Source organism: Pontibacter deserti, from assembly GCF_023630255.1.
In the GTDB taxonomy this organism is placed as follows: Bacteria; Bacteroidota; Bacteroidia; order Cytophagales; family Hymenobacteraceae; genus Pontibacter; species Pontibacter deserti.
In genome coordinates, this window is record NZ_JALPRS010000001.1 from 1326442 (window position 1) to 1384112 (window position 57671).

The window sequence follows — 57671 nt, forward strand, 5'->3', positions numbered from 1 at the left end:
AAGGTCTTTTGTTACGCCATCGGGTTGCACATCGTCCTTCGAACAGGACACAAGTACCAGGCCCGCTAAGGCCAGGTACAGTACGCGGTGTAAAGATTTTTTCATTTAATATATTAGGGTTGATTAATATATTAAAGATGGCAGATTGGAATGGATTACAGATTACCCGAATATTAAATTTTTGCCATATTATACAAAGTTCTTTCTTAAGTTATAAACAAGTATAGCCATAATTAAACATCACCTATTTAACTGACTATCAAATCTCAACGCGTGTTACAACATTAAATTCAACTTCAAATTTTTATACCTGTACTAGCACCAGAGTACATTGTGATGAAAGGAATTGAGTATTTATCATTTCAAGAGAAGGGTAAAGAAGTATGCAGTGCTAAACTTAAAAAGTATAAAGTATAGTTGAGTTTTAGTAATGGTCTGCCATTAACTTTTTAGCTGCAATTATGCCACTCAGGCAAACCCCTGCAATTCCCTGCCCCGGATAAACTGTATCGCCACAAACATAGGCTCCTTTATGGTCGAGGCGGGCATCTTTCATTTGCCATGGTTTGATATTGATGAACTGTGGATATCCTCCTACTGCCCCGGAAGCACGCTTGGTCCAGAAGATCCAGGCGCCCGGCGTAGCAGAAGTATAAGAAATGATGTTCTCCCGTTGTACAAGTCCCTCCTGTGCTAACTTTACCAGTATAGTTTGTTCTATTACCTGCTTATCTGTAATGTAGCTGGCAGCTGGGTTAGCAACGTGTGTACTGACGCTGGCTACCTGTTCCCCTTCAGGTGCCCGGGTACTGTCTTGCGGGTGACTGAAGCTGATAAAGATGCTTTTACTGCCTATAACCGGAATGCCTTCCGGCACATGAAGCTGGTGGTGCAATGAAGCTAACTGCTCGTTTTTCCTGACAACTAGGCTCATAGTAAATGCTCCGTTCAGCTTTTGTGGAGGCAGGATGTACTTTTTCAGTTTCTTCTTTACCGACGCAACGTTATACAGATCCAATGTGTTGTTAAGCGGAATACCACTGATCAGGAATCTACTGCTGAATTCATCTTTAGCTGTGGCAACCCTATACTTTCCTGACTCAAATTTTATACTTCTTACCTCCTGTTTATACTTTATAGTAGCCCCCTTCCCCATACAGAAGTCCAAGACAGGGTTTACCAGGTTAATCAGTCCGCCATCTAGGTAGTAATTACTGTACAAAGTATAGCACAAAGCCGTTGCTCCGAATAATTCATTTACTTCTCCCATATAATTCTGGGCGGTTATCAGGAGCTGCTCGTTTACAAAATCTACAAACAACTGGTTATTCAGCAGGTTATAGTGGCTCAATAACTCTTCTGTTGTCCGGAAGGCTGCCGGAATCATACGCAGCTGCTCCGGCCTGAAAGCACCTATAGCCTTTATCAAATCACGGACATGAGAGAACGGGAAACTTAGCTGCTGCAACGAAACCTGCCACACCTGCCTGCTGATTTTAAAACAATGTTCCCAGAAGGCCCGCTGGTTATGCTTGCCAAACACACGTTCTGCCTCTGCTATCCACTGCTCCAGGTCCTGGTAGCGCGTAACTACTTCGCCGTTTGGCAGGTGCACCTGCATTGGTGTTTCCAGTTTCCTCAGGTTCGGTATCTGTATGCCTGTTTCATCTAAAAGATACCGTAATGGCATATGCTTATCTAAGCCTACCAACGTGGTAGCACCTGTTTCGAACCAGTAACCCTTGCGCTTATAAGATGTAGCACAACCACCCGGGTACTTTGCCTGCTCAAGTATACAGACCTTTAACCCTTGCTTACACAACAAGGCAGCCGCTGACAGCGAACCAAATCCGGAACCAACTATAATAACATCGTACTGCATTTATGTGTTACTTTACCGCGTGGTGCCTAAACCTGCAACCGAACCATCGGGAAGCTGTAACAGGTTTGCATTACTTTTGTTATGAATCTTAAAACGGAAAACATGAGCTACAAAGCAGATATCAGTATTCTAGGTTGTGGATGGCTGGGCTTACCACTTGCGGAAGCACTGGTAAATTCTGGTAAACGCATAAAAGGCTCCACCACCTCTCCTGCAAAGCTTGATTTACTTGAACAACAAGGTATGACACCATACCTGATCAACTTACAGGCTGAGACATTGGATACTGAAACGCTGGCTGATTTCCTGAACGTAGACGTACTGGTTATAAATATTCCTCCCAAACTACGCGCTGATGGCGGAGCAACCTACCTGGATCAATTACACCTGCTTTTAAAGGCTCTGCTTCATGCGCCAGTTAAAAAAGTATTATTTGTTTCTTCAACATCGGTATATAAGGACCTGAACCGGGTAGTAACTGAAGAAGACACCGAACTGACAAATGCAAAAGACCCTGGTTATACGTTGCTGCAGGCAGAAAAACTCTTTCAGGAGCGTGAGGAATGGCTGACAACTATAGTTCGGTTTGCAGGCCTTGTAGGTGAAGACCGCAGCCCCGGGAGGTTTATGGCAGGTAAAACAGATGTTCCGAACGGCGATGCTCCGGTAAACCTTATCCATCGGGATGATTGTGTAGCTATACTCATGCGCATAATAGAACAGGAGAAATGGAATGAAGTGTACAACGCCTGCTCCGACGAACATCCTATGCGCAAAGATTTCTATCCTGCTGCTGCTATTGCCCTGGAATTAGAGCCTCCAACCTTTAAGGAAATGGATGAAACACATTTTAAGCTCATCAGCAGCCAGAAATTGAAAGATGATCTGCCTTATGTGTTCCGGCACCCCAACCCCATGCACTTCTTTTAGTATCTTTGTTTCTGATTGCTGGTTGTTGATTGCTGATTGTTAAAAGCATCACAACTTTAAAGCAATCAACAATCAATAATGAAATATAAAGTTATAGTTATAGGTGGCGGTGCTGCCGGATTTTTCGGGGCTATTACGTGCGCACAGGCCAATCCTGATGCAGAGGTTATACTTCTCGAGAAGACGAACAAGCTACTGTCTAAGGTGCTGGTTTCGGGTGGTGGACGCTGTAATGTAACCCATAACTGCTTTGCTCCGGGGCCGCTGTCTCAGCATTACCCGCGTGGTGCCAGGCAACTAAAAGAGGCTTTTAAAACTTTCGGAGCTCAGGATACGGTTGCCTGGTTTGAGCAGCGAGGCGTAAAGCTTAAAACTGAGGCCGATGGCCGCATGTTTCCTGTAACGGACAACTCTCAAACTATAGCCGACTGCCTGTTACAGGAAGCCAGAAGAGTTGGCGTAAGTATAAAAACAGGCTTAGGTGTAACTAATATTATTGCACCGGATCCAACTATAGATCAACGCCAGTTTATACTTAAGTTAAGTAATGGGTCGGAGCTGAAAGCCGATAAAGTTTTGATCTGCACAGGCGGTAATCCTAAAACAACAGGTTACGACTGGCTGCGCGAACTAGGCCACCCTATACAGGAGCCGGTGCCTTCCCTATTTACATTCAATGTTCCGGGGAACCCGCTCAAGGAGCTAATGGGTGTTTCGGTGCCGCATGCACGTGTTCGCATTGCAGGTCAGAAACTGGAGTACGAAGGACCACTGCTTATAACCCACTGGGGCTATAGCGGGCCGGCAGTTCTTAAGTTATCAGCGTGGGGGGCTCGTATTTTCCACGATCAGCAGTATACGTTTACAGCTCTGGTTAACTGGGTACCGGCTTTTACAGAAGAGAGCCTGCGTGTACATTTACAGGATTACCGGCAGACACACCCGAAGAAAGTGGTAGCCACTAATCCTTTATTTGGTTTGCCGCAACGCCTCTGGAAAGCTCTTACCTCGCTTGCAGAAATACAGGCTGACATTAAATGGGCGGAACTACCCGCCAGAAACACCAATAAATTAGTAGAAGCACTGCTCCGGATGGCTGTAGATGTAAAAGGCAAAACCACTTTTAAAGAAGAGTTTGTAACGTGTGGCGGCATAGACCTGAGCCAGGTAAACATGAAGACGATGGAAAGTCGTCTGCACCCGAATTTATGCTTTGCCGGTGAAGTTTTAGATATAGATGGAATAACCGGCGGATTTAATTTTCAGGCTGCCTGGACTACGGGTTTTATAGCTGGTAAATCGTTGGCATCCAAAACAATAACTGCCCCATAGTAACCTTAGACTACTGATATGAGTAATATCGCATATAGTAACTAAACCTTTAAAACTATGGAAATTAACAAGGAAGTATTCTCTACGGTGCATCACCTGATCGAAAGATGCAAGGATGGCGCCAAAGGGTATAAAACTGCTGCCGAAGATGTTGAAGACAGAGATCTGAAAGATTTGTTCATGAAATATGCCGTACAGCGCGACAGCATGATCACGGAACTTCAGAATGAGCTTCATAAGATGGGCAAAACCGACGATGAGTCGAGCTCTCTGGAAGGTACAGTTCACCGTATCTGGATCGATATAAAATCAGCGATCAGCTCGAAAGACAGAAAGCGTATACTGGAAGAGTGCGAGCGTGGTGAAGACTATGCCGTAAAAGCGTTTGAAGAAGCACGCCAGAAAGAACTCCCTGGAAACCTGAAGCAAATTGTGGAGCAGCAGTACATGGATGTAAAACATGCACATGACCACATCAGGGCTCTACGCGATAAAGCAAGAAGTGAAGTATAAACTATACTTTAAAAAATCAAAAGGAGCTTAGGCTCCTTTTTTTGTTTAACGGTACTCGTACAGGCTAAGGCAAGGCGTCAGCTGAAGCTGAAGCTTAAGCCTGTGCTTTGTTAGCCACTGTTTTGCTTTTAATAGCTTTAATCAATGCAGTCACCAAGTAATTTAGTAACAATGCACTGGCTATGGAAATCATTGGTATTTTAATCTTATTTCCAACTGGAATGCTTAAGACAATTAGTAATGTATAGATCGCCAAAGTCCAAAAAGTAGGTGATTTTATTTTATTCTTGATTGTCAAAGTTGTTGGAAGGAGTAAAAGAGCAATAAAAATTACAATCATTGAATCTCCCCAGCCATCTATACTTTCACAACCAATTGCTTCTGACAAAATACAAATAGCTTTCTTACCATACTCAAGAAGTATGTAAAGGCTTATTAAGCCACCTATTATTGATTGTGCTTTACTTTTCAAATTTATGATTACAAATGATGGATAACGGTTAGTACATAAAGCGAACAAGGCGTAGCCGCAGCTTGGCTTATGTACAGGGTTGGGCAAAGTGCTTTTAATTTAATTCTTTTCCGATTGCTGTATAAGCTCTAAGGCATTCTTTATTTTTGCTCTCTCTGATTCATTCAGTTGGGTATAGTCGTATTGACTTGCCTCATACTTCATTACAATGATGCCGTCTGACTTTACCAGCAGAATGGACATAGAACCTTCACTTGGACCATTATAGCAAACCTGCCGAAAAGCCCCCTGCTCTACCTGAGCTATCAGATCTTTTATAGTTGAAACTTTCTCTTCACTTAAAGGGGAGCGCTTTGCGTCATTCACACTATTGCTATAGCTCCATTGTTCTTTAGCAATAGCATCCAGTGCAATGGCCTTGGTAGAGCTGGAGTTATTAAAATAAGTACTGGTATAAAAAACTCCGTCTTCTATACTATCCTGAAACATTCTATATGCAGGTTCAATGGCTTTACCACTAATGTATTGTTGTTCATCAAAATCAGCACTAACGAGTCTACAATCATACTTAACCCCAAAAGCCCCAACTTTACTTGATTGATGACTTTTGCAACCCAAGCATAAGATAACCAGAAAGAAAACAAGTTTACATCTCATTGATTATGCTTTCATAACTTTCATTTTGCCCAACTACTAGATAAACGAAAACATACGCTTATCAGCACTATATACGAAGGTGTACTTTCTGTTTTGGGTTATAGGTAGTACCTCCATAGATAGAGAAGTACTAATATAACTTATTTCTTAAGATTATTGTGAGGGCAGAACCGGGTAGGTATAAAAACAATAAGGGAAACATCCGTCTGATGTTTCCCTTATCATATCTAATTGCATAAGCAATTAGTTAATCTTCCAACCTTTTTATGATAGTCCTTTTACGCCGCGTTTTACGGAAAGGTTATACTTTTCTGAAAAAAAGCTGATAAATATTTTAAAAACCCTATAAAACAAATAAGCCGACGTTTCAAGTCGGCTTATTCTAACAGTTAATGAAGTTTTTTAAGCTTCTAATGCTGTATGATTATTTATACGGCAGCTCTTTTAGAGAGTTACTGTAATTAAAATCTTTTTCTGCGGAAACCACGGCTTTCACCACCACGGTCACGGTCGCCACCCCTATCGCGGTCACCACCGAAACGGCTGCCTCCACGGTCGCCGCCTCTGTCACGATCACCACCAAATCGGCTACCGCCACGATCACCACGATCTCTGTCGCCGCCACGGCCGCCAAAACGGCTACCGCCACGATCACCACCTCTGTCGCGGTCACCGCCACCAAAGCGGCTTCTGCCACCGCGCTCTTCACGGTCGCCACCTTCTTTAGTGCCGCCTTTTTTATCAGACTTCTCGATTACAACCATGCGGCCATCAACTTCTATACGGCCGGCTTTCTCAAGGATGTTAGCAGTATATTCGGTAGGCACTTCCACAAAGCTGAACTTGTCATATAAATCTATATCGCCAACTTTAGAAGCCGGAATATCAGCATTGGAAGCAAGCAGGTCGATCAGGTCTTTCGGGTGCACGCGGTCTTTCTTACCGATCGTGATAAATAAACGGTCGAAACCTTCTTTAGAGAAACCAAGACCTTTTTCAGCTTCTTTGCCAGCTTCCTTCACTTTAGCTTCTTTCAGGCTCATTTTAAGCAGTGCCGCAGCCACTTCAAGCGAAGTATAGTCTTCGTTTACAAGTTTTTCTATAGTTGTGATGTGCTTGGTCAGGTTGCCTTTCTCCAGTACTTCACGCACCTTCTCCAGGAACATGTTGGTACGGATCTCATTTACGTCTTCGTAAGTTGGTACATGCTGCAACATAATGTTCGCTTTGGTATAGCGCATAATGTCTTTCAGCTTGTACATATCCGAACGGCCCGATACGAACGAGAATGCCTTACCTGATTTACCGGCACGACCTGTACGGCCAATACGGTGCACATATGCTTCTTCGTCCTGTGGCAGGTCGTAGTTAAATACCGCCTCTACGTTCTCCACGTCGATACCACGTGCCGCCACATCTGTAGCTACAAGAACTTCCAGCTGGCCGTTACGGAACTTGCCCATCACGTTCGAACGCTGGTTCTGGTTCAGGTCACCGTGCAAGCCATCGGCAAAATAACCACGGCTCTGCAGGCCGGTTACCAGTTCATCCACCATACGCTTTGTATTGCAGAAGATCACTACCGATTTCATGTTATACATATCCAGCACGCGCGAAAGCACTTCCTGCTTCATGCTGTTACGCACTTCAAAGTATACCTGGTCTATGTTAGTTACGGTAAGCTCTTTATGAACCACTTTTACAATTACCGGATCGTTCTGATAACGTTTGGTAAGGTCCATGATAGGCTTAGACATCGTAGCCGAAAAGAAGATCGTCTGGCGCTCTTCCGGCATATGGCTCAGTACGAATTCAATATCGTCACGGAAGCCCATGTCCAGCATTTCGTCTGCTTCGTCAAGTATAATTTTCTTGATCTTATCGAGCTTCAGTGTACCGCGCTCAATGTGGTCCATTACACGGCCTGGCGTACCGATCACGATCTGCACACCCTGCTTAAGCGCGCGCAGCTGGCGGTCGTAAGACTGGCCGCCATAGATAGGCACAATACTGATGCCTGGCTTATACTTGATAAGTTTCTGGATCTCGCCGGCTACCTGAATAGCCAGTTCGCGTGTTGGGCAAAGTATAAGTGCCTGTACGCTACGATCACGCTCATCTATACTTTCAATAGTAGGAATACCGAATGCAGCTGTTTTACCGGTACCGGTCTGTGCCTGTCCGATAATGTCGCGTCCTTCTAAAACTACTGGAATTGCTTCGGTTTGGATGGGAGAGGCTTCTTCAAAGCCCATGTCTGCGATTGCTCGCTGAACTTCCGGTGATAGTGGAAGCTCATCAAATCTGATTTTGTTCATCTGTTTATTTTACTGATTTAACCATGTCTGGTGACAGCCTGGATATTACTAATCCCTATACGCGTCGAAAACTAAAATAAACCAGGTGAGCCTATCAAAATATAGAAGCCGTGCCAGTTAAACAGTAAATCAGACTGATACCAAATCGGCCGCAAAGGTACGACTATTAATCGGTAATAACTAATTACACCATAACATCTGACTGAGCATGAACAACATCAGAAGATATGAATATTAATATTATACTATATTAGATAGTGTAACTTTAATTTGTAACAGGAAGTATAATATATAAATATTCTTCCAAATTTTATTGTTATTTAAATTTACTATGTATAACCTTTTTATGTTCCACTCGTTATAAGGCCTAATTCACCCGAAATAACTACTACTTCACCAGTAATTTAACTATTCAGGTAAAACTTTTAAACGAATAACCGTAGTATACAAAAATTCGCAGAACCTAAACCTATAAAAACCCTTATGCCATAATTACCCAGTATATAATATACTGCTATTACACACGCCACTATTTTCTACTAAGCCTTATTGAAACAGAAGCTAATGAGCAGGTGCAGCTACAGCTAATACTGCATCGCTTACAGTAAATCAATTAAACAAAACCTTAAACCCCTTAGTCCTCTACTTATGTTACATTTTACCAAAATTTCAACTCAAGGCAAAGACTTCAATCTAATTGCTTCTGGTGCACTGGCTTTTAAAATCCACAACAAAATTCTGAAGGATGATGCGTTTGTGCATGGCTCCTCCGTTAGCCGAAACATGCTGGTAGGCAGCGTTCCGGCCCGCAAGGCAACTTCTAACAACAAGAGTGTTTTCTTCGTGATCATATCTGACCTGGATAAAGTAAATACAGAATCGCTTTGCCAGATGATAAGAGAAGAACGCACGAAAGGCAGTTATGCAGTTTGCCAGGTTATACCTATGTATTACAACGAACCATCTTTTAAAGCGCTAAAAATGCTGCGCCAGAACTTCGACGAAGTGCTGGAGTTAAGCAAATTTAATTTGGGTGGAAGCAAAGCACTGAACGGCCTGGAGCAGCAGCACTGCATCATGTCTGATTATGTACTTTCTATGGCCCGCATTATGTTCCATGTATGTGCCAACAGCGCCATACCTGCAAAAACAGCTGAAGAACGTATAGAAGAACCTGCCTTTGCATAAACGTCTACGCATATAAAGTATAAGAACAGGCTGCCTCCCCTATAGGCAGCCTGTTTTATTTTATACCTTTTACAGTCAGTAGTATAGCGGTAAAGTTTACAATACAAGCTTGCAAATACTGGCAATCGGGCTGGCAAAAGTGTATCTTTAGGCTTGGCTATACTTCAGACCCGATGGCATCTGTTTTTAAAATCTACTCATCCTCTGCCGGCTCCGGCAAAACTTATGCGCTAACTAAAGAATACCTTAAGCTGGCACTGCATTCTCCTTCGCCGGATTATTACCGCTCTATACTTGCCATAACTTTTACCAATGATGCTGCTGCCGAAATGAAGGAGCGTATACTTGGTGCCCTGCGTGGTTTTAATGACGATACACTTTCTGAAAAAGCAAAAGCGAAAAGCGAAAACCTGCTGGAAGATATTACCACAGACCTGCAGGAAGAATACCCGGAACAAGGGCTGGATAAAGAAGAGATCAGGAAACGGGCTGCCTTGGTTTTCAGGCAGGTACTTTATAACTATGCCGATTTTAGTGTAAGTACAATTGACAGTTTTGTAAACAAGATCGTACAGGCCTTTGCACGTGAGCTGAAAATACCCCACAACTTTGAAGTAGACCTGGACTCGAATACGCTGCTAAACACGGCCGTGTCGCTGCTGCTGGACAAAGTAAAAGATGAAAAAGGTGACCTGCTGACCGAAACTCTGGAACAGTTTATACTGGAGAAAGCCAGCGAAGGCCGCAGCTGGAGCAAATTAAATGAAGAACTTGCCGACTTCGCCAAAAACCTGCTGAACGAACAGGTATACGAAGCCATTACCGATCTGCAGGGCCTCACCCTTGATGATTTCAGGGAAGTGCAACAGCAACTACGGCAAACTAAAAAACAGATTGAGGATGCTATAACAGAGCCTGCCGGCCAGGCGGTGGCGTTAATAGAACAGGCTAACCTGGATGCGGCAGACCTCTCCTATGGCAAAAACGGCATTTACGGCTACTTCTACCGCTGGCTTAAAACTATAGACCTGAACTATAGCAATAGCAACGCGCAGAAAACAGTTGAGAACGACAGCTGGTATAGCGCATCAGCTAAAAAGAACAGCTTTATAGTTAGCCAGATCGATAGTATAAAAGGGCAACTTTCCGAACTATACACGGAGCTTGAATCGCGCAAAGTACAGTATGCCGGCATTTATACTTTACTCAATGCCATTGTGCCACACTTGTATAAACTATCGGTACTGAACGAGTTGGAAAAGTGTCTGCAGGAAATCAAGCTGGATAAGAACACGGTCCATATTTCGGAGTTCAACAAGCGTATTATCGATATAGTACTGAAAGAACCGGTACCGTTTATTTATGAGCGCCTTGGCGAAAAGTATAACCACATCCTGATCGATGAGTTTCAGGATACGTCGATACTGCAATGGAACAACCTGTTGCCGCTGGTAGAGAACGCCCTGGCATCAGGTCATTTCAGTATGGTGGTAGGCGATGCGAAGCAGGCTATTTACCGCTGGCGTGGTGGCGAAATGGAGCAGATTCTGCATTTATATAAAAAGAGCACAGCCAAACTATACCAGAACCGCCGCCACAGCAACCTGATCAGGGAACGTTACCAGACGCTAAATGATGAGGTTTTAACACCTGCTAACCTGAACAAGAACTATAGGAGCCGCGCCGAGATCATCGCTTTTAATAACGACATCTTTACGTTTGCCAGCAAAGCGCACTCTGGTTTTGATATGTTCGGATCGATTTATGATGCTGATTTTGTGCAGGAAGTACCGGACAAGAATAACACAGGTGGCCATATTCAGGTACTTTTTACCTACGACGGCGATGCCAACACCAAGTATAATTTTGACACCTGCACCCGCACCGACGAACTATACCCTAAATATTCCCACTCACAGGAAATAAGCTACGATGAAAGTATGCTGAACATGGTGCAGCACCTGGTAGATAACTCATTGGCCGAAGGCTACGACCTCCGCGACATGGCTATACTTTGCCGCACCAACTATAACAGTAAACTCATAGCCAATTTCCTGAAAGAGCGCCGCTATGACATCATATCACAGGATTCGCTGTCGTTGCAGTTTGCAGAAGTAATAAACCTGGTCATTGCGCTGTTCCGGGTGTTTAACCGGCCTAATGATGCCCTGGCCAAATCAGAAGCTTTATACCTGATAAGCTTGGTTACAAAAAATGAAGTACCAGATGTAAAAGTAACACAGCGTATTGCAGAAGTAGCCAATACACCTGATGCAGCCGTTTTTTATAACTATGTACGTGAGTTGGGTTATGATCTGGATGAGCGCCACACGGGTAACTTATCTATTTATGAACTGACCGAACGCCTCATCCGGATCTTTAATTTGTTAGGGCATAACAACGAGTGCGAGTACATTTTCCGCTTCCTGGACCTGGTGCTGGAGTATAGCTTAAAGAACAGTAACAACCTGAACAATTTCCTGGCTTACTGGGATGTGCAGAAGGAAAAGCTAAGTATAAACACGCCAAAAAACCGAAATGCCATTACCATAACCAGTATCCATAAATCGAAGGGGCTGGCCTACCCAATCGTGATCATACCGTTTGCAGACTGGAGCACTGAACCTAAACGTGGGTCACTGATGTGGAGCCAGCTGCCTGAGAGCGTAACCTATACCGGTAAACTGAGAAGTGTGGCTGTAAACGTCGGATCTAAACTGGAAAGTACTGTCTTGGGCGAACAATATAAAACAGAGATCGAGAAGACGTTTATCGAAAACCTGAACATGCTCTATGTGGCTCTCACCCGCCCTGTTGACAGGTTATACCTGATCGGGAATGCCAAAGATCTGTTGGTAGAAGATAAGATGCCTAAGTCTGATAACCAGGTAAAGAATGTAAGCCATTTACTGTACCAATATCTGAAAGAGAAAGAACTATGGGAACCAGGTAAATTCTGCTACCAACTCGCTAAAGGTAACACAGCACAAAAGCAGCATCAGGCAACCACAAATGACAGCTTTGAACTGAAGCATCTGATCAGCACTGACTGGGAACAGCGCCTGAAAATAAAACAACACGCCAATAACGTATTTGACTTTGCCACACAGCAACGCCAGCGGCAGGTAAACCGGAAGCTGCATTATGCTCTGTCGCGCATCACGTTTGCCCCGGAAGTAAACCAGGTGCTAAGGCAGATGGGCTACGAAGGCATCATTAGCGAGCGTGACAAGCCAGAGTTGCAGCGCCTGCTGACCGAGGTGGTAGAGCATCCTAAAATGACGTACTATTTCTCTGACAAAGTAGCTATTGAACAGGAAAAAGAAGTACTGGATGCCCGTGCTTACCTCTATAAACCCGACCGTATTGTATTTGATGGCGAAGCCGTAACACTGATAGAGTTTAAGACACCGCCACCGGAACCTGAACATCGCAACCGCTTGGACCATTATGCCGTGCGCTTCCGGCAGTTAGGATACAAGAAGGTAAAATGCGTGCTTTACTATTTCGACACGCAGGAGGTAAAAGAATGGCAATACGGCGACAAGCCAGCCGAGCAACTAGGACTTGCATTTTAGTCCTACCACAACTATAAAGTATAAACCAGCACATGGAACAACGCATCACATTAATTACACTTGGAGTTAAGAATCTGCAACGCTCACGGGATTTCTATATCAACACCTTTGGCTGGAAGCCTTTGGACACAAGCAACGAGAGCATCGTCTTCTTCCAACTCAACGGCATACAACTGGCGCTCTTCCCGCAGGAATCTTTAGCAGATGATGCAGGCGTTCCTGCTGATGGCAGTGGTTTCAGGGGATTCTCGTTGGCGCATAATGTTCGCTCCGAAAAAGAAGTAGATGAACTGGTAGCATCCCTGGAAGCAAAAGGTGTTACCGTTCTCAAGCAGCCTGAAAAAGTGTTCTGGGGTGGCTACAGCAGTTACATCTCCGACCCGGATGACAACCTCTGGGAGATTGCATACAATCCGTTCATGCCAATGGATGCTGCTGGCAATACAGAGAGTATTCATTGATCTTCAGTATCAAGAATAAATGAAGAGAGTTATCTATTACACTGCAATAATACTGATGTATTTAGCAGTTCCATTCTGTATTTTGAGCTTCCTAGGTACTGCTGTTAGCATGAAGTATGAAGTAGATCATGGAAGGTTTGCAGTTGAAACAAATGAGAAACTTACAGAATCGGAGAAGGTAATAGAGTTGCAGGAAATAAATAAATATGAAGCTCAACTTAACACTCAGGCCTTTTTTTTAGCCTTCATTGCAATAGTCCTCTTTATAGTAGCAACTGCTTTAATTGTAAAGCGAAATAAATTTCTAGTTTAATTCACTCATTCAAAAATCACCACTACTACCCGTGCAGACTTTCCTGGAGCTAACCGCGAAATACATTTACGAGAAGTATAAAGAGAACATCAGCGAGCTGTGCATTGTGCTGCCTTCGCGCAGGGCGAGCTTTTTCTTTAAAAATGCGTTGGCACAAGCTGCTACCGAGCCTATCTGGTCGCCGGAAGTATCGTCGATGGAAGATTTTATCTGCAAAATGGCGAAGGTGGATGTGGTGGAGCCAATTAACCTGCAGCTCGAACTATACGACCTGATGCGCGAGCAGGATCCGAAGCTTGATTTTGACCAGTTTGTTACCTGGGCCGGCACCTTGTTAGACGATTTCAGCCGGATAGATCAGAACTTAGTAGACACTGGTAAGCTGTTTGATTACTTGAGCGAGGCAAAAGCACTGGAGCGCTGGGAGCCCCGCAACCTGGGCTGGACCATGTCGCCGGACATGCGCAAGTACTTTAGTCTCTGGGAGAATATCGAGAAAACATACCATAACCTGCAAAAGCACCTGCACAATAATAAGCAGGCTTACACGGGTATGGCTTTCCGGAAAGTAGCGAATGAGATTGATGTTATCGTTAAAGAATCAACCTGCCACCAATTCATTTTTATTGGCCTTAATGCCCTTACCAAATCGGAAGAGAAGATCATAAAAGCCCTGTTGCGCCACAACAAAGCAGAAGTACTTTTTGATAGCGATGATTTTTATATGGAAGAAGGCACTGCTAACCGGGCAGGCAGCTTTTTGCGCAAGTATAAAAACGGCTGGAAACTACCCGAGTGGCGCTGGCAACAGAATATGCTGCTGACGGATGAGAAAAGTATAAATGTAATAGGTGTTGCTAACGCCAGTATGCAGGGCAAGCTAGCCGGCCAACTATTACAGGAAATACGCGAACAGGATAAGCACGCCCAGGTAGCTATCGTTCTGCCCGACGAAACACTGTTGTTGCCGGTACTGCATTCCATTCCGGATGATGTACCGAACTATAACGTAACCATGGGTTTAAGCTTTAAAGGTACTCCCCTTTTTAACCTCGTAGATCTTCTGTTTGATGTGCATTTGACGGGTGTTAATCAGCTTCAGGAAAGTGGCTACAAAGTTTACCAGTACCATCATTTATCAGTTAGTAAACTTCTTACGCATCCGTTCATTCGTCGCTACGAACTATACCTGAACGAGCAACCTGAGCAGGCCGAATTTCACGGGCTGATACAGCAGGTATTGGAAACTATAGTTTCAGAAAACAAGGTATTGATCACAGCGCAGGAACTGCTGGAAATGGGCAAGCACCACCCGCTTTTCGAAACCCTGTTCCGTACCTGGCGCGACTGTGACGACATTATAGTTGCCATGTACGACCTGATAGAGCTCCTCCGCCAGGTTTACACGCACGGCCATAACACCATCGAAACCGAATACCTGTATATATTTTATACTTTAGTTAAACGACTGGACACCATCTTCGATTGCCGTGAACAGAAAATATCGGTGCGAAGTTTCCGGAAGTTTTTATATGAGCTGATCACCCAGACCAGGTTGCCATTCAGCGGTGAGCCGATTTCGGATGTGCAGATCATGGGTATGCTCGAAACCCGTGCCCTGGACTTTGAGAACCTGATCATTTTATCAGTAAATGAGAATACCTTGCCGGCTCCTAAAAAGCATAACTCCCTGATGCCGTATGATGTGCTGAAGGAGTTTGGTTTGCCAACCTATGCCGAGAACGAAGGCGCCATGGCCTACAACTTTTACCGCCTGTTGCAGCGAGCCAAGCGGGTAAACCTATTGTATGTATTGCCTTCGGATACCTATGGTTCGGGCGAGAAAAGCCGTTTTATACTTCAGCTGCAAAACGACCTGGCTTTGCGCAATTGTAACATCAAATTCCAGGACCTGACCGCTATAGTTGAGCAGACAGATACCAAAGAATACGACGAAGACATCATCATTCAGAAAGATACAGCCACACTGGAACAGATAAAGCGTGACCTGCAGCGTGGTCTCTACCCTTCCAGCCTGAATACATACATCAATTGCTCCCTTAAATATTACTTCAGCCGGATTGCTAAAATGCAGGAAGTAGATGAAGTAGAAGAACAGGTGGATTCGGCGCAGTTTGGGACAGTAGTGCACCAGGTGCTGGAAGATTTCTTTAAACCTTATGTGCTAAGCGGTAAGCCTATAGTTGCCGAAAGTATAGACCAGATGTTGCTGGAGCTGCCCAACCACACCAAGCTTGCCTTTAACCAGGCAACTCGTGGCGCCAGCACCGAGCGCGGTCTTAATTACCTATTACTGAAAGTAGCTATAGAAGTGCTGCAGAAATACCTGATCACACTCAAGAATTCAGATGAACTGCCGCTATGCATCCTGCGCCTGGAAGACTCCCTTACTGCCAAACTACAGGTACAAATCGATGATGAACTGCTGGATGTAACGATAGCTGGAAAAGCAGACCGCATTGATATGACCGGCCATGAAGTACGTGTAATTGACTATAAAACCGGTAAGGTGGAACAGAACAAGCTGCGTGTAAAAACCGACGATCTGCGTTCGCCATCTTCTAAGGGTAAAGACTTTGATAAACCACGACAATTATGGCTGTATCAGTATATTCTGCAACGTCAATTACGCGAAGCACCTCAAGCTATATTTGCCAGCGGCCACCAAGTTGACCCGGCAGTTATAGTTGCCAAATCAGGCATCATCTCGTTCCGGAACATTGAGGAGAATGTACTTTCGTCGGACTTTAATTTTGTGGGCGAAGACGGCCAGCCAAAGGATTTTATAGTTGCTTCCGAAGAGCTGTTGACGGACATCATCAAGACCATGCTCGACCCTAATAAGCCGATTATGAAAACAAAGGATTTAGAAATCTGCCAATGGTGCTCTTATAAAGGCATTTGCGCCCGGTAGAGGCAGCAAACCAGTTATTTTACTATATATATGGATAAAACAAAACGAACAGGTATTTAATGTACCTGCTCGTTTTGTTTAGTTAAAAGCTAATGTTATACATACGTTACACGAAGCAAATCAATAATGCTGCTTCGCTGTGCATCGGTAGGGTTCTTGTCAGCGGCTGCATCTACCATTTCGTCTGTACCGATTAGTAGCTGCCGTTTAATGTTGTCAGGGTCTTTTTCCCTTGTAAAGTACAAGGCTACATAATCCTTCTGTCCGAAAAAGCTTCCCGTACCATACCCCATCTCATTCAGTATGGTATCCAGCGCGTCCACAACAGCAGGTTCATTTTTAGCGGCAAAGCCCAGGTAGCGTTTGCCCCCGTCCTCTTCAATTTTAAATCTCGTAAAATGACGCTTCACTTCTCTTTCAAATTTCTGTGCTGCGTCCTGGTCGTCGAAATGATACACCACTACATAATTATTCATAAGCCCCGAAATTTAAGTTGATAAAACGTGTACTTATTTAGGTACGACCGCACTGGTTTATAGTTGATATAGGGTTTTTGACGTGTGGTGTTCTTATGTTTTCTGCAGATTCATTTTTTGCTTTCTTAATTACACAGGAAAACTAACTTAATGTATATTTTACAATAGTATAGATCGGATATTTTTGAGGTATTACCGTATCAACAGTAAATTCTGCACTGCATTGTATAAAACTATAGAGCAACTGGCCCGGTTCGGACTGACCTTACAAATCATTAAAACAGCTATAGCAGCGGCCATTTCGTGGTTTGTTGCTACCAACCTGTTGCGTGCAGAGTATCCCTATTTTGCGGCCATTGCAGCTATACTTACCGTTCAGGTTACCGTTGCCGATTCAGTAGATAAGGCCACACACCGAATTATAGGAATTATTGGAGGGGTATTTCTGAGCATGCTGATCGGGCATTGGTTTGAGGTTAATGTCTACTCTATTTTCCTTGTGATTCTGGTTGGCATGGCTGTTTCCAAAGCACTCCGCATGAATCCGCAGATTATCTCGCAGGTAGCTATCAGCTCACTGTTGGTACTAGCCTTTGGAGAAATGAATGAAGGATACGCTTTTGATCGCATCATCGAAACAGTAATTGGCTCTGCTATTGCGGTTGTAATAAATGCCGTTATCGTACCTCAGAATGCTATCCCGGATGTAGAGAGCAGTATCATTAAGCTAGCCAATACCGCTTCCCAAACACTCATTAGCTTAACTGCTCTTTTAAATTATACTTCCACCCATCGTAAAACAGGCCGCTCTGAAGTAAAGGTTATGAAACAGGAATACCAGAAGAGCCTGGACACGCTACATCTGGCAGAGCAAAGTTTAAAGTATAACTTATTTCTAACCAACAAACGGACAAGACTTGCCCGACTGGCAGTCAGCATCCGGAAACTGGATCATATGATTGTGCAGATCCGGGGAATTCGCCGTGGTTTAGACGACCTGCAGCACAACAGGAATTACCAATTACCCGCTGCGTTTGCACAACAGCTTACGCTGTCCATGGAAGCTACCGCAAACTGTGTTGCTTTATCCGGTAAGGCAAGTGTACATACAACTCCTGAAAACTTAACTGCACTGAAAGAAGCAGTTGAGAAAGCACGAACAACCCAGGCACTCTGCCTGAAAGAACTGCAAAGCATATCATCCCTGGAAACGCTGCGTGATGTAGGCAGTATACTGACCGACCTGAGCCGTATAGTTGCTGAAACTGAAAGACAAAGCAGCTCCACTAAATAAAGCAGGTTTATAGTTGGTGTATTTTGTAAATTGGCTGCACCGGTACAACCTTTACAATGGCAGAAAAAGAATTACCCGTTTACCAGATACAGGACTTTAACGCACAGTGGCAGCAGGAACACTATTTTTACCTGAAGCCGTTCTCGCAGCATCTGCAGGAGCATGCTTTTATACAAAAGCCACACAAACACGACTTCTATATTCTGTTTTTTGTTACCCACGGTTCCGGCTCGCATACCATCGATTTTAAAACCTACCCTGTTGAACCAAACACTGTTTTCTTTTTAACGCCGGGTCAGGTACACAGCTGGCAACTAAGTTCAGACACAGATGGGTTTATACTTTTCTTTACACCGTCCTTTTACCTCATCGACTTTCCGAACCATAAACTTAACAGCTTTCCATTTTTTAATTCGCTGCTACAGAATCCATTTTTATACTTGACTAATGCGCAGCTGCAACAACTTGAAAGTATACTTCTGGAAATGCAGGAAGAGCTAATCCGGCAGGAATTATACACCGAAGCCATTATCCGCGATTATCTGGATATTTTGCTGATGCGGCTGGCCCGCCTTTACCATTCTGAGGGAGGACCGAAAACAGCTGGTACAGGAGCAGTCTCACAGTTAGAAGCACTCCAGAAATTGATTGAAGAACAATACAAGAACCATAAGCCGGTAAAGTTTTATGCCGATCAGCTACATCTTACCACAAAGCAATTAAACGAAACAAGTAAGCGGAGATTTGGGAGAACAACAGCACAGCTTATACAAGACAGGGTATTGCTGGAAGCTAAGCGGTTACTGGTACACTCCACGCTTACCATTGCACAGGTAGCTTCAGAATTAGGTTATTTTGATAATGCTTACTTTTTCAGATTCTTTAAAAAACATGCAGGTCTAACGCCTGAACAATTCCGGAAAGCAAACTTGTAGCATACTTTCCGGCAAGTATAAATTGTACAGTATTACGTCACTTCCGTACAGTACTTTAATACTTGTTGCTTCTTACATTTGCACGAAATAAATAGTAACCGCATGGCTTGGAAAGATTCTGCTTTATATAGTATCCTGAACACTAAATGCCCGCGCTGCCACGAAGGTGATATGTTCCCGAAAGGCACCCTGTATAATTTCCGTAGATTTTCAGAGATGAATGAGAAGTGCAGTTGTTGCGGACAGCACTTTGAACCTGAGCCGGGCTATTACTACGGAGCTATGTTTGTTAGCTACGCTTTCAGTACTGCCATTTTTATTGGCGTCTGGATTGCCTTAAGCTTTCTGGTTGAAGAAGTAACACTAACTATGATGATAATTGCACTAATAGTTTCTGTTGTAGTGCTGCTACCTATAAATTTCAGGTTATCGCGCAGCATCTGGATCCATTTCTTCATCCGCTACAAAGGTCCGTGTACACCGCAGTAAAATAATTGTATTTGTTATCCCGATGATATGCCTTAGTCCTTCTTTATAACTATAGCTGCACTTTATGCAACAGGAGCCCACTTCTATCGAGTTAAAATTTCTTGGTGGTGCCGGCACAGTAACCGGTTCTAAGATCCTGCTTAAAACAGATACACACCAGGTGCTTATAGATTGTGGGCTATTCCAGGGCCTGAAGCAATTGCGCTTATTAAACTGGAAAAAGCTAAACATTAACCCAGCCGAGCTAGATGCCATTATACTTACCCATGGCCACCTGGACCATTGTGGTTACCTGCCGGTGTTTGTAAAAAGAGGATATGATGGCCCAATACATGCCACACATCCAACGCGCGAAGTAACCCAGATTATACTTAACGATAGCGCCCGCATACAGATGGAAGATGCTGAAGAAGCAAACCGCGGCGGCTATTCCATTCACCATCCGGCCAAACCACTATATAATTTAGATGATGTCGCCCGTACAATGCCTTTATTCGAAACACATGATTACGGGCAGTGGGTAGAGATCAGCGAAGACATTAAGTTTTGCTTTCGGAACAGCGGCCACATACTGGGTTCAGCTATAGTTGAGGTCAGGTGTAAAGACCGGACTATCATTTTCTCTGGCGATATCGGGCAACGTAAACCATTGCTCATGGACCCACCTGTGCGGCTCAGCAAAGCGGATTATGTTGTGATGGAATCAACGTACGGCGACAGGCTGCATGGTGATGTTTCGCCATACCAGGAACTGAAAGAAGTTGTAAGCCATACTTATAATAAAGACGGTGTGCTTATCATACCAAGTTTTGCTGTAGAACGCGCACAGGAACTGCTCCTGATCCTGAACACGCTCCGGGATGAGCAAAGTATACCTGCCATGCCGCTTTACCTCGATACACCCATGGGTATAGATGTTTCTGACCTGTACCTGCGTTACCACGAATGGCATAACCTGACTCAGGCCGAATGCGAAACAATGATGCGAAACGTACATGTTATCCGCAAGTTTGAACACACGCAGCATGTATTGGATACTCATGGCCCGAAGATTATAATAGCTGGCAGCGGAATGGTAACCGGGGGAAGGGTTTTATACTACCTTGAGAAACTACTGAGTGATAGGAAGAACACGATCTTGCTGGTTGGTTTCCAGGCACCGGGTACACGAGGTAATTTGCTTCGGAGCGGGGCCAATGAAATTAAGATACATGGCAACTATTATAAGGTACAGGCTGAGGTAAAACAGATCAGTTCTATGTCGGCGCACTGCGACCAGGCAGATTTACTTTGGTGGCTGGAAAACTTTAAAACCTCACTGCAACAGGTATTCCTGAACCATGGGGAGCCACAAGCCAGTGAGGCACTTCGTATGGAGATCATTGATAAACTAGGTTTCCCGGTTACAATAGCCAAAATGGGGCAGACTTATTATTTATAAAGTATAAAGCTACTTCACGAACAAGCGCTTGTCGAACTCAAAAGGCTCAATACCAACTATAGTTACCTTACTGAAGTCCTGGTGCCGGGGATTGATGAGGTAATTAAAAGTACCCTGTACTGCAGCAGAAGGTACTTTCAGCACAAGAGACTGTTGCTCAAGTATAAATTCGTCTCCTATTACCTGGGTGGCATTGCTATGCGGAAAGGATTTCCAATCTTCAGGAAGTATAGTTTCTGCCACTTCTGTTATGTGTATATCGCTGGGTAACTGTATCTGCACGAGCTGGTAATCAAAGGGAACAATACCGAGCGGCATGTGTACGGCTACTTCTACGGTACAAAGTGCAATAGAATCACTGGTATAAAGTATAGGTGTACCTTTACTGTTCCAGCGGCCGCCTGCCAGCTCCGCCCCTCTCCCCGACAGGTCTTTGGCAAACCTGGCGCGGCTTAAGCGGTAAACGATCATGCCAGTACGCCGTGCTCTATGCGGGTAAGTTCATCGCGCAGCATCCCTATCCCGAAAGTGCTGTCCAGTAATTCCTTTGGTTTTATTCCGCCTAAAGCAATATTCTTGGCCTCCAGCCACGCATCAAAGTTGGCCTGGTCTCCGAACACTTCTACTCCTTTATTATAAACCAGTGTTATTTCCAGTATTTTCTCTGAATGCAACGGATCAAAGGTGCGTTTTTCTTTTTTGTATCGCTGGAAAGTACGCTCAGACAAGTGCAGGTAATTAGACCATTCACTCAGGCTAAAAGGGCTTTTATCGGCAATTGTTTGAAATGATGCATATTTTATACCTTCACGCACAGTACTAATGAGCATGAAAATATCACGATCATCTATCAGGCTATAATTGAGTGTATTACTGTTAAGGGCGTGTGCCATAAGTTCTGCGTTTGTTCAAATATACGCAATCTGTCAGAATATAATTGACAAATGTCGTAAATATTTTCTACCTCGCATCCAGCTAATCAGCGGGGTTGATTTATGCTTCCCTAAATAATTCTGTATTTGCTAAATCAAGTATAATCTTCTATTTTTAATGCATGAGCTTTAAACTAGCTCACTGATATCTACCTAACCCGGTTTATGAAAAGATTATTTAGTACAGTAGCTGCCTGTTTGTTGGCCGCTTCCATAACCTTCGCCCAAGAGGCACCTGCCGAAGTTAAGCCAAAAGTGCTCCCTATGTTTGGGAATATTGCTAAAACAGAGGCACAGCAGAAAAGTGATGAAAAGTTTCTGAAAAGCTGCGATGCCAGTTTCGCGACCCGTACCGAAGCAAGTAAGTTTTTTATGGACCGCGGATGGGAATACCTGAACGAAGGACAAACTGACACCGCTATGTACCGGTTTAACTTGGCATGGCTCCTGAACCCGGACAACAGCGATACTTACTGGGCCTTTGGATTGGTAACGGTAGCAAAAGGTAATCCTGCTGAAGCTGTTGGGTACTATGAAAAGGCTTTGGCCCTACAACCTAAAAGTTCGCTGCTCCTCTCCGACTTAGCTTCCTGTTACGTGGCCTTATATGAGCAAAAGCCTAAAAAGAAGACCTTAAAACTAGCAAACGATTACCTGGAGAGGTCCATAGCATCTGACCCTACCAATGCTTTCGCTTATTATACTTTATCGCAGGTAAAATATTTTGGCGGAGACTATAATGCCGCCTGGGCACAGCTGCACAAAGGCCGTGAGATGAACATGGCCATGCTGGATTATACTTACCTGCTCAAGCTGATCGAGAAAATGCCAGACCCACAGGGCTTCTTCAAGAATAAAGACGTAGCCGAGCAGTCGGAATAATGAAACTATAACTTATAATATGAAAAGGCACCTATAAGCGGTGCATTTTTTATTTTGTAATCGGAGGTAAAAGCTTTCAATCCTGTTCCTTACTATCTATAATTTACTATATTTGTTCAGTCACCGATCACGCAAAAAATAGTACTGATTATATGAAGAAGAAAATTTTACGCGCCTCTGTTTTTATACTTGCTACCAGCATGGCTTTGTCGTCGTGTGTGGTATCTAAGAAGAAATACGATGAGTTGCTGTCCCGTAAAAATGCCCTGGAAGTTGACAAAGCCGGCCTGGAACAACAAAAGCAGACACTGGAAGAAGAGAAGGCATCACTAGAATCGCAGAAGGCTCAGTTAGAGCAGGAACGTGCTGAACTGGAGAAGCAGAAAGCCGAATACCAGGCCAGCCTGCAGCAGGCACTTAAAGAAGGTAAAACCTTAGGTGAAAACCTGAACATGAGCAAGTCTCAGATTGATAAGCTGAATGCTGACCTGAAAGCCCGTGAACAGAAACTGGCTGAGCTGCAACGCATATTGGATGAGAAAGATAAAGCAGTTAAAAACCTTCGTGCACGCGTAAGTAATGCCCTTTTAGGTTTCAATGATAAAGACCTGACTGTAAATGTGCGCAACGGCAAAGTATATGTATCCCTGGCAGAGCAGTTGCTGTTTAATTCCGGTTCTACCAAAGTTGATCCGAAAGGAGTTGATGCGCTTAAGAAGCTGGCACAGGTTTTAAAGGAACAGCAGGATGTGAACGTAGTAGTGGAAGGCCATACAGATGATGTACCGGTTGCGAGAGGTACGGTAGGTATGCAGGATAACTGGGATCTGAGTGTACTGCGTGCAACAGAAATTACCCGTATTATAACGGATGCCGGTGTTTCTCCGGAGCGTGTAACACCATCTGGCCGCTCGCTTTATGTACCACTGGAAGCAGCCAAAACCAAAGAAGCTCGTCAGAAGAACAGACGTACTGAAATTATACTTACTCCTAAATTAGATGAGCTTTTCCAGATTCTAGAATCAGCTTAAGAAGTTTAGTTTATACTTATAACACAAGAGCCGGTTTTGCAAAAAGCCGGCTCTTGTGTTTTGTGTTTGTCTCCATTGCCACTTCAAACAGAAACAGGAATCAAGGCTAAGACCTCGTAGCGTGCGCAGCTCCTGCGAGTAGAAGATCCCGAACTTGTTTCGGGACGTCTTATGTTTACCCCTTCCCAACCTTCCCCTAAAAACAGGGGAAGGAGATCTTGTAATCAAACTAATTACTTTCTTGTCATCCCGAGCGCCAGCCGAGGGATCTTATATGTTCTAAAGTTGAGACTATACTTTACGAATCAAGCTATACTTTCATAGTTGCCTGTTATCCTGGGAGCTTTACTAACCTACAGTTCTATAGTTTCCTTTGGTGCCCTCACGGCCGGGAGGCCCCGTCTTCGGGCATCGCGCTGTGCAAATCTCTTTTGCTCGTTCCTCGCAATGCCTCCGGCACCAGATATTTACAAGGCGCTCAACCCAAAGACTGATAATGCTTCGATAGCTGCTACTATAGTTGAATTAGTGGCAATAGTTGCATAGCTTAATCATAGTGGCATATCCATAGGGACAGTCAGAACCTGTCCTGCTCGTGGGCTGTAACTATAGAAATAAATTTGTAACTATAGCCGTCGCTCAAAGACCTCCGAGTGTTTGTAAAACCTCGGAGCGTCTATACCAATTATCCTTGTTTCATAACAAGACGCTCGCACGAGCTAAAGCATGTTACGAGGTCAGAAAAGCTCCCTCTCCTGTTTTGGGGTAGGGGCTTCTTAAAAGGAGAGATTTGGGGTGAGGTAAACAATATTGGGGTGAGGTAAACAATAAAAGAATAAGGGTTGGTTGGGCCAACAGTAACTATAGAACTATACTTCCGGAGTGGCTTCCGGAATTACGACAACGGCTGGTAATACTCTCTTAAAGATAGGCAGAAGTGTTATATATAAAACAACACCAACAGGGGCCGCCAATAGTGCCCAGGCAGAGATACCAGCTAAGTTAGCCTTCCATAGTTGATTTAAAGCATAGAGCCAGTCAGTACGGAACATAGCCATCATTTCATCCAGTGATAAACGCAGCTCCGACATACCAAACCAGTAAATACCCAGCTTAATAAAAGGAATTGCCAGCAGGATCTGTAATGGCTGCATCAGGTAAACTATAAGTATAGTAGCCGCAATATTAAGCCGGAAGCGTGCCGCAATAGCAGTAGCAAGTATAGTAGCTACCCCTATAGCCGGCACAACCCCTACAACAGAACCAACAGCAAGAGTCGCTGACAGTTTACCCGGCGACATACCTTGTTTCAGCAGGTTCAGGATAGGCTGTATAAGTCTGCGTCTGAAAAAATCTTTCACGGTTAAGAGCAGTATTAGCTGCTGGCTAAAAATAAAAAATGGGAATTGTATCTAAAGTTTCTAGCAGGCATCACAACCGGTGAAGGCTAAATGAAAGTGCTGTTACAAAACTACTTATTTATACTTTAATCAGATAAAAGTAACCTCTGTTTCATACTTAATATGCGCATGATTTTTAAACAAAATGCTATCAGTTCGGCGCATCCGCAAGAGGGTTCAGTGGTACAACAATTATTTTTTAAATGTCGCTAAACCATTACCCGATCGCACTGTCTAATGCTGACTATAACTCCATACCAACTCATCTAAATGAAAAAGGTTTTACTGACGCTGGTTCTTATTTTTACCATCGTAGGAGCGTTTGCTCAGAGTGCTTCCATTACAGGCTCCATCAGGAGCGGCCAGGATAAGTCGGCATTGCCTGGCGCCAGCGTTTTGCTGGTAAACAGTGCCACTTCCGCCACAGTAGCATCCATTACAGATACTGAAGGTAATTTCAGGTTCGAGCGTGTCGCTACCGGCGATTATACTATAAAAGTAAATTACCTGGGTTTTAACCCTTTCAGCAGAAACATAAAGATGGAGGGCAAAGCCATTAACCTGGGCAATTTAATCCTGGAAGAGGCCTCTACAGCTATTGGGGAAGTACAGGTGGTAGGTCGAGCTCATCTTGGCGAGCAGAAAGGCGATACTTCACAGTTCAATGCCAAAGCATTTAAGACAGCTCCCGATGCCAGTGCTGAAGAACTGGTAACCAAAATGCCCGGCATTACCATACAGGATGGAAAAATACAGGCGCAGGGCGAAGAAGTAAAACAGGTCATGATTGATGGCAAGCGCTACACCGGCGAAGACGTGAACACAGCTGTTCGTAATATCTCAGCGGATATGATCGAGAGCGTACAGGTGTTTGATGGCCAGAGCGACCGTGCAGCTTTCAGTGGCTTTGATGATGGCAACCGCGTAAAGACCCTGAACTTTACTACTAAAAAAGATCGTCGCCAGGGATATATGGGCAAGATATCAGCCGGCTATGGTACCGACGACCGCTACATGGTAGGTGCAGCTGTAAACTATTATAACGGTAACAGAAGAATAACTGTAACAGGCCTTACCAACAACATCAATATGTTTGATTTCTCGGTTGGTGAAACGCCGGGTGGTGGTATGCGTGGTCGCAGAATGGGTTTTGGTGGCGGACAGCAGACCGGTATCAACAACACGAACACGTTCGGCATCAATTTTAATGATATGTTGGGCAAGAAGATTGAGGTAAGCGGTAACTATAACTATAGCAACCGCGACAATGTGAACGACCTGTACCGTTTCCGTGACTTCATCAACACCGATACTACGTACCTGGAAAACAGCAACGAAAACGAGATTGACGACAGCCACCGCTTTAACCTGCGCTTACAGTACAACATCAACAACAATAACCGTCTATTGGTAACACCAAGTATAACAGTGCAGAACACTGATGCGCTTAGCAAAATAAGTGCTTTTACAGTTGATAATGCTGAAACTGATGCGTCGTCAACCCTGACGGAATCACTTACCAGAAATGAGAGCAGAAACGCGAACATCAACTTCAATAACAATATCCTTTACTCCCACCGTTTCGGAGATTCCGGCCGCATCCTGACTACAAACTTCAGCACAAGCTATAGCAGCACAGATGGCGATACATACCAACTGGAAGACACAGAAAACTTAAATGACCCTACTGAAAACATAAACCGAAACCAGTTCATAAAACTAGACAGAGAGAACCTGTCTTGGAGCGGTAATTTAGATTATTCGCAGCGACTGGGTGAGAACTCACGGTTGCAGTTAGAGTATAACATCGGCAACCAAACCAACGACTCTGACAGAAGAACCTACGATTTTATGGAGAGCGATGAAAGGTATAATGAAGCTCCGAATGCACCTTTGAGCAATACATTCAGAAGTGATTACCTTTCGCAGACATTTGGCCCCAGCTATCAGTACCGCACTGAAAAAGCAAGATTCCAGGCAAACCTGCGCTACCAGCTAGCTTCGTTGCAGAGCGATAATATTTATCCTGCACCTAATACCTTGAAGCGCAATTTCAACTCCGTACTTCCGTCAGCTGAGTTAGAGTACAAGTTCTCAGAAACAAGTAACCTGAATATCAATTTCCGTTCTAATACCAACGTACCTTCGGTTACAGATCTGCAGGAAGTATTAGATATTTCAAGACCTACTCAGCTGCGTGTTGGTAATCCGGCACTGGAACAGGATTACCAGAACCGAATCAACATTCGTTACCGCAACTTTAACGGAGAAACCAACAAAGTTTTTTTTATAGGTATGTTTGGTACGGTTACGCAGAATTATGTTGCCAACAGCGTATACACCAGAGATATTCCGGCTGAGTTTACTGAAGGATACGATCCACAGCCTAATGCACGTTTAACCCGACCTGTGAACATGGATGGCTATTATAATGTGCGTTCATTTGTAAACTATGGTCAGCCGTTAAACTTCATCAGTTCAAACTTCAATGCATTTGGTTCAGTTGGTTATACCCGTACTCCGGGCATGCTGGATGAAAAAGTAAACTATGCGAACACAACGAATGTAGGCGGTGGCCTGAATATCAGCAGCAACATAAGCGAGAAAGTTGACTTTACCATCTCTTCGTTCTCTAGCTATAACATAGTAAAGAACACGTTACAATCGCAAAACAACAACAACTACTTCACACAGACCACCAACCTTCGCTATAACTGGATTCTTTTTAAAGGCTTGGTTTACCGTACTGAATTAAACCACGTGTATAATTCCGGTTTAACAAATGGTGTGGATCCTAGCTATGTACTCTGGAACATGAGCCTGGGCAAAAAACTGTTTAAGAACCAGCAGGGTGAGATCAGTTTCAGCGTGAACGATGTGCTGGGACAGAACGTAAGTGTGCAGCGTAACATTGCTACCGATTACATTGAAGATGTGCAGTCTACGGTACTGCAGCGCTTCTTTATGGTAACATTTAGTTATAACCTGAAGAAATTTGCAAGCGGCTCAGCACCTGAAGAGAATAACAACCGCAGAAATTGGGGACCAGGAATGCGCGGCGCCCATTAAAAGATTATTAGAGCTATTTAACAAACTTATAGGAGCCTGCAGTAACTGCAGGCTCTCCTTTTATCGGTACTATGTTAATGAAAATGGATATTGACAATTAAGTATATAAGAGCGAAATTTAGATATACCTAAGACACTTAAAATATGAATGAAGCTCATTTGCATATCACACTTAATCATGTACCTATTATTGGTAGTATACTTGGCGTTTTGATACTGGCAGGCGGTATGTTCTTTAAAAGCCGTGATACCATAAGGACGGCACTACTTATACTTATAATGAGTGCTATAGTAGCCATACCAACCTATCTGACCGGTGAGGCAGCCGAAGAAACAGTTGAACACATGGAAGGTATGAGCCATAATCTGATACATGAGCACGAAGAAAAGGCAGAACTATATATCTGGCTTATAGTAGGTATGGGGGTGCTGTCAGCCATATCTTTTTTTGCTGATCTTAAGCAAATGTCCATTCGTAAAACGCTTTTTATTGCCACGATAGTGCTGGGCATGATTTCCATATTTATAGCCCGACAAGTTGGAACGTCAGGTGGCGAGATCAATCACCCGGAAATAAGAGATGGCTTTGTTGCAGAAGAAGAGCATGATTAATAATTAAGCTGCTATAAGTAAAAAGCCCTGCCAGAATACATTGGCTTTTAGTGCTAATATTACTGTTACGGAAGGTCGTTATAGTTTCCCACCTTCGACGGCTTCCTGAACATGATAAGGGAGAAAAGCAAAGTATAAACTATACCGTGCTCAGCACCTTCTTCCTGGCCGGAATGCTGTAAAGTATAAGTCCGGCCGTTATAAGGAACATACCCACGTTTCCGGTTAAGCTAGGCCAGGCAATACCCAGCAGCAGCACCTCTCCTATTACGGTAGCCAGGATTTCAATGGATTGTGTCGCCTCTACAGCAGCCAGCGCGGCGCTATGGGTGCGGGCAAGGTGCGTTGCTTTAAAGAACAGGATGGTACCGATTACCCCAGAGCTCAGGGAAATAGCAAACACAGCTAACAGTTGTGAATTACCCGGTAAACCTGCCTCTGTGTAGCCAAAGCCCATCAGCATAAAAAGCACTGGCAAACTACCAATGGCTGTACCTGCCACGCGCTGCATAGAGTTTAGCTCATAGCCCTGCTCCTCCACAAAAAGCAGCATTTTGCGGTTTGCCAGCGGCCAGATAACAGCTGCTAGTAAAACAAGAACTATACAGATCAGCAGCTGCGCATCGGTGTAAGTTCCGTTTCGCTGGCTCCACTGCATGAGTGCAATACCAGCCAGTATGAGGATAGAAAGTAAGAGTGCCCGCACAGGTATTTTGGCCCGCCCATCTTTGTACAGGAAAGGTGACAGCAAAATGCCGGCTACGATAGTAAACTGAAACACTCCGGCAATCAGCCAGCCGGGCCCGAAGGATGCAGCCGCCGTGAGCAGCACATATATTAAACCGAACCAGATACTTCCCCAGAACACCCATACTTTAGGCTGTTGCTTTAGGGTGTGCAACAAAGGCTTCAGCTGGTTTTTGTACTGTAAAATACCCAGCAGAATGAGCAGCAGGAAAAGGGTGCGTAGCGCTACCGTCCAGGCCCAATGCCCATTACCTACCGAGATAAAGCTATTTAAAACATAGGTAGAGCAGAAAAAAACCGATGCCACTACGCCCATTCCTATTGCTTTCAACTTCTGATTTGCCTGCATACTTCTCTACATTTTTAATAATGTAAAAGTACGGGCAACTTATGCCAATGTCACGGCACTTTAAACTTCAGGTATGGTACTTTCGGAACCACTTTCCCTGAATTGCATGGGTGTAGTGCCTGTTATGCGCTTAAAGAACCGCACAAAATAGGAATCGTCCTCAAAGCCCAACTGATAGGCTATCTCTTTTACTGACAAGCTGGTAAAGTATAAAAGGCGCTTACTCTCCAGCAACAGGCGTGCGTTCTGCATATCGGCAACGGTGATGTGCAGGTACTGCCGGCAAAGGTTGTTCAGGTGTTTAGGAGTGATGTCCAGTGCATCGGCGTAAAAAGAGACAGGCTTATGGCTTAGATAATTCTCTTCTATCAGGCTGCTGAGCTTGAAAAGTCGTTCGCTGTGGCGTGCCGGAGTTAGCTTTGCAATTTCAACATGGCACTCGCGGAGCAGGTAATTTAGCAGGATAAACAGATAACGCGAAAGTATAGCCTGGCTTGGAGCTGGCTGCCGCAGTTCCAGGTCAATTAATTGGGCCAGTTGCAGAAAAATTTGCTGCAGGTCCTCCGCCAGATCCAGATACGGGTGCTGATAAACTGCTCCGAAAAGCACCAGCGCATCATGGGCTGTAATGCCTGTAGCCTGTAAAAATGCTTCTGAAAAGAATACCAGCACCCCGCGCTCGTGCAACGACTGCCGCTGGTGCGCCTGCCCCGGCCCAATCAGGAACAGCCTGCCTGCCACCATATCGTAGCGCCGGAAATCGATCAGGTTGTCACCGCCTTTGGTCTCCTGTACCAGTATAAGTTGGTAAGCATCGTGGCGGTGCGGAATAGCCGACAATTCACTTTCAAACTCCTCTAAGGGCATAACAGCAATGTCACGCTCGTAGAGCAGGTCCTGGGTTGGCAGCGATTCCGGTGTCTTTATTTTCATGAGGTTGTAAACAGGTTGCTAAAGTATGAAATCTGCTTTTATAGTTGCAGCTGTAGGTAGTATAAACCTGTTCGTACAGCTCTGCTTACCTGCACATCAAACGTATAATTATTACATACAATCATACAATTTTGTAATTTAGTATAACGAAACGCCAATTTACTGTTGGCTAAAGCCCTGTACCTGAAATTATTTAAACTATGTTTCTGAAGGAGTTTCCGGATTATACCTGGCTGAAGCAGCAGGCTGAGAAAGCCTTCCGGGAACAGCTGGATGTGAACGGGAACAAACTGGCAAAAGAAGGCTGGCCCATCGTGATCATGAACACGAAGTCTGCTTTCTGTCACCGCCCCGACCTGAAAGGCCCCTTTTCGATCTTCACCAACATCAGTGGAAATTCTGCTGTACAGGTAGGCTCCAAAAAAGTAACCGTTTCTGAAGACAGCTTCTTTATCACCAATCGCGCTCAGTACTATACCCTGGATATTGAAAGCGACAAACCGGTAGAGACCTTTAACCTGCACCTGGGCCAGGATGTGTGGGAAGATTATACCTATACCTGTTCCAGCTCCGACTCTAAATTACTGGATAACCCAAGCTACAGCCAATACCTGCCGTTTGCTGAATTCCCGAACCTACTGCAGGCGAAAAACAAGAATATAAGCGCTGCCCTAAATCAACTTTATACTTTATCGCAGCTCCCTGAGCATACCAAACTACAGTTGGACGAGCACCTGGTACTGCTGTTTCGGGCATTAACAGGTCAAAAGCAGGAATTGCAGCAGGCCATAAGTCGCATACCGCAAACGAAGCAAAGCACCAAAACTGAACTGCACAAACGCATTAGCCTGGCTACCGATTTTATACTTTCTGACCCCGCACAACAGATAAACCTGGAAGATCTGGCAAGTATAGCCTGCATGTCCAAGTTTCATTTTCTGCGCACTTTTACCAGCATTTACCTCACCACTCCACACCAGTTTATACTTGGCCAGAAACTACAGCGGGCCCGGCGCTTACTCTGCAAAACCCGCGCAACTGTAGGTGAAGTGGCCCTGTGGTGTGGCTTCGAAGAATTATCCGTTTTCAGCAGGACATTTAAGAAATACACCGGCTACACACCACAGGCATACAGGGCTTTAACGAATTAGCAATTTTTGTCAAACAGCAGGTATGGTTTGCAACATACCTTTGCTACGTAACCAAATATCTTAAAACTATGGAAACCACCTATCTACCATTTGCACAGGCAGGCTTTATCACACTAACAGTTATTTGCCTGCTGCTTATACTTTGGGGCACCCGCAAAACACTTATCCGGATGGGGAATACGGCAGCGCTTGCCAACAAACGTACGGCTATAGTTGGGTTTATACTTGTTGCCTGGCTAGCAGTGGTAAGCATACTTTCCTTGGCAGGTATAACGCGCGATTTCTCAGGTACGCCACCTAAGTTCTTTATCATCATTGTTGTGCCTTTACTGGCTATACTTGCCTTAACCTTTCATCCGAAATTCAAAAGATTTCTGGCACATGTACCGGCTTCCTGGCTTATGTACATCCAGGTTTTCAGAGTGCCGGTGGAGGTGTTTTTGTGGTGGCAGTTTTTGGATGGGCTTACTCCTGTACAAATGACATTTGAAGGCAGAAATTTTGATGTGCTGACAGGTTTAACCGCACCTGTTTTTGCCTGGATCTGTTATGGACAGGGGCGCAAACTACATAAACTGGCACTGGCCTGGAACATAGCCGGAATGGTACTGTTACTGAACATTGTCATCACAGCTATACTTTCTGCACCAGTTCCATTCCGGGTGTTTATGAATGAGCCAGCTAATACACTAGTGGCAGAATTCCCGATCGTTTTCTTACCTGCTTTTCTGGTACCATTAGCTTATACCATGCACTTTTTCTTCTTCCGGAAAGCGTACATCAGGCAACAGTCTAAAGCTGCTGATACTATAAGTATAAACCCGGCAGCTGTTTAAGTATAAAAAGAGTATAGCGTTAACTGCACCGGTAGCTGCTACTGGTGCAGTTTTATTTTATACTGTTACCCCAACCCTGTGTATACTTTTCCCCGAATAGCTAAAGCCAAAGCATGTTCGTACCTTTGCAGTATATACCTATACTATGGCTACCACTTTCCAGGACCTGAAACTCAACCCGGTTATACTGCAAAACCTGCAGGAACTAAGCTATACTTCGCCTACACCTATCCAGCTAAGTGCCATTCCTCTATTGTTAAGTGGCCAGGATGTGGCAGCGCAGGCTGAAACCGGAAGTGGTAAAACGGCAGCTTTTGGCTTACCGATCATCCAGCAGGTAAATCCTGAAAAGCAACAGATACAGGCGCTTATACTTGTACCAACCCGCGAACTGGCCTTACAGGTACGGCAGGAACTGAAACAATATGCCAAGAACATTCCCAACCTGAAGATCAGTGCTTTTTACGGAGGGCATTCTTTTTCACAGGAACGTGCTTCGCTGGCCCATCCGCCGCAAATTGCCGTGGCTACTCCCGGTCGCTTAACTGATCACCTGTTCCGAAAAACACTGGATTTGAGTACAGTAAAGCAACTGGTTCTGGATGAAGCGGACAAGCTACTGGAGATGGGTTTTGAAGAAGAGATCGACCAGATAATGGAGGCGCTCCCGGCAAAACGCCAGGCCATACTTTTCTCGGCTACTATGCCGCAGGATGTGCAGGACCTGATAAAGGAATCGCTGAAAAACCCGCAGTTCGTAAAAGCTTCGGCCAACGCTATACCTGACCAGCTAAAATTAATAGGAATAAAAGTAGAGCAGCCACAAAAACAAGATGCGGTCGTGAGTCTACTGAAAAGTATAAATGCCGGTGGTACTGTTGTTTTCTGTAATACACGCGCCGCAGCCGACGAACTGGCACATGCCCTGAAAGCCGAAGGTATAGCGGCTCGTCCGCTGCATGGTGGTATGGAGCAACCCGACCGTGATAAAATGATGACGCTGTTCCGCAACGGCACCACACAGGTATTGGTAGCCACAGACCTCGCCGCCCGTGGATTAGATATTGACCTGCTCGAAACAATCATACATTATGAACTGCCGGATGATGTAGCCGCTTACCAGCACCGCAGCGGTCGCACAGGTCGTGCCGGTAAAAAAGGAACCGTTTATACATTGGCTAGCCAACGCGACGAACGCAAACTCCGCGACTGGGACCAGGTGCGTATGGATAACTGGCTGAAGGCAGAGGAACTGCTGAAAAAATCTGCAGCTCCGGCTACAGCGCAAACATCTGCTTTCGCCACGCTTACTATAAATGCCGGCCGAAAAGACAAGATCAGCCCCCGCGATATTGTAGGTGCCATTATAGCTGAGACTGGTTTAACTTCTGCAGAGATTGGGAAAATTGAAGTACAGGACAGGGCAAGTTTTGTAGCTGTGCCGCAGCAGGAAGCCCAAACTATAGCCGAAAAGCTGAACAACGGAAAGATCAAGGGCCGTAAATTCAGGGTGCACCTGGTTAAGTAAGACTATAGGTATAGTTCTTATCTGCAGACCCTTATCTATATTTAGCTAATTTCCTTAGCAAAACTATAGCTTCAAATACTAAAAAAGTTTACCTTTACCTTCTATGGAGATTCTAGTTGGTATAGCAGCTTTTTTAGTTGGTCTTATAGTTGCCTACCTGGCGCTTAAAGGTAAAATAAGTGCTTTGCAGCAAAGTATAAATCAGGCTGCTGTGGCGCAGGGTGTTTTGGAGGGACAGGCAAAGTTAAAAGCTGAAGAATCTGAGCAGCTGAAAGCACAGCTCCGCGAAACCCAGACCGAAATACTGGACCTGACCAATGCCCTGACAAAAGCCGAAACTGACTATGATTACCTGAACAAGCGCCTGCAGGAGCAGACAGCCGAACTGGAACAGCTTCGCGAGAAATTCCTGCAGCAGTTTACCAGCATCTCTAACCAGGTGCTCATGAACAACGCCGAGCACTTCAAAAAAGTCTCTGCCGAAAACCTGGAGCAAATTCTCTCACCGTTAAAGGACAGGATAAAGGAATTTGAAGCTAAGGTGGATGCCACCTACGAGAAAAGCCTGAAAGACAGTGTTTCTTTAAAAGAGCAGATAACGCAACTTGCATCGCTTAACCAGCAAATGAGCCAGGATGCCCTGAACCTGACCAAAGCACTGAAAGGCGAAAGCAAAACGCAGGGTAACTGGGGCGAATACCTGCTGGAAAGCCTGCTGGAGAAATCCGGGTTGCGCAAAGGCCTGCATTACGAGCGCGAAGAAGTACGCCAGAACGACGAGAGCAAAGTATACCGTCCGGACGTGATCATCCGCCTGCCCGACAGCAAGCACCTGATCATCGATTCCAAACTATCGTTGGTTGCCTACGAAGCCTACTGCAGCTGCGAAGACGATACCCAACTGGAGACGTACCTGCGCAGTCATATAAATTCTATTCGCACGCATTACCGTGATCTGAGCAGCAAGAACTACCATCGTTTAAGTGGCATCAACTCCCCGGACTTCGTGATGATGTACATCCCGATAGAGCCGGCCTTTAACCTGGCCCTGCAAAACGACCACGACCTGTTTACCGATGCATTTGAGAAGAACATTGTGCTGGTAACTACTTCTACCCTATTGGCAACATTACGTACAGTGGCCGGTGTGTGGCGACAGGAAGACCAGAAACGAAACGTGATACGCATAGCAGAAGAAAGCGGCAAACTATACGACAAGTTTGTAGGCTTTGTAGATGATCTGAAAACCATAGGCAAGCACATTGAGCAGAGCCAATCGGCTTATGGTTTGGCCATGAACAAACTTACCGAAGGCAAAGGCAACCTGATACGCAAGGTGGAACAGTTGAAGGAATTAGGTGCCAAAACCAGCAAAACCATAGATGAGAGCCTTCTACTGGAAGCGCAGATAACGGAAGAAAATTCTGAAATAAACCTATAGTTTACCTGGAGCAACTATAACCCATCTATAAAACCATGAAAAACCTGTTCCCTGCCCTGCTTATACTTGCAGGCACAACTTTATCTTGCCAGCAGCAAACCAATACGGCAACAGAAGTTCCTGAAACAGCAACTATAGCCACCGAAAGCACCGATGCTGCTGCCGTGAAGGTAATGCACCAGATGTTTGAAGCCTTTAACAGCCACGACCTGGCTGCCATGCAGACACTATATGCAGATAGTGTTGTGTTTATGTCGCCTGAAATGGAAAAGCCTGTTGTTGGGGCGCATCATGTAAAAACAATATACGGTCCGCTGTTTGAGATGGCACCCAATGTAAAAGATGAAGTAAAGCACTACATCCACAGCAATGGCGAGGTAGCAGTTGAGTTTGTATCGACAGGAACTATTGAGAACATTAGCCCTGATGATCCGGCACAGATGAAAGGCAAGACCTTTGAACTGAAAATATTTGCACGCCTGAAAGTAAAGGATGGGAAGATTATAGAAGACGTTTCTTATTTTGACCAGATGGCCTTTCTGAAACAAGTAGGTTTAATGGAATAATTTATGGACGCAGCTGTTTAACGGTTGCGTTTTTTTTATTTCTGACGTATTGGCTTTAGGAAGTATAAAAGCTGCTCGCATGGTTATTGCTTCTGCTTCTGTAACATTGTATCTTAGTAAGACAACCATAACTCACCTTATGAAAAAAATCATTTTAACCGGCTTAACGGCAGCTATACTTTTCTCCTGCACCAGCCAGAAAACTGAAACAGCAACTCAAACTACAACAACTGAGCAAGCCTCTGTAAAACAGGACGTGCAGGCTTTTCTGGACAGTTATGCTAAAACATTCCAGCAGCTGTATACCAGATCAGCAGAAGCAGAATGGGCATCTAATACAAAAATTGTAGAAGGTGATACGACCAATGCAGCTAACACGCGCCGAGCCAACGAAGCGTTTGCTGCTTTTACCGGTAGCGTAGAAAACATAGAGAAGGCTCGTGGTTTCCTGAAGCAAAAAGAGCAGCTGACTCCATTACAGGTGAAACAGTTGAATGCTATACTTTTTGCAGCAGCCAATAACCCTCAGACTGTACCGGATGTAGTAAAGGCCCGCATTAAAGCAGAGACTGAGCAGACCGAAAAACTTTACGGTTTTGATTATAAAATTGCAGGTAAGTCTGTTACAACCAATGATATTGACAACATCCTGAAAAGTGAGAACGACCTGAAAAAGCGTCTTGCTGCCTGGAATGCCAGTAAAGAAGTTGGACCGGGTCTTAAGCCTGGTCTGCTGAATCTCCGCGACCTGCGCAACAAAACAGTGCAGAGTCTGGGCTACGACGACTACTTTACATACCAGGCATCAGATTACGGCATGACCCGTGAAGAAATGATGGCCATGATGCAGCAGATAAACAAGGAGCTGTTGCCGCTGTACCGTGAACTGCATACCTACGCCCGGTATGAACTAGCCAAACAATATGGTGCCAAAGAAGTGCCAGATTACCTGCCTGCACACTGGCTGCCAAACCGCTGGGGCCAGGACTGGAGCCCAATGGTAGAAGTAAAAGGTATAAACCTGGATGGCGCCCTGAAACAAAAAGGAGATAAATGGCTGGTGGAGCAGGCAGAGCGCTTCTATGTAAGCCTAGGCTTTGATGAATTACCGGAAACGTTCTATACCAAATCGAGTTTGTACCCGCTGCCGGCAAACGCCAACTATAAAAAGAACAACCACGCATCGGCCTGGCACATGGACCTGGATAAGGACGTACGCAGCCTGATGAGCGTAGAGCCAAATTCGGAGTGGTATGAAACCACGCACCACGAGCTTGGCCACATTTACTATTACATGAGCTACACCAACCCGGATGTGCCGGTGCTGTTACGTAGCGGTGCAAACCGTGCTTACCACGAGGCTATTGGTAGCTTAATGGGTCTGGCAGCGATGCAGAAACCATTCCTGGCAGAGCTGAACCTGATAGACAAAAATGCTAAGACAGACGAGGTACAGACCTTATTAAAAGAAGCGCTGAGCTACGTTACGTTTATACCTTTTGCATCAGGTGTAATGAGCGAGTGGGAACACGACTTCTACGCTAAAAACCTGCCTGCTGACCAGTTGAACAAGCGTTGGTGGGAACTGGCTAAGAAGTACCAGGGTATGGTGCCGCCAACCGAGCGCGGCGAAAACTACCTGGACCCGGCAACTAAAACGCACATTAACGACGATGCTGCCCAGTATTATGACTACGCGCTGTCTTATGTGATCCTGTTCCAGTTGCACGACCATATCGCCAAGAACATCCTGAAGCAGGACCCGCACGCCACCAACTACTATGGCAACAAAGAAGTGGGCAAGTTCCTGAACGACATCATGTACCCAGGTGCATCGGCTGACTGGCGTAAAATGCTGAAGGAGAAAACAGGTGAAGAACTAAGCGCCAGAGCCATGGTAGCATACTTCCAACCGCTGATGGCTTACCTAAAACAGCAAAACAAAGGCCGTAAGTATACCATCTAAAGTATAGCTTATACTATAAAACAAAAGCAGCGACGGGGAGATCTGTCGCTGCTTTTGTTTTATACTTTGGAGATGATAACGGGCTGGTGTAGACGAAGTGCGAGGCAGAGTCGCAGCATAAGCATAACTTGTGTGCTTTGTTAGGTGGCGCTTTTCTCTACAGGTTTACAATCTCCCACTTGCCATTATCCTTCTTCAGCTTTACCATATATGGCTCATTCCAATAGTAAAATTCTTTTTTACCAGCGTCATAGTTGTATAGCTGCACCTTAACTTCGGCAGAGTTTCCTTTTATTTCTTCTCCAATAACTCTGGCACCGTCAAAATTGTCCATAGACTTGGTCCAGCGAAAAGAGTTGAAGAAGTCACACCCAATACTCTCGTAATCTTCAATTTCTTCAAGGTGCTTCTCTCTTTCAGCATACTTGAAGCTTTTGATACTGTTGATACAGTTACTGTAGTTTTCTACTTCTTGATTTATAAGCTCTTCGGAAAAGTGAAGCCTTCTTAGGTTAGCTATATATTGGGTATAGTCAAGAGTCATCATTCCTTCCTTGTCAGCCACAAACTTTGCCTGATATTCATTTGTCTCTTGGTTATTGGTCACACCTGCATACCAGTCAAAGAAATCTTCAGCTATTATACTTGGTTCGCTAGTGAAGGTATTGATAGGCTTTTCTGCTTTCTGCTCATTAGCTTGGCTGATAGGTGCGTTTGAGCCATCTGCTGATTCTTTTATGTGAGCCCTTTCTGCTGCAACAGGTTCTTCAGCTTCTTTCGATGAGGAAGAGTTACAGCCAAACAGAACAAGTGCTAAAAGTATAAATATGTTATTCTTCATAATCTTAAGTGACACCTAACGGTTAGTATAAAAGGCAAACAAGGCGAAGCTGAAGTTTGGTTTTTATACCTTGTTGGGGTTTCGTTTTTCTGTTTAACACATCCAGAACTTCTTGTTCATGAAGTCAATTATTGATGGTCCACCAGTACATCCACCGATTTCATCAAGATTTACATCTTTTCTGTCACGTGCTATTATACAGTCTCCAGATTTATGTTTGAGAATAATCCCTTCGTCCAGCACTTCACCCTTCTCTGCAGTCAATTTGCCGTCGCCTGCATAAATTACTTTTACTGAATCACCTTGAATAACTACAGTCACTTTCTCGCCCATAGATTTTCCATCCCATTCCGCGAAAGCGACGTCAAATCTGTATTCTCCATCAGGCGGTATCTCTAAACTATCTTTCTCAGTTGCCCTGCTGTGATTATCGGGTACTACTTCTGAGCCTTCATTATTTTCTATACTTGCTTTATCTGCTTCAGATGAACAGGAAAACAGTATTGAAGTAAAAAGTATCAATGAAGTCTTTTTCATAGTTCAAATGCACGCCAACGTGTTGGTATAGCAGATGGCGAGGCTTCAGCCGAAGGCTACCTGCTATACTTTGTTGGCTGGAGTTATTTTATCTCTTCAATTGCAAATGCGTTTGCAATGATGATTAAGTTATCATCTTCGTGAGGCTTACCAGAATTTCCATAAGGGTCTAAAGACAAATAGTAAGAACCATTTTCTTGCTTTACAAGAACTACATCAGAGTAATAGACGCTACCGAAATCTTCATTTATACTTACTTCAATCACCTGCTCAAACTTGAGTTTAACTCTACATTTTTCAAACTTCTTCTTATCTACTGACTTTCTTATAATTAAGTCGACTGTTGCGGCTGACTTGTTTCTTTCTTGATAATTCAGATTTGTTTCAATGGAAATGATTTCCCCATCACCTAGCACGTAATTTGAAAGCAAGTCTTCTAATTCCATTTTTCCTTGATTAAATTGCTGCCAACGTTACTCGTGCAGCCTATGCCCGAAGCATAGCGAGGGTTAAGGCTGCACCTTGTTATAGGGTTTAATTTTCTTTTTCCTTTTTTAGGCTATCAATATAGCTTGGATCTAGATAGTTTAGCCTTTCAATTTCAGAATAGGTGCCTACAGTTAAAGCTGTATAAGACATTTCTTCATCTTCATTGGACATACTCAGCTTTCCCATTTGTCCTGGATTAAATACTGCTAAACTATCCCTTGGTGGCTCGGTTGGTCTAGGGTTTATTGTTGTCTCATCGTTATAATCCCGTACATCAAGTACACCGATTTCTTTTCTTTCTCCTGCCTTTGTAACAAAGAAAAACTTTTGATTCAGTACTCCTTCATTCCTTTCGAATTGAGTGAAGAGTACGCCTGTTTCGGGTATTCGATAAATGCGTCTAAGCCCATCATATTCCTTTGCCTGCCCTTTTTCTTGGTCAAAAACCACATATATTGACCCCTTAAATCCTTCAGGTATTAAATAAATTTCTGGTCTTGCAAGTGAGCTTGAAATTGCGAATAATACGAACCCTACGGGCAGAGCAATAGCAGCAAACTTATACTTCCAGTTTTTCTTAGAAAGAATAATTATAGTAGCACCTAACAGCAAACAGGCAAAACCAAAGTACATTAGCCAAAAGGTCATGAACAGAAAAACCCCCAACAGCAACGTAGCTATGCCTACACCATAATACATATTTGAGTCTTTCTTACTCATACATTTTATACCCTATAACGTTACTCGTGTATAATGTGGGCAAGGCATAGCCGCAGACTAGATTATAAACCTTGTTGGGCAATGAATTATTTCTAGTTCTTAGTTTTACTCTTCCACTCTTCAAATACTTCCTTGCTTTTCCTACTTTCCTTTTTTGAAATTCTATAGCTATACAAGGTTAACTTTTTGCTGTCTTCGTCTTTGGTGTATTTGACATACTTCTCTAAATGCAGACCAATTAATTTTATGAAGACATCATCTTTCCTTTCTACAGTCAACTCGAATACACCATCAACATCAGTAACAACACCATTTTCTGTCCCCAGTTCGTGAATCATTACTCCAGGCAAAGGTTCATTCTTTTCAGTCATCACCTTGCCCTTGATTGTTCTTTTAGATTGAGAAAGTCCTTGTCCTGATGTAAAAGTTAGCAGGCTAATAAGTATGAGTAAAATGATACTGATTCTATCCATTCATAATTTCATTTACTGCCCAACTATTGTATATCAGGAGTACCTACTCCTGTTATCTGCACTATATGTGGAGGTGTTATATTTTATATTAGATCAGCAAATGCTCAAAACGGATCTGTTTGCTTATTAAAAGTAGTTAATCAATTCAACCTATAAAACAACATCAACCGGACTTATAACTCTCCCCTGCTGATAAGTACTCAAGAAATTCCCCAGTTTATCCATTGTCCGGCTCAGCTCTTTAGCTTCCGGTAAATATACAATCCTGAAGTGGTCGGGTTTGTGCCAGTTAAATCCGCCGCCATTTACCAGCAGCACATGTTCCGCAGCCAGAAAATCAAGTACAAACTGTTGGTCGTCCTGTATGTCAAACTTCTTCACATCAATTTTTGGGAAGAGATAGAAAGCCCCCTTCGGCTTAACGCAGGTAATACCTGGTATAGCAGTTAACTTTTCGTAACTGATGCGGCGCTGCTCCCCCAGCCTTCCAGCAGGTAATACCATGTCGTGTATAGTTGCCGGGGTTTCTAAAGCCACCTGTAAGGCCAGTTGTGCCGGCACATTGCTGCATACCCGCAAACTGGCCAGTGTGTTAAGGCCATCGATGTAAGCTGCTGCTTTGTGCTTTGCTCCGCTCACCAACATCCAACCAGCCCGAAAACCAGCTGCTAAATAATTCTTCGATAACCCACTGAACGTAACAAATAACACATCTTCTGAGAGCGTAGCCGTTGATATAAATTCAGTGCCATCATAGAGAATCTTGTCGTAAATCTCGTCCGAGAAAACAACCAGGTTATGTTCTTCCGCCAGCGTCACCAGCTCCTGCAAAAGTTCTTTGGAGTAAACTGCACCAGTAGGGTTATTGGGGTTGATGATAACTATAGCTTTGGTGCGGCTACTGATCTTACATTTAATATCAGCCACATCCGGAAACCACTCCGAGTCTTCATCACATAAATAATGAACAGCTTTGCCACCCGAAAAACGTACAGCTGCCGTCCAAAGCGGGTAATCCGGAGAAGGCACCAGCACTTCATCCCCGTCGTTTAGCAGCGCCTGCACCGATTGCATGATCAGCTCGCTCAGGCCATTGCCCAGGCAAATATCATTTACATGTATGTTGGCAATGCCCTTCCCTTCGTAGTAGCGCTTCACGGCTTCCCTGGAACTCAGGACTCCCTTATGATCAGAATACCCCTGGGCAAGGTGCAGGTTTTCAATAATATGCTGTGTAATGGCAGGTGGAGCATCAAACCCGAATGGTGCCGGGTTACCAATATTTAACTTGGTAATATAATGCCCCTGTAGTTCTAACTCTTTTGCCTTCTCGTATACTGGCCCACACAAGTCATAAGACACGTTATTGAGCCGCTCGCTTCTTTGTATCATCACATACAAATTTAAGCGAAATACACTTTAGTCCATATTACGCTCAGCCACTAGCACAAAATAAAAGCGGCTATACCTGACCTACAAGTATAGCCGCTCCTGGTAGTATAAGTTTATATGTTAGTAGTTTGCTTCCACAGCCGGAACATCTACCAGTATAAAAGATGCTTTTGAAGTAGCATGAAAAGAAATCATTTCCTGGTCTTCCAGCCTGATCTGGTCATTCTGCTCCAACTCTACACCATTAACTATAAGATTGCCATCCAGTACATAAATTAAACTTTTGCGAATCTTATAGGTCTGATAGTCCAAATCTTTGCCCTGACTGAAATTGCCGTAGTAAATAGTTGAATTGGAATTGATAAACACAACATCTTCCAGCACTTTCTGCCCGGTTACAAGTGGCACCAATTCATCTTTTGTATCCGTAAAGTCGATCTTCATGTGCTCGTAAGACGGTGCAAGACGGCGTTTATTAGGCAAAAACCATAGCTGCAACAAATGCACGTCTTTGTCAGATCTGTTTGCTTCCGAGTGTGTCATACCCGTACCGGAGGTCATTCGTTGCACCTCACCGGCACCTATTACCAGGTCGTTTCCTAAGTTATCGGTATGTGTAATTTCACCATCCAGCACAATTGTTACAATTTCCATTTCTGAATGCGGATGTGTAGGAAAACCGGAATCGGGGCTCACATAATCGTCATTAAAAACCCGGAGTGGGCCAAACTGTACGTTAGCAGGATCATAATAATCTGCGAAAGAGAAGAGGTAATTTGACCGGAGCCAATCTCCTGTTCTTGCTTCGTGGCGCTCGGAAGCTGTTATCTGTGTTATCATTGTGCTTCTATAAGTATAGGTTTGGCATACTACACACTAATTTATACTTGCTGTTAGCCTTTACGCATAATTGCAGATACTTGTTGAAAATGTATAATCTGGCAGGTACCTATAAACAAGTGCATAAAAAAATCCTGCACAGCGAACCGCACAGGATTTATACTTTATACTTAAGATATGCTTAGTCTACCTTCTTTAGTTTCTGCATTTCTTTCTGCAGATCTAAAACAATAGAAGAAAGCTTATCCAGTGAAAGATCAGCAATAGGGAACGTAGAACTAATATATGATTTAGCCTCCCAGATCTCCAGTATATCTTCTACATGAAGCTCATAAGGCGAGTATACCGGGTTATCTGAATGTAAACGCAGTACGGCTGCATCCTGTAACTTATTATAGATACGCTTGAAAACTACACCTTCTTTCTGGCTAACGATAATACAAGGAGTACCATCTTTTATAGTTTTCCAGTCTTCAATATAACGCCCGACAATAACGGTACCGGATGTAATTGGAAGCATGGAGTCGCCACTGATCTCAAAAGCACGGAATGTTCCGCTGTTACCCAACATTGGTAACCTGAAACGAGGCAATTCTTCTATAAACTCAGGATCAGCATATCCATTCAGGTATCCAGCGCTGGCTTTTAATGGAACCAGTTCAATGTTTTCTTTATCATCACCATCTACAGTTATAGCCAGCACGCGAAGTTTACCGTCTGTAGCTTTAGGTGTTGCCCCCACAGCAGGCGTATTTGCAAGATCTGTAGTTATAAGTTCATCAAGAGTGATGGAGAAAAGATGCGCAATATTAACAAGTGTACTTAATTTAGGCTCTGCTCTTCCCTCTTCGTAGGCTCCCACCAGCGATCTTTTTATATCAAGCTTTTCGGCAAGCTGCGCCTGGGTATATCCTGCTTTCTTTCGCAGGTATCTTAAGTTTGATGTTACCATATCTTCTAAGTGCCAATAATGTTAGCTCAAATTCTGCCATTCCACATACTATATGGATATGACATGTAAATATAAACATCACTTTGCTAAATTACTAACATTTTTAGCAAATTATTATTTTAGCATTTATTCTTGTTTGTAAATCCGAATGTCTTTCATAACACAAAATGAAATACATTTAAAGTACTATTTTATAAAATATTTTTAAATTTTAAAACCTTTTACAATTATAACTTTTTGAATTGTCACAAACTCCTTCCTATATTTACAGCAGGGTACAATATCATGTAAATGAATACATTGCACACAAAAATTAAGTTTAAAGAAAAACAGAAAGGCATTAAATATATTGCATTAAGTATATGTTCTGAGAACGCTTAACTTATTTAGTTATCTCACTACAACTACAAAGTACAACCTACTAACAATTGTGAGCTATTTTAAAATTGTTGTACCTCATATTGAACTAAATAAAGATTGTGGCGGTTACGCCCGAAAATCAGAAAGGTTACAAAAATAAAATTCAACTTATAGCCAAAATTTATCATGATGTCTAACAAGTTTAAGAAAGCCTTATCTCTGGCTGTTCTGGCTTCAGCTGTTACTTTAACCAGCTGCCAGAAAGAAGAACTGATGGAAGAGCAGTTCGATCAAACTATCACCTCTCAGGATCCGTTGAACGGTCAGCCAATTAAAGGCCAGTACATTGTGGTAATGAAAAAATCATCAAACGACCTAAGCGCAGTTCGTACTGGTGAAATGTCTGCAGGTGAGCGCGAAGGATTAAGAAGTGTTCGTCAGCGCATGCTTCGTAACCTGAATGTAGAGGCGTCTGCAGTGAAAGAAACTTTTGAAGGAACTATAAATGGTTTTGCAGCTAAACTTACTGAAGAGCAGCTAGCAGCTATTAAAAGTAATCCGGAAGTTGCCTATGTAGAGCAGGACAGAATTATTTCCTTAGGTAAACCTACAACAAGCGGTTCAGGTAAAGGCGGCAAAAAAACAACAACCTCTCCGGAGCCAGCTCCAGCCCCTACCGAACCTACCCCAACAGAACCTGCACCAACTGAGCCAGCTCCTACTGAGCCTACTCCGGTAGTTACTGAGCCTGCTCCAACTACTGGCACTTATACAACTATAACTCCTAAAACTGGTGAACTTGTGCCTTGGAACATCCAGCGTGTAGGTTATGGCGATGGCACTGGTAAAACAGTATGGATCATTGACTCAGGTATAGATACAGATCACCCTGACCTTACTGTAGACTTAAACAGAAGTGCTTCCTTTATCTATGGCATTACGTCTGTGGAAGATGGTTACGGACACGGTACTGTTGTGGCAGGTATCATTGCAGCTAAAAACAACGGTTCTGGTATGATCGGTGTTGCCTCTGGTGCTACCGTAGTTGCATTACGCGTATTTGATGATGCAGGCCAGGGTACAATGTCTCGTGCTATCTCTGCTGTAAACCATGTAATAAGTGTAGCGCAGCCCGGCGATGTTGTAAACATGAGCCTTGGTGGCGGTATTTCTTCTACGCTGGATAATGCAGTATTAACTGCAGCATCTAAAGGTATAAAGTTCGCTATTGCATCTGGTAACAGCGGCACAGACTGTATCAATAATTCTCCTGCACGCGTTAATGCAGCCGGAGTTTACACCGTAACAGCTATGGATCGTTATGATCGTTTCGGTACTTTCTCTAACTATGGTACACCAGTAGACTTTACTGCACCTGGCGTAAACGTAACCAGCACAGTAAGAAACGGAGGCATCAGCCACTACGAAACAGGTACTTCATTTGCTGCACCGCACGTAGCTGGTATACTTTTACTACAAGGCAAGGTTAACTCAAATGGCACTGTTACCGGCGACGTTGATGCTAACCCAGATGCCATTGCTGTAGTTCAGTAATCACATTACGTATAAATATAAAAGAGCCGGCTCTCTCAAAAGGGCCGGCTCTTTTATATTTATACTTTCTATTCTTACCCTAGCTGTTCTCTTTTAAAGATAGCTATAGATAATCTTATTTTATGGTATTCATATTGTTCGCCTAGGGCGTCATATAAATCCTTGAGTTTGGCATCAGCACCTAAACTTTCAATTGATTTGCATATAGCCAAATACTCCTTTTTATTTACAAACCGGTATAAATCAACTCCTTCGTAGCCTTGCTCGTAAAGCGTCGCTAAGTGAGAGTAGATAGTAACTGGGTTCAGCTTACGTTGCTGTGCTATCTGCTCAGGATTATTGCCATTCTTGAACGCTTCGTAAGTTACCAGATGCGTAGCGCCTTTTACTTTATTACCTTTCTCTTGCTCATCCGTTATGAAGTTGATTATCTCATTCACAAAATCATAACCATAGCGCTCATACTTTAAAGAACCTACACCAGAAATGGACAGCATGGCAATTCGGTTTGTCGGTTTTTCAGCAGCCATTTCCTGTAAGGTACTGTCACTAAAGATAACGTAAGGTGGCACGCCATGTTCATCAGCCATACGCTTCCGCAAGGCACGGAGTCGCTCAAATAGCGCATCCTGGATTACTTCTTTTTTAGGTCTGGCTTTCCTTACTTCTTCTACAGGCTGTTTAACTTCATCAAACTTCACGAGCTGCACTTTACGGCCTTCAAATAACACTTGCCTGCTTTGCTCTGTCAGTTTCAAAGTATAATTCTGATCATACGCTAGCTCCACGAGGCCTGCATTCAGCATCTGGTGCAGGTAGCGCTGCCAGTCCATCGTACCTATATCACGCCCTGCTCCGTAAGTTTTAATCCGGTCGTAGCCACCTTCCATTACCTGTGCATTTCGAGAGCCGCGCAACACATCTATCAGTAAGCCCATATTTACCTTCTCTTGCGTACGGGCTATGGCAGACAACGCTTTCTGCACTACAAGGGTACCATCAAAAGATGTGGGAGGATTTCGGCAGATATCACAGTTACCACAATCCTTAGACATGGTTTCGCCGAAGTACTGCAACAGTATCCGTCGACGACAAATGGTAGCTTCGGCATACTGCTGCATCCGGTCCAGTTTTACCAGTTGCAGTTCTGTTTGCTTCTCGTTACCTTCCATCAGCATATTGCGCATGCTCATTACATCAGCGTAACTATAAAACAGCAGCGCATCAGACTTAGCACCATCTCTTCCGGCACGACCAATCTCCTGGTAATATCCTTCAATATTTTTAGGCAGGTTATAGTGTATTACCCACCTTACATTCGATTTGTCGATTCCCATACCAAAGGCTACAGTAGCACACACGATCTGCACATCATCCTTCAGAAAATCTTCCTGTGCTTTTGCACGTTGCTGTGCATTCATGCCGGCATGGTAACAGGTTGCTTTAAAACCACTTCTCTTGAGCTTATCAGCAATTGCTTCTGTGCCCTTGCGGCTGAGGCAATAAATGATACCGGGTTGCTTATGGTGCTTATCCAGAAACTCTGTGATCTTATTAAAGCGATCCCGCCCAGGCTTCACCATCAGGTTTATATTTGGCCTGTCGAAAGATGAAATAAAAATCTGTGGATCGCGCAGGTAAAGCTGCTCCTGTATATCCTTTTGGGTAAGTTTGTCGGCAGTGGCGGTTAAGGCAACCATTGGAGTTTGTGAAAACTGCTGCTTTAGTATCTTAAGCTGCGTATACTCCGGTCTGAAATCATGTCCCCAGGCGGAGATACAGTGTGCTTCATCCACCGCAAATAATGAAACCTGCACCCTTTTCAGGAAAGAAAGGAAACCGGCAGAAAGTAATTTCTCAGGAGATACATATAGTAATTTCAGGTTACCGGCAAGGCAGGCATTCTCTACTTTGTACTGCTCTTCAGCTGACAACGAACTGTTCAGGAAGGCAGCATTAATTCCATTCTCCAGCAAGGCTTCTACTTGGTCTTTCATCAGGGCGATAAGCGGCGAAATAACCACGCACAAACCGGGCATTACCACAGCCGGCACCTGATAACATACCGATTTACCACCGCCTGTTGGCATAAGCACCACCACATCCTGACGCTTCAGGATACAGCTGATAATCTGCTCCTGCATCGGCCTGAAGTTGTCGTAGCCAAAGTATAATTTTAACGCCTCACGCGCTTCCCGTATCTCCATCATAACTATAAATCTGGCAGCATTTGTTACCTGCCGCACCTGCTTCTGCTTACCCAAAGATAAGACTATTTTAGCCACGGGAGTAGCCCCACTTACGCCTAAGTTTTATAACTAACTGAGTAGCACCCCGTAGGTTTATAGATAGCAACCAAAATAAAAACTATGAAATCTGAGAGAACAAACAACCTGGAACATGTTCTGATTAAATGTGTAACAGCCTGCGAAACCTGCGCTACCATGTGCCTGCAGGAAGATGATGTAAAAATGATGGCCCGCTGTATAATGCTGGACCGCGACTGCTCCGATATCTGTACTATAACGGCTCAATTTGTTGCCCGTAATTCAGAACATGCCAGGCACGTAATGAAGGAGTGTATTGAAATATGCCGTGCCTGTGAAGAAGAGTGCCGCAAGCATGACCATGACCATTGCCAGCATTGCGCCGACATCTGCCGTGAATGTGCCGATGCCTGCAGCCAATGGATGAACGGCTAAGAAAAAAGAAACGGGGCAGGAATACATCCTGCCCCGTTTCTTTTATTAGTCTTTCTATTTTAGAAGATCAGATTAAGTATCCAGGTAAGTATAGCTATAGCAATACCAAAAATTAGAGCGGTAAGGAAACCTGCAATGTTAATCCCGTCAACCAGGTAATCAGCCAGCAACACCATTCCTACATTTATCACGATCAGGAATAGACCTAGCGTCATAACGGTAATAGGTATAGTAAGAAAAGTCAATACCGGTTTTAGAAAAGTATTTAACAGCGCCAGTACAAACGCAAATACAAATGCCGTTAAAAAACTATCAGTTATAGTTACACCAGGGATGATGTAAGTGGCTATAATTACTGCAATACCAGTAATAAGCACTTTAATAAAAAATCCAGTCATGGTACGTAGAGTGAGTGTATAATTCTATATTGATATTCCTGCTACAATAACCTATACTTCAAGCTTGCCTTGCGACACTGCCATCCAGTTACATATCTTATAAAGCAAACGTGCACCTACGTTACCGTTCCACTCACTTTCTCCCGGGCCTACTTCATTCAGATCGCAGCCAATAATTTCGCGTCCTGATTTTACGAGTTGCTTGATCAGGTATACAGCTTCTTCAAACTCCAGACCACCCGGAACCGGTGTACCTGTACCAGGGCAAAGTTTAGGGTCGAGTGCATCTATGTCAAAGCTCAGGTATACTTTCTGTGGCAGTTGTGCAATGATCTTCTTACATTCCTTTTTCCAGCTGTCACCTGCGTAAAGATTCTCTTTCAGCACTGCATCATAGAACATGGTGATACGCCCGTTAGACTGCTCTGCCATTTCAGCTTCAGACTGAGCCAGGTCGCGAATACCTACCTGTACCAGTTTCTTAACCTGTGGCAACTGCAACGCATTGTACATGATAGAAGCATGCGAGTATTTGAAACCTTCGTAAGCAATACGCAGGTCAGCATGTGCATCCAGTTGAAGTATACCAAACTCTTCATGCTTTTCAGCCATCGCATGGATCAGACCTAACGGAGTGCTGTGGTCACCGCCAAGCACACATACCGATTTACCTTGTTCCATGTACCCCAGTGCTTTTTGTTTCAGCCACAGCAGCAGTTCCTCTCCTTTGGCAGTTACTTCAGCAGGTACATCTTCCAATTCAGCAGCATCCACTTCAGGTTCACCTTCTTCGAGCCATGTGATATATTTTTCGGCTTTTACACGCAGCTCATCACTTACCGCATGCCACTCTTCCGATATTTCTTCCATGGCTATGCCTACTTTCCAGGCATCTTTAATAGCAGGCTCAAATAAGTCAATTTGCGGAGAAGCATCCAGTATAGCCTGGGGACCATTGGCTGTACCTGCGCTATAAGATACAGTAACTTCCCAAGGCACAGGTATAATTACTACTTCAGCTTCATCCACGGTAAATGGCAAACCAAAAAGGCCTGCATTTACATCACCTACTCCATTCGGATCGAAGCTGGCAATTTTTTCGGCTTTGCTGTTAGGCTGTTGGTTCTGCGGAGTACTCATCTGTTACCTGACCTGGTTTAGCGTTTAAAAGTTCTTTAACAAAATTAGGAAGAGCAAAAGCAGCTCTGTGGATGTCTTCATTGTAGTATTTCAGCCCCTTTTCTAAAGAAAATGCAGCAGCAGCATTTGCATCAAAAGTAAGCGGATGTGCATTACCTTTAGAAGAATAAGAGAAGCTCCATGTGCCTGTTGGGTAGGTCGGGATAGCTGCCAGGTAGCAATGTACTTTCTCAGCACCAAATATCTGCTTATAAGTATCATAGATCTCAACAAATACGCCGCTGTTAAAGCGAGGAGATTCACTTTGTGTGATCATGATACCATCATTAGTCAGGCAACGGTATACTTCCTGATAAAAAGATGCAGTAAACAAACCCTCGCCCGGACCAACAGGGTCAGCAGAGTCAACTATGATCAGGTCGTACAGCTCGTCAGCGCATTCTTTAATATACTTGATACCATCTTCAACCAACAGGTTCAGGCGTGGGTTATCGAAAGCTACAGCTGTTTCTGGTAGGTGAAGTTTGCAGGCTTCAATTACAAGTTCATCAATTTCCACTAGAGTAACCTCTTCAAGTTGCTCATAACGCAGTAGTTCACGTACAGTACCACCATCGCCGCCACCAATTACAAGTGCACGTTTTGCTTTCGGGTTACTGAACATTGGCACGTGCGTGATCATCTCATGGTACACGTACTCATCTTTCTGCGTGCACATTACCATACCATCTAGCGTAAGCAGGTTGCCGTATGCCAGTGTTTCATATACTTCCACGCGCTGGTAAGGCGAGTCTTTTTTGTAGAGCTGGTTGCCAGTGTGCTTCAGTGAAAGGGCAATATTTTCATCACGCTCTGTAAACCACACATCACGGGTAATGGTACCCAGTTTCTCCTGTGGCTGTGGCGACACATCTCTCAATGATTCCAGGTTAAAATCCATACGCTTCAACAGGTCCAGCTGCCCACGACGGCACTCCATCGCAGAACCATGACTTGCCTCAAAAGCATCTTTCAGGTAGTTATAAGATACCCAAGGGTCAACAGAATCGCCGCAGGTAAAAAGGTCTACAGCTGCGTAGCCATACTCAGGCCAGGTATGAATCGCCAGGTGACTTTCCTGAATCACCACCACACCCGATACACCATAAGGCGAAAAGTGGTGAAATGTACTGTTTATTACAGTGGCTCCAGCTGTTTCAGCTGCAGCTACCATACTGTTCTCGATATGAACTACGTCGTTCATCAGTTCAGGAGAGCAGTTGTAAAATTCTACCAGGATGTGTCTTCCTAATGCGTTCATTAATTGGGTATGATATTGTGAAAATCTAATGTTCAGGCAAAAAAACGAAAACTATGGCTATAATCAAAAGTATACTATACAGCTTAGCATATACTTTACTGACATGCAATAAGTTATAAATCAGGAAATATCAAGAAGAAGAACAAACAGCTTTAAAAGCACCTGATTATGATGAGATTGACAAGTATAAATGAAAAAAGCTTAAACCATAGTTTAAGCTTTGGGATAGCATGTATATACGGTAAATAAGCTGCTACTAAGTAAATCTATACTTGCAACTCTGGTAAGGCAAGTATAAATGCTAGCTAAAGCAGCTGGTATAACGGGTATGTAAATAATGCTTTATTGAGCAGTGCTTTATTAAGCTTTTTTATCAAGGTCGAAGGTGCGGATTATTTCCAGTATTTTAAGGAACGTGCTGGTATCAAAAAACAACAGCAAAGGCAACTCTACACTTTTATAGTTATGCGTAAACTTGGTGATAACTGTAAAAACCAATGGTTGGAATAACGGATGCTGCACCAGAATATCTTTCAGAGAATCAGCAATATGGCTTTTAGGAGCTTTAGGCGGCGAACCATAAATGTTAGCTTTCAGGATATTAGCTAATTGAGTAACCAGTGCACCAGTTATAATATTGCTTATCTCCAGTAGCAACGACTCCTGCATGGCACTCACTTCACCTTTCTGTACCTCTATCATACCAAGGCAAACTTCTGATAAACGGGCAATATGGTTATCAGAAAAGAGCATTAATGTAGCACCATTAAAGTCCCCTTTTATATCTGACTGGATGATAAAGTGGGTGCTCTCATATTTTGAAACCAGCTTTAGAAGTTCCTTTACCTCTATCAGCTGAATATCCGGCACTTTAAGTAATACTTTATCTTTAGCAATGGCTGCAAAAGAATCTGCTGCACGTGCCAGCCCGATATTAAGGATCTCCTTAATTATATCGCGTTCAAGTTCAGTTACGTGAGGTTCCGTAATGTTTGTCATGCTAATTAAATTTTTACTCTCCAGCTAATACCTGCCTTCTGCTCACAAAGTACCGCGTTACCGCAGGCACATCCAGCACCAGGCAAACTTTACCAGAACCAAGTAATGTTACACCGCCATACAAATCAACAGCATCTAGGGGCTTGCTCAGTGGTTTAACCACTATGTCCTGCTGCCTGTATAGTTTATCTACAATTAAACCAAGTTTCCTGTTGTTGTAAGATACAATAATAATATTCTGCACCATGCCGTTTAACCGGGTCTTGTCACCCAGGTTCATGTCCTGCTCATTTACGTTCAGGAGCTCATGCAGGTAAACAACTGTTATTGTCTCACCTAAAATATCCGCTACCAATACACCACCTACTTCGTGCAGTTCATCTACTTCCAGGGCCACCACCTGTTCGGTATGTATAAGCGGAATCGCATAAAATATTTTGTCTACTTCAAAAAGAAGAGCACCTTTTACCGCTATCGAAGTTGGTAGCTGAAGTGTAAAGGTGGTACCTTTTCCCTTTACAGATTCTATCCTGATTCTGCCGCCAATAGAATCTACCGCATTTTTTACTACATCGAGACCAACCCCTCTGCCAGAAAATTCGGTTACTTCTTTAGCTAACGAGAAACCAGGTTCAAACAAATAAGAAAGTGCTTCAGTATCTGAAAGGTGCTCTACAGTACTGGCCGGTAACATATGTCTGTCTACAATGGCTTTGCGTACCTGTAGCAGGTCTATACCTTTTCCATCATCTGTTAGCTGAATAATTACGTTTTCACGGTCGTTACGAGCTATCAGAGATAAATTTCCCTGGCGTGGCTTATTCTTTTTAATTCGGTTCTCTGGTTTTTCTATACCATGGGTAATGGCGTTACGAACCAGATGTAACAACGAGTCTGTGATGATCTGAAGTATATTCCTGTCGATTTGAATATCGTGGCCAGCTAGAGTTAGATCAACAGTCTTATTCTCGGCTGTGGCAATATCACGAACAATTCTTGGGAATTTATTGAAAAGTGAGCCTATACTTACCAGGCGCGCATCCATGATGCTGTACTGCAGATCTTCCGTAATTCGGTTCAGGTGAGAACTTACGTTTTTAAGCTCATCATTTTCCAGTTCACGGCTGATGGATACAATACGGTCGCGGTCAATTACCAGCTCCCCTACCAGGTTAAGCAAATGGTCCAGCTTTTTAATCTGGATATAAACCAGCTCAGACAGAGACAGGTTTTTTGAAGTGTTGTATCGTTGAACTTTAGCTAGCTCGATTGTACTATCCGAGAGGTTGTCAACTATAATGTCGAGGTTACGGAGCAGTACCGGATCAGGATCGCCATAGTTCTCATTATCGATGTTATGGATCAACTCACCCAGTAAGTCTATACCTTCAAACAAAACAGTTACCACTTCATCGCTGAAGCTGAGCTCTTTGTTACGGATAAGGCTGAAAGCTGTCTCTAATTTGTGTGATACATCGGAGATCTTCAGGTACCCGATAGCTTTTGCGTTAGCTTTCAGGTTATGGAGTAAACGGAATATCTCCGCCAGGATCTGATCATCCTGCGGTCGTTTTTCCAGATCGCTGATATGCCTGTTAAGAGCATCAAAATACTCCAGCGCCTCTGCAATAAATATTTCTTTATATTCCTGTTCTCTCGATTTCATATCGTGTCGCCGGCAACGCCGACGGTGTTTTGACTTGCCACATAACTGTTTATGAAATGTGGTATTTCAGATAGTGGCAAAACATGTTGCGTTACACCACTTTCTATTACAGACTTAGCCATTCCAAAAATATCTGAAGAAGCTTCATCCTGGGCAATAACCAATCCGCCCCTTTTATAAATGGTTGTGGCACCAGCAGTACCATCCTTTCCCATTCCGGTTAATATTACACCAAGCACCCTTTTCACATTACTGTTCGCTACCGACTGCATCAACAGGTCAATAGAGGGCTGGTCAAAATTTTCAGCAACGTCATCCGAAAAACTGATCTTATAACCTTCAGTATTCCCGATGATTGACTGTATTTCCATGTTCCGCCCGCCTGGCGCAACTATCAATTTATTGGGTTTTAGTATCGCACCTTGTCTGCCTTCACGCACTTTTAGCCTTGTATGGTTTTGTAAGCGCTCAGCCAAAGACTTTGTAAAACCAGAAGGCAAATGCACTGCTACCAATACAGCTGCATTCAGGTCATTATCTAACTGCTTTACTATAAACTCAATGGCCTTTGTACCACCTGTAGATGCACCTATAACTATAACTGTATCTACCAGAGGCTTTGGTGTTATAGTTTCGGCAGACAAATTTTCTACCTGATCCTTCAGTTGAGCCAGTCTGCGGTGCACGTCCCAATTTATTGTTTGCCTTACTGCCCTGATTTTAAAAGCAAGTTCAGCGGCTATACTTCTGTAATCCGGGAAACGCTTTTGTTCGGGTTTCAGTACAATGGCATAAACGCCTAGTGCTGTTACTTCCTGTACAAATTCCAGTGTTAGCTGCTCACGTTTTACAAGCAAAACAATTGGTGTAGGTGCTTCACTGAAAATGCGCTTCAAAGTAAAAAAACTTTTATTCTGAGGCAGATCACAGTTAACAAGTACTACGTGCGGCTCATTTTCCTTCAGAGTTTTAAGTAATTCGTCACCGTCTTTTGCAAAACCAGCAACAAAAATATCTTTCTCCTCATTCAGGGTCGACTCCAGCACCAGCCGGGTATGACTCGACTGGGCTGCAATCAATACTCTAATCTCTTTTGCTGAATGCAGCATAAATTGTAAAAGGACCTAAGCAGCTAAAAGAATTTATTCTTCTTTCAGTGCCTGGCTAACTACTTCTAAAACTTTTTCTTCAGAGAACGGCTTCACAATGTAAGAAAGAGCACCATATTCCAGCGCTTCATTCACGATCACTTCCTGACCTACGGCACTAACTATAACAACTTTCATGTCCGGCTGATCAGCTTTTATGCCTTTCAGTACATCCAGACCAGTATTATCCGGCAAAATAACATCCAGTGTAACCAGATCAGGTTTTGTTTCCTTTGCCAGTTCCAGGGCTGTTTGTCCGTTTGGTGCTTCGCCTACAATTTCGTAGCCTGCGTCCGTCAGCATGTTCTTTAACATGGTGCGCATGTAGAAAGAATCATCTACAATTAATATTCTCTTCATAATTTCTGTAGTTGCTTATGTCTTAGTTTGATAACTGCTTCACTTCGTCACTGGAAAGTATCTTATACATGTCCAGCACAATAATCAACCGGTTATCTACTTTCGCTATACCTTCAATATAATTTTCCTGCACGGCTATATCCTGCAGGAAAGAAGGTGTTTTATCAATTTTTGAAACGGCTAAGTTAAGTGACTGTGGTACTTCCTTCACTACCACACCAATGCTGTAATCTTTAGCTTCAATCACTAAAGTATAAGTAACATTGCTGTCAGTAGCTGAATTATCCGGACGTATACCAAAACGCTCTTCCAGATCCATGATGGCTATAATATCACCCCGGATGTTGGCTACCCCTTTCACAAAGTCAGGTGTGCGGGGCATGTGCGTTATACTTGGCGTTACAGTAACTTCCTTAACCTGCTCTATTTTAATGCCATAAAATTCTGCTCCAAGCTTAAAAACGATCAGATGCAGCAGCGGCTCATTTACATTTACCTTCGCTGCTTCTTCCGTTTCTTTGCCGTTAACAGCAATAGCATCTTGTGCAGGCACTGCATTATCCAGTGCCTTCTCTTTTTTAGTCGGCATAATTGGTTTAATTGCTGTTACCTAATCTGTTACTTCTGCCTGTAATCTGTGTTCTCGCAGCAGTACGCTTCATCGAACCATTATTATTGGCAGGTATAGAAGTCATACGCTTTGGTTTGTTATGGTTAAAGATGATGTTACCATCTATCAGCTTGAAGGCAGAGATACTGATCTGCAGATCGGCTGCAATGTCGTTCAGGTTCTGAGACGATGAAGTAAGTTCCTGCATCGAAGTTGAAAGCTGCTTGGCTGTACTTGCTACCTGCTGTGTACCAGAGGCTGTCTGTTCAGCAATTGCTACCACTTCTTCCACATACTTCACTACGTCTCCGATGGATGATTTCTGAACTTCCGTAGCCGTTAAGATATCCTGTGCAGTACGAAGCGTTTCACCACTTGATGCAGCAATATTTTTAAAGGCGCTGGATGCTTCAAATGTTGCATTCTTTCCTTTTAATACGCGGCCTTCCATGGTCGAGATCGCTGTTGCAGCAGAGGCTGTATCTTTCTTCACGTCTTCTACCAGTGTAGCAATCTCACTTGCAGACTTACGT

At 43.8% G+C, this 57671-nt stretch carries 53 protein-coding genes (2 of these 53 only partly in view); 24 read left to right on the forward strand and 29 right to left on the reverse strand.

Annotation, left to right across the window (positions count from 1 at the left end; translation table 11 throughout):
* On the reverse strand, positions 1–105 hold the 5' portion of the coding sequence (locus tag MJ612_RS05730; RefSeq protein WP_187030307.1) for a DNA/RNA non-specific endonuclease. Its footprint begins 783 nt before the window's first position; 105 of the gene's 888 nt are visible here — the first part of the coding sequence; the start codon lies at positions 103–105; its stop codon lies beyond the left edge, outside the window.
* 319 nt (positions 106–424) lie between these two features.
* On the reverse strand, positions 425–1882 hold the full coding sequence (locus tag MJ612_RS05735; protein WP_187030309.1) for a phytoene desaturase family protein: 1458 nt from the start codon (positions 1880–1882) through the stop codon (positions 425–427).
* Between the two features lie 81 nt (positions 1883–1963).
* Between MJ612_RS05735 and MJ612_RS05740 the strand changes: the two genes are divergently transcribed.
* From MJ612_RS05740 to MJ612_RS05750, 3 genes are all read left to right on the forward strand, one after another.
* On the forward strand, positions 1964–2812 hold the full coding sequence (locus MJ612_RS05740) for an SDR family oxidoreductase (RefSeq protein WP_250419068.1): 849 nt from the start codon (positions 1964–1966) through the stop codon (positions 2810–2812).
* A gap of 78 nt (positions 2813–2890) precedes the next feature.
* Positions 2891–4144 carry a BaiN/RdsA family NAD(P)/FAD-dependent oxidoreductase gene (locus MJ612_RS05745; RefSeq protein WP_187030311.1) on the forward strand — a complete coding sequence of 418 codons (1254 nt, stop codon included), beginning with the start codon at positions 2891–2893 and terminating at the stop codon, positions 4142–4144.
* 57 nt (positions 4145–4201) lie between these two features.
* Positions 4202–4657 (forward strand): ferritin-like domain-containing protein, encoded by a 456-nt coding sequence (locus MJ612_RS05750; RefSeq protein ID WP_187030313.1) that lies wholly within the window; start codon positions 4202–4204, stop codon positions 4655–4657.
* A gap of 94 nt (positions 4658–4751) precedes the next feature.
* Here MJ612_RS05750 and MJ612_RS05755 read toward each other — a convergent pair whose 3' ends face one another.
* From MJ612_RS05755 to MJ612_RS05765, 3 genes are all read right to left on the reverse strand, one after another.
* Positions 4752–5129: a hypothetical protein gene (locus MJ612_RS05755; RefSeq protein WP_187030315.1), complete on the reverse strand. Its 378-nt coding sequence runs from the start codon at positions 5127–5129 to the stop codon at positions 4752–4754.
* A gap of 99 nt (positions 5130–5228) precedes the next feature.
* Complete coding sequence (locus MJ612_RS05760) at positions 5229–5618, reverse strand: hypothetical protein (protein ID WP_187030317.1); 390 nt, start codon at positions 5616–5618, stop codon at positions 5229–5231.
* Positions 5619–6247: 629 nt separating this feature from the next.
* Positions 6248–8104, reverse strand: a complete 1857-nt coding sequence (locus MJ612_RS05765; protein ID WP_187030319.1) for a DEAD/DEAH box helicase — start codon at positions 8102–8104, stop codon at positions 6248–6250.
* A gap of 648 nt (positions 8105–8752) precedes the next feature.
* Here MJ612_RS05765 and MJ612_RS05770 point away from each other — a divergent pair.
* The 5 genes from MJ612_RS05770 to MJ612_RS05790 all read left to right on the forward strand — a co-directional run bounded on the left by MJ612_RS05770 (position 8753) and on the right by MJ612_RS05790 (position 16579).
* Positions 8753–9292, forward strand: a complete 540-nt coding sequence (locus tag MJ612_RS05770; RefSeq protein ID WP_187030321.1) for a hypothetical protein — start codon at positions 8753–8755, stop codon at positions 9290–9292.
* 173 nt (positions 9293–9465) lie between these two features.
* Positions 9466–12870, forward strand: a complete 3405-nt coding sequence (locus MJ612_RS05775) for a UvrD-helicase domain-containing protein (RefSeq protein WP_187030323.1) — start codon at positions 9466–9468, stop codon at positions 12868–12870.
* 32 nt (positions 12871–12902) lie between these two features.
* The gene (locus MJ612_RS05780) at positions 12903–13331 is read left to right on the forward strand and encodes a VOC family protein (protein WP_187030325.1); all 429 of its coding nucleotides are present in this window, start codon (positions 12903–12905) and stop codon (positions 13329–13331) included.
* Between the two features lie 19 nt (positions 13332–13350).
* Positions 13351–13644 carry a hypothetical protein gene (locus tag MJ612_RS05785; RefSeq protein ID WP_187030327.1) on the forward strand — a complete coding sequence of 98 codons (294 nt, stop codon included), beginning with the start codon at positions 13351–13353 and terminating at the stop codon, positions 13642–13644.
* A 31-nt stretch (positions 13645–13675) separates the two neighbouring features.
* Positions 13676–16579, forward strand: a complete 2904-nt coding sequence (locus tag MJ612_RS05790) for a PD-(D/E)XK nuclease family protein (RefSeq protein WP_187030329.1) — start codon at positions 13676–13678, stop codon at positions 16577–16579.
* Between the two features lie 95 nt (positions 16580–16674).
* Here MJ612_RS05790 and MJ612_RS05795 read toward each other — a convergent pair whose 3' ends face one another.
* Entirely contained in the window at positions 16675–17055 is a 381-nt protein-coding gene (locus MJ612_RS05795; RefSeq protein WP_187030331.1) for a hypothetical protein, read from the reverse strand.
* A 184-nt stretch (positions 17056–17239) separates the two neighbouring features.
* On the opposite strand from MJ612_RS05795, the gene MJ612_RS05800 reads away from it, so the two are divergent.
* The 4 genes from MJ612_RS05800 (at position 17240) to MJ612_RS05815 (ending at position 21214) form a co-directional block, all read left to right on the forward strand.
* Positions 17240–18349 (forward strand): FUSC family protein, encoded by a 1110-nt coding sequence (locus tag MJ612_RS05800; RefSeq protein WP_187030333.1) that lies wholly within the window; start codon positions 17240–17242, stop codon positions 18347–18349.
* A 56-nt stretch (positions 18350–18405) separates the two neighbouring features.
* Entirely contained in the window at positions 18406–19284 is an 879-nt protein-coding gene (locus MJ612_RS05805) for a helix-turn-helix domain-containing protein (RefSeq protein ID WP_187030335.1), read from the forward strand.
* A gap of 102 nt (positions 19285–19386) precedes the next feature.
* Positions 19387–19773, forward strand: a complete 387-nt coding sequence (locus MJ612_RS05810; protein ID WP_187030337.1) for a DUF983 domain-containing protein — start codon at positions 19387–19389, stop codon at positions 19771–19773.
* 64 nt (positions 19774–19837) lie between these two features.
* Entirely contained in the window at positions 19838–21214 is a 1377-nt protein-coding gene (locus MJ612_RS05815) for an MBL fold metallo-hydrolase RNA specificity domain-containing protein (protein WP_187030339.1), read from the forward strand.
* Between the two features lie 9 nt (positions 21215–21223).
* On the opposite strand, the gene MJ612_RS05820 is transcribed toward MJ612_RS05815, so the two are convergent.
* Together MJ612_RS05820 and parS are read right to left on the reverse strand one after the other, a co-directional pair.
* Positions 21224–21685 (reverse strand): RES family NAD+ phosphorylase, encoded by a 462-nt coding sequence (locus MJ612_RS05820; RefSeq protein WP_187030341.1) that lies wholly within the window; start codon positions 21683–21685, stop codon positions 21224–21226.
* Positions 21682–22107: a type II RES/Xre toxin-antitoxin system antitoxin gene (gene parS / locus MJ612_RS05825; protein ID WP_187030343.1), complete on the reverse strand. Its 426-nt coding sequence runs from the start codon at positions 22105–22107 to the stop codon at positions 21682–21684. Before parS ends, MJ612_RS05820 begins: the two co-directional genes overlap by 4 nt.
* A 204-nt stretch (positions 22108–22311) precedes the next feature.
* On the opposite strand from parS, the gene MJ612_RS05830 reads away from it, so the two are divergent.
* Together MJ612_RS05830 and MJ612_RS05835 are read left to right on the forward strand one after the other, a co-directional pair.
* Positions 22312–23028 (forward strand): tetratricopeptide repeat protein, encoded by a 717-nt coding sequence (locus tag MJ612_RS05830; RefSeq protein ID WP_187030345.1) that lies wholly within the window; start codon positions 22312–22314, stop codon positions 23026–23028.
* Between the two features lie 152 nt (positions 23029–23180).
* Positions 23181–24059, forward strand: coding sequence for an OmpA family protein (locus tag MJ612_RS05835; protein ID WP_187030347.1), 879 nt, complete (start codon positions 23181–23183; stop codon positions 24057–24059).
* Positions 24060–24928: 869 nt separating this feature from the next.
* Here the strand turns inward: MJ612_RS05835 and MJ612_RS05840 are convergent.
* Positions 24929–25420 carry a DUF2062 domain-containing protein gene (locus tag MJ612_RS05840; protein WP_250419069.1) on the reverse strand — a complete coding sequence of 164 codons (492 nt, stop codon included), beginning with the start codon at positions 25418–25420 and terminating at the stop codon, positions 24929–24931.
* A 309-nt stretch (positions 25421–25729) separates the two neighbouring features.
* Between MJ612_RS05840 and MJ612_RS05845 the strand changes: the two genes are divergently transcribed.
* Both MJ612_RS05845 and MJ612_RS05850 read left to right on the forward strand, forming a co-directional pair.
* Complete coding sequence (locus MJ612_RS05845) at positions 25730–28528, forward strand: outer membrane beta-barrel protein (RefSeq protein ID WP_187030349.1); 2799 nt, start codon at positions 25730–25732, stop codon at positions 28526–28528.
* 144 nt (positions 28529–28672) lie between these two features.
* On the forward strand, positions 28673–29140 hold the full coding sequence (locus tag MJ612_RS05850) for a hypothetical protein (RefSeq protein ID WP_187030351.1): 468 nt from the start codon (positions 28673–28675) through the stop codon (positions 29138–29140).
* A gap of 139 nt (positions 29141–29279) precedes the next feature.
* Here the strand turns inward: MJ612_RS05850 and MJ612_RS05855 are convergent, their stop codons facing one another.
* Both MJ612_RS05855 and MJ612_RS05860 read right to left on the reverse strand, forming a co-directional pair.
* Entirely contained in the window at positions 29280–30236 is a 957-nt protein-coding gene (locus tag MJ612_RS05855) for a multidrug resistance efflux transporter family protein (RefSeq protein WP_187030353.1), read from the reverse strand.
* Between the two features lie 60 nt (positions 30237–30296).
* Positions 30297–31169 (reverse strand): AraC family transcriptional regulator, encoded by an 873-nt coding sequence (locus MJ612_RS05860; protein WP_187030355.1) that lies wholly within the window; start codon positions 31167–31169, stop codon positions 30297–30299.
* Positions 31170–31369: 200 nt separating this feature from the next.
* Between MJ612_RS05860 and MJ612_RS05865 the strand changes: the two genes are divergently transcribed.
* From MJ612_RS05865 to MJ612_RS05890, 6 genes are all read left to right on the forward strand, one after another.
* Positions 31370–32320: a helix-turn-helix transcriptional regulator gene (locus MJ612_RS05865; RefSeq protein ID WP_187030357.1), complete on the forward strand. Its 951-nt coding sequence runs from the start codon at positions 31370–31372 to the stop codon at positions 32318–32320.
* Between the two features lie 68 nt (positions 32321–32388).
* Complete coding sequence (locus MJ612_RS05870; protein ID WP_187030359.1) at positions 32389–33156, forward strand: hypothetical protein; 768 nt, start codon at positions 32389–32391, stop codon at positions 33154–33156.
* 145 nt (positions 33157–33301) lie between these two features.
* Positions 33302–34684 (forward strand): DEAD/DEAH box helicase, encoded by a 1383-nt coding sequence (locus MJ612_RS05875; RefSeq protein WP_187030361.1) that lies wholly within the window; start codon positions 33302–33304, stop codon positions 34682–34684.
* A 103-nt stretch (positions 34685–34787) separates the two neighbouring features.
* A complete protein-coding gene (gene rmuC, locus MJ612_RS05880; RefSeq protein ID WP_187030363.1) occupies positions 34788–36125 on the forward strand; it encodes a DNA recombination protein RmuC in 1338 nt (445 codons plus the stop codon).
* A 35-nt stretch (positions 36126–36160) separates the two neighbouring features.
* On the forward strand, positions 36161–36691 hold the full coding sequence (locus MJ612_RS05885) for a nuclear transport factor 2 family protein (RefSeq protein ID WP_187030365.1): 531 nt from the start codon (positions 36161–36163) through the stop codon (positions 36689–36691).
* Between the two features lie 139 nt (positions 36692–36830).
* Positions 36831–38657: a M2 family metallopeptidase gene (locus MJ612_RS05890; RefSeq protein WP_187030367.1), complete on the forward strand. Its 1827-nt coding sequence runs from the start codon at positions 36831–36833 to the stop codon at positions 38655–38657.
* A 157-nt stretch (positions 38658–38814) separates the two neighbouring features.
* On the opposite strand, the gene MJ612_RS05895 is transcribed toward MJ612_RS05890, so the two are convergent.
* The 8 genes from MJ612_RS05895 to MJ612_RS05930 form a co-directional block, all read right to left on the reverse strand.
* Positions 38815–39498 (reverse strand): hypothetical protein, encoded by a 684-nt coding sequence (locus tag MJ612_RS05895; RefSeq protein ID WP_187030369.1) that lies wholly within the window; start codon positions 39496–39498, stop codon positions 38815–38817.
* A gap of 93 nt (positions 39499–39591) precedes the next feature.
* Positions 39592–40035 carry a hypothetical protein gene (locus MJ612_RS05900; RefSeq protein WP_187030371.1) on the reverse strand — a complete coding sequence of 148 codons (444 nt, stop codon included), beginning with the start codon at positions 40033–40035 and terminating at the stop codon, positions 39592–39594.
* 83 nt (positions 40036–40118) lie between these two features.
* Positions 40119–40481, reverse strand: coding sequence for a hypothetical protein (locus tag MJ612_RS05905; protein WP_187030372.1), 363 nt, complete (start codon positions 40479–40481; stop codon positions 40119–40121).
* 88 nt (positions 40482–40569) lie between these two features.
* Entirely contained in the window at positions 40570–41244 is a 675-nt protein-coding gene (locus tag MJ612_RS05910; protein WP_187030373.1) for a DUF6843 domain-containing protein, read from the reverse strand.
* A gap of 92 nt (positions 41245–41336) precedes the next feature.
* Positions 41337–41717 carry a carboxypeptidase-like regulatory domain-containing protein gene (locus tag MJ612_RS05915; protein ID WP_187030376.1) on the reverse strand — a complete coding sequence of 127 codons (381 nt, stop codon included), beginning with the start codon at positions 41715–41717 and terminating at the stop codon, positions 41337–41339.
* A gap of 150 nt (positions 41718–41867) precedes the next feature.
* Positions 41868–43109, reverse strand: a complete 1242-nt coding sequence (locus tag MJ612_RS05920; protein ID WP_187030377.1) for a pyridoxal phosphate-dependent aminotransferase — start codon at positions 43107–43109, stop codon at positions 41868–41870.
* A 120-nt stretch (positions 43110–43229) separates the two neighbouring features.
* A complete protein-coding gene (locus tag MJ612_RS05925; protein WP_187030379.1) occupies positions 43230–43949 on the reverse strand; it encodes a pirin family protein in 720 nt (239 codons plus the stop codon).
* Positions 43950–44130: 181 nt separating this feature from the next.
* Complete coding sequence (locus MJ612_RS05930) at positions 44131–44901, reverse strand: XRE family transcriptional regulator (RefSeq protein WP_187030381.1); 771 nt, start codon at positions 44899–44901, stop codon at positions 44131–44133.
* Between the two features lie 546 nt (positions 44902–45447).
* Between MJ612_RS05930 and MJ612_RS05935 the strand changes: the two genes are divergently transcribed.
* Positions 45448–46815, forward strand: coding sequence for a S8 family serine peptidase (locus MJ612_RS05935; RefSeq protein WP_187030383.1), 1368 nt, complete (start codon positions 45448–45450; stop codon positions 46813–46815).
* Positions 46816–46889: 74 nt separating this feature from the next.
* Here MJ612_RS05935 and recQ read toward each other — a convergent pair whose 3' ends face one another.
* A complete protein-coding gene (gene recQ, locus MJ612_RS05940) occupies positions 46890–49025 on the reverse strand; it encodes a DNA helicase RecQ (protein ID WP_394802023.1) in 2136 nt (711 codons plus the stop codon).
* Between the two features lie 159 nt (positions 49026–49184).
* Between recQ and MJ612_RS05945 the strand changes: the two genes are divergently transcribed.
* The gene (locus MJ612_RS05945) at positions 49185–49517 is read left to right on the forward strand and encodes a four-helix bundle copper-binding protein (RefSeq protein WP_187030385.1); all 333 of its coding nucleotides are present in this window, start codon (positions 49185–49187) and stop codon (positions 49515–49517) included.
* A 59-nt stretch (positions 49518–49576) separates the two neighbouring features.
* Here the strand turns inward: MJ612_RS05945 and MJ612_RS05950 are convergent, their stop codons facing one another.
* The 9 genes from MJ612_RS05950 to MJ612_RS05990 all read right to left on the reverse strand — a co-directional run.
* Positions 49577–49915: a phage holin family protein gene (locus tag MJ612_RS05950; RefSeq protein WP_187030387.1), complete on the reverse strand. Its 339-nt coding sequence runs from the start codon at positions 49913–49915 to the stop codon at positions 49577–49579.
* Positions 49916–49966: 51 nt separating this feature from the next.
* Positions 49967–51055, reverse strand: a complete 1089-nt coding sequence (locus MJ612_RS05955; protein ID WP_187030389.1) for an agmatinase family protein — start codon at positions 51053–51055, stop codon at positions 49967–49969.
* Positions 51027–52355 (reverse strand): polyamine aminopropyltransferase, encoded by a 1329-nt coding sequence (gene speE, locus MJ612_RS05960; protein ID WP_187030391.1) that lies wholly within the window; start codon positions 52353–52355, stop codon positions 51027–51029. Before speE ends, MJ612_RS05955 begins: the two co-directional genes overlap by 29 nt.
* A gap of 360 nt (positions 52356–52715) precedes the next feature.
* A complete protein-coding gene (locus MJ612_RS05965) occupies positions 52716–53354 on the reverse strand; it encodes a chemotaxis protein CheC (RefSeq protein WP_222619608.1) in 639 nt (212 codons plus the stop codon).
* Between the two features lie 13 nt (positions 53355–53367).
* On the reverse strand, positions 53368–55020 hold the full coding sequence (locus MJ612_RS05970; RefSeq protein WP_187030393.1) for a chemotaxis protein CheA: 1653 nt from the start codon (positions 55018–55020) through the stop codon (positions 53368–53370).
* The gene (locus MJ612_RS05975) at positions 55017–56129 is read right to left on the reverse strand and encodes a chemotaxis protein CheB (protein ID WP_187030395.1); all 1113 of its coding nucleotides are present in this window, start codon (positions 56127–56129) and stop codon (positions 55017–55019) included. The genes MJ612_RS05970 and MJ612_RS05975 overlap by 4 nt, the downstream gene beginning before the upstream one ends.
* A 33-nt stretch (positions 56130–56162) precedes the next feature.
* Positions 56163–56528, reverse strand: a complete 366-nt coding sequence (locus MJ612_RS05980) for a response regulator (protein ID WP_187030397.1) — start codon at positions 56526–56528, stop codon at positions 56163–56165.
* A gap of 22 nt (positions 56529–56550) precedes the next feature.
* On the reverse strand, positions 56551–57117 hold the full coding sequence (locus MJ612_RS05985) for a chemotaxis protein CheW (RefSeq protein ID WP_187030399.1): 567 nt from the start codon (positions 57115–57117) through the stop codon (positions 56551–56553).
* 7 nt (positions 57118–57124) lie between these two features.
* On the reverse strand, positions 57125–57671 hold the end of the coding sequence (locus MJ612_RS05990) for a HAMP domain-containing protein (RefSeq protein WP_187030401.1). Its footprint extends 3413 nt past the window's final position; the window shows 547 of its 3960 coding nt (coding positions 3414–3960); the start codon falls outside the window, past its right edge — the gene reads right to left on this strand; it ends in the stop codon at positions 57125–57127.

Excerpts from the sequence above, each read along its gene's own strand:
- MJ612_RS05735 (WP_187030309.1), bottom strand. The coding sequence starts at position 1,882 with ATGCAGTACGATGTTATTATAGTTGGTTCCGGATTTGGTTCGCTGTCA.
- MJ612_RS05740 (WP_250419068.1), top strand. The coding sequence starts at position 1,964 with ATGAATCTTAAAACGGAAAACATGAGCTACAAAGCAGATATCAGTATT.
- MJ612_RS05745 (WP_187030311.1), top strand. The coding sequence starts at position 2,891 with ATGAAATATAAAGTTATAGTTATAGGTGGCGGTGCTGCCGGATTTTTC.
- MJ612_RS05750 (WP_187030313.1), top strand. The coding sequence starts at position 4,202 with ATGGAAATTAACAAGGAAGTATTCTCTACGGTGCATCACCTGATCGAA.
- MJ612_RS05760 (WP_187030317.1), bottom strand. The coding sequence starts at position 5,618 with ATGTTTCAGGATAGTATAGAAGACGGAGTTTTTTATACCAGTACTTAT.
- MJ612_RS05765 (WP_187030319.1), bottom strand. The coding sequence starts at position 8,104 with ATGAACAAAATCAGATTTGATGAGCTTCCACTATCACCGGAAGTTCAG.
- MJ612_RS05770 (WP_187030321.1), top strand. The coding sequence starts at position 8,753 with ATGTTACATTTTACCAAAATTTCAACTCAAGGCAAAGACTTCAATCTA.
- MJ612_RS05775 (WP_187030323.1), top strand. The coding sequence starts at position 9,466 with ATGGCATCTGTTTTTAAAATCTACTCATCCTCTGCCGGCTCCGGCAAA.
- MJ612_RS05780 (WP_187030325.1), top strand. The coding sequence starts at position 12,903 with ATGGAACAACGCATCACATTAATTACACTTGGAGTTAAGAATCTGCAA.
- MJ612_RS05785 (WP_187030327.1), top strand. The coding sequence starts at position 13,351 with ATGAAGAGAGTTATCTATTACACTGCAATAATACTGATGTATTTAGCA.
- MJ612_RS05795 (WP_187030331.1), bottom strand. The coding sequence starts at position 17,055 with ATGAATAATTATGTAGTGGTGTATCATTTCGACGACCAGGACGCAGCA.
- MJ612_RS05805 (WP_187030335.1), top strand. The coding sequence starts at position 18,406 with ATGGCAGAAAAAGAATTACCCGTTTACCAGATACAGGACTTTAACGCA.
- MJ612_RS05810 (WP_187030337.1), top strand. The coding sequence starts at position 19,387 with ATGGCTTGGAAAGATTCTGCTTTATATAGTATCCTGAACACTAAATGC.
- MJ612_RS05815 (WP_187030339.1), top strand. The coding sequence starts at position 19,838 with ATGCAACAGGAGCCCACTTCTATCGAGTTAAAATTTCTTGGTGGTGCC.
- MJ612_RS05820 (WP_187030341.1), bottom strand. The coding sequence starts at position 21,685 with ATGATCGTTTACCGCTTAAGCCGCGCCAGGTTTGCCAAAGACCTGTCG.
- parS (WP_187030343.1), bottom strand. The coding sequence starts at position 22,107 with ATGGCACACGCCCTTAACAGTAATACACTCAATTATAGCCTGATAGAT.
- MJ612_RS05830 (WP_187030345.1), top strand. The coding sequence starts at position 22,312 with ATGAAAAGATTATTTAGTACAGTAGCTGCCTGTTTGTTGGCCGCTTCC.
- MJ612_RS05835 (WP_187030347.1), top strand. The coding sequence starts at position 23,181 with ATGAAGAAGAAAATTTTACGCGCCTCTGTTTTTATACTTGCTACCAGC.
- MJ612_RS05845 (WP_187030349.1), top strand. The coding sequence starts at position 25,730 with ATGAAAAAGGTTTTACTGACGCTGGTTCTTATTTTTACCATCGTAGGA.
- MJ612_RS05850 (WP_187030351.1), top strand. The coding sequence starts at position 28,673 with ATGAATGAAGCTCATTTGCATATCACACTTAATCATGTACCTATTATT.
- MJ612_RS05855 (WP_187030353.1), bottom strand. The coding sequence starts at position 30,236 with ATGCAGGCAAATCAGAAGTTGAAAGCAATAGGAATGGGCGTAGTGGCA.
- MJ612_RS05860 (WP_187030355.1), bottom strand. The coding sequence starts at position 31,169 with ATGAAAATAAAGACACCGGAATCGCTGCCAACCCAGGACCTGCTCTAC.
- MJ612_RS05865 (WP_187030357.1), top strand. The coding sequence starts at position 31,370 with ATGTTTCTGAAGGAGTTTCCGGATTATACCTGGCTGAAGCAGCAGGCT.
- MJ612_RS05870 (WP_187030359.1), top strand. The coding sequence starts at position 32,389 with ATGGAAACCACCTATCTACCATTTGCACAGGCAGGCTTTATCACACTA.
- MJ612_RS05875 (WP_187030361.1), top strand. The coding sequence starts at position 33,302 with ATGGCTACCACTTTCCAGGACCTGAAACTCAACCCGGTTATACTGCAA.
- rmuC (WP_187030363.1), top strand. The coding sequence starts at position 34,788 with ATGGAGATTCTAGTTGGTATAGCAGCTTTTTTAGTTGGTCTTATAGTT.
- MJ612_RS05885 (WP_187030365.1), top strand. The coding sequence starts at position 36,161 with ATGAAAAACCTGTTCCCTGCCCTGCTTATACTTGCAGGCACAACTTTA.
- MJ612_RS05890 (WP_187030367.1), top strand. The coding sequence starts at position 36,831 with ATGAAAAAAATCATTTTAACCGGCTTAACGGCAGCTATACTTTTCTCC.
- MJ612_RS05895 (WP_187030369.1), bottom strand. The coding sequence starts at position 39,498 with ATGAAGAATAACATATTTATACTTTTAGCACTTGTTCTGTTTGGCTGT.
- MJ612_RS05900 (WP_187030371.1), bottom strand. The coding sequence starts at position 40,035 with ATGAAAAAGACTTCATTGATACTTTTTACTTCAATACTGTTTTCCTGT.
- MJ612_RS05905 (WP_187030372.1), bottom strand. The coding sequence starts at position 40,481 with ATGGAATTAGAAGACTTGCTTTCAAATTACGTGCTAGGTGATGGGGAA.
- MJ612_RS05910 (WP_187030373.1), bottom strand. The coding sequence starts at position 41,244 with ATGAGTAAGAAAGACTCAAATATGTATTATGGTGTAGGCATAGCTACG.
- MJ612_RS05915 (WP_187030376.1), bottom strand. The coding sequence starts at position 41,717 with ATGGATAGAATCAGTATCATTTTACTCATACTTATTAGCCTGCTAACT.
- MJ612_RS05920 (WP_187030377.1), bottom strand. The coding sequence starts at position 43,109 with ATGATACAAAGAAGCGAGCGGCTCAATAACGTGTCTTATGACTTGTGT.
- MJ612_RS05925 (WP_187030379.1), bottom strand. The coding sequence starts at position 43,949 with ATGATAACACAGATAACAGCTTCCGAGCGCCACGAAGCAAGAACAGGA.
- MJ612_RS05930 (WP_187030381.1), bottom strand. The coding sequence starts at position 44,901 with ATGGTAACATCAAACTTAAGATACCTGCGAAAGAAAGCAGGATATACC.
- MJ612_RS05935 (WP_187030383.1), top strand. The coding sequence starts at position 45,448 with ATGATGTCTAACAAGTTTAAGAAAGCCTTATCTCTGGCTGTTCTGGCT.
- recQ (WP_394802023.1), bottom strand. The coding sequence starts at position 49,025 with ATGATGGAGATACGGGAAGCGCGTGAGGCGTTAAAATTATACTTTGGC.
- MJ612_RS05945 (WP_187030385.1), top strand. The coding sequence starts at position 49,185 with ATGAAATCTGAGAGAACAAACAACCTGGAACATGTTCTGATTAAATGT.
- MJ612_RS05950 (WP_187030387.1), bottom strand. The coding sequence starts at position 49,915 with ATGACTGGATTTTTTATTAAAGTGCTTATTACTGGTATTGCAGTAATT.
- MJ612_RS05955 (WP_187030389.1), bottom strand. The coding sequence starts at position 51,055 with ATGAGTACTCCGCAGAACCAACAGCCTAACAGCAAAGCCGAAAAAATT.
- speE (WP_187030391.1), bottom strand. The coding sequence starts at position 52,355 with ATGAACGCATTAGGAAGACACATCCTGGTAGAATTTTACAACTGCTCT.
- MJ612_RS05965 (WP_222619608.1), bottom strand. The coding sequence starts at position 53,354 with ATGACAAACATTACGGAACCTCACGTAACTGAACTTGAACGCGATATA.
- MJ612_RS05970 (WP_187030393.1), bottom strand. The coding sequence starts at position 55,020 with ATGAAATCGAGAGAACAGGAATATAAAGAAATATTTATTGCAGAGGCG.
- MJ612_RS05975 (WP_187030395.1), bottom strand. The coding sequence starts at position 56,129 with ATGCTGCATTCAGCAAAAGAGATTAGAGTATTGATTGCAGCCCAGTCG.
- MJ612_RS05980 (WP_187030397.1), bottom strand. The coding sequence starts at position 56,528 with ATGAAGAGAATATTAATTGTAGATGATTCTTTCTACATGCGCACCATG.
- MJ612_RS05985 (WP_187030399.1), bottom strand. The coding sequence starts at position 57,117 with ATGCCGACTAAAAAAGAGAAGGCACTGGATAATGCAGTGCCTGCACAA.